The sequence below is a fragment of the Synergistaceae bacterium genome, from assembly GCA_031272035.1.
In the GTDB taxonomy this organism is placed as follows: domain Bacteria; phylum Synergistota; class Synergistia; order Synergistales; family Aminobacteriaceae; genus JAISSA01.
In genome coordinates this window covers 1-57,671 of sequence record JAISUO010000034.1, presented here as the reverse complement: position 1 = coordinate 57,671, position 57,671 = coordinate 1, and the positions used below count along the sequence as shown (strand labels likewise).

Sequence of the window (57,671 nt, the reverse complement as noted above, 5' to 3'; positions counted from 1 at the left end):
CCAACGTACTTATATTGGTACATCAGTTTTCTGGCGTCCTCGCTGGTGTGGTGGTCAAACCACATTCCACATCCCGGAGCGTAAGGAATATTGACCAGAATATCCTCCCCCGTGACGGCAATTACTCCATCCTGAATATCTTTGGGATGAACAAATTTCTTTTCTTCGAAAAGCTCCAGTTCCTTGAGCAAAACAGCACACATCAATCCGTCAAAATCTGACCGGGTCAGAAGTCGCATCCCTCTGTCACCTCCGAAAAAATGGACCCCTCGCACAAATTGGCTACGATAGTTTTATTGTAACGCATAATCGATTTTACGCAAAGAGCGATACTCTTCAAAAACGTGCTTTATAGCAAAAAGAAATCGCACATCTAAAACAGCAGGAAAAGAAAAAAAGATCATAGGCCGTTCCAGGACCTTCATCCACGGGGTTTTTCATTATTTATGCTCCTCTGCAATCGAAAATATGAACGTCCGCAAAATCGAAGGAAGTATATCAAAGGAATAACTCAGCTTCACCCTCTCCGTGAGCTTGTGGGCATCCCTTCCCACCGGCCCCAGAACCACCGGCGCAATGTCGATTTTCCGCAGGTCGGAAAGAGGAAGGCTGTAGCATCGCCCCCAGAGGGGAAGATTTGTCGCCAGGGGCTCCAGGTCGGAGGCCTGCCCCTCAAACCCCGTATAGCTCAAATCGGTGATGCCCTGCATGATTTCCATTTCCTTCAGGCCGAAGCCCCGCTTCTCCAGTTCGTTCCGGACGAGGGACGCCGCCTTCCGCACCGCCCGTTTGTGGAGGCTGTCGCTCCGATTGCTGCGGGGAGGATAAAAAGGCGGAAGAAAACCCGCGACCACCAGGGGGCCCTTCTCCCCCGTGACGTCCAGGGCCCGGGACAGAAAATCGATGTTGCGCTCCCGAGCGTCCGCGGTCGTCTCCGAAACGGCCAGCTCCTCGAAGAGCCTCTGTTTCGAACCCAGATTTTTGGCGGCCTGATTCAAAACGTCCTCCACGGTCAGCACCCTGGGCGTCCAGTCCTCCCGTCCAACGTGAGAGAGAGCGGCGCGCAGGGCCAGGGTCGCTTTCGTCTTCATAAACTCCAGTATCGCCGCCGGCGTTTTTTCAACGGTCAGACAGTTGTAATAAAGAACGGTGCGCTCGGGGAGAGTCACCGCGTAGCGAGTCCTCGTGTCCCGCATGCGCAGGCAGCTCCAGGGCTGAAAGGTCTGAGTTCCGCGGCATTCCACCGTGTCTTTGCCGCCATCCAGAGAAATATTGAGAAAAGAGGCGATGAGGGTGGAGTTCAGGCCCTCGTAGTAGGCCCCCACGTGGGTCTCCCGTCCCACGCAGAGAAAGAAAGGCATGAATTTGCCTATGGTCCCATAAAAGATCGCCGGCCCGGAGGACTCGAAAACGGGCTCGATATTCACGCAGGCCAGAAAATCGAGTTTTTCTTCCTCCTGAAGCCTGGCCAGCACCGAAATCGCCCCACGCATTCCCACGGAGTCGCCTTCCTCGTCGGGAACAAGCAGCCCCAGCAGGTTGAAATCCCGCTCTTCCCGCCGGTCTCCATGCTCTTTCAGAAGGGTCATTATCAAAGCCACTCCCGTTTTCATGTCGGAGACGCCCCGACCGAAAAGCCAGTCGCCGGACTCCAGGTCGTCCCTTGCCTCTTTGGAAAGCTCCAGCTCCCCAATCCGCTCCGTGTACGCCTTCGGGTCAAAGGCCCAGGGGCGCAGAGGCCCGCACACGTCCACATCCACCACGTCGAAATGCCCCAGCAGGATCACCGTTTTCTTCGTGGGGATTCCGGCCCGCACCAAACCACAGACGGATCTGCGTCCAAGAGGATCCTCCGCTTTGTCCATGGGACCGCCAAAAAAGAGATCCGACGGATTTCGCCCGAAGTAATCCTGTTTTGAAAGCCGGTCGTAAATAAAATCCGCGCACCGGTTCTCTCCGCCTTCCGAGCCCGTAACGCTGGGAATGGCCACGAGTTCCAGCATCAGATCGTAAATTCGTCGCCCCTCTTCGCTCATTCCGGCCAGAGTTTGCTCCGGGGGAAACGCCGTTTTCGACAACATCCTTCTCCAAACCTCCCTGTGTGAAGCGACCCCATCGTCTCCGGACTGCAACCTGCCTCCAGACACGTCGCCCAAGCGCATTCGAAAAACAACGCGCATACTTTACCACAGAGAAATTGGATTTTCTTTTCGAAATATCGTAAAATCGTCCTAAATGGTCTCCTAAAATTCGGTATTTTTTTTGGACAAATCAAAACTGGGGAGGAATAACCCGTGCAAGGCTTATCCCTGATTACCCGAAAGGAAGGTATCACAGTGAAACGCGCAAAAAAGACAGAAAAAATGATAAAGAACCTGTTTTTGAAATTCTTCTCAAAGACGTCCCTGCTTCTGGCCGCGGCTTTGTTGATTGCGGCTCCCGTTTCCACCGAGGGGGCTGAGGCTCTTCGCATCGAACAGCAGGAAGAGGCCTACATCGGCTGCGAGGTGGTTCTTTCCCTGAAGGGGGACGCTTTGGGACAGGAGGGCGTCGTTTACGACTGGTCCTTCGAGGGAAACGCCAAACCGATCTCTCTTCGTAAAGGAGGGCTTGAGTGCCGTTTCACACCGGTGGACACCGAGCCGGTGATCGCGGCCGTTTCCGCCTCCGGACCCGATGGCGATTCGCTGGGGACGGCAAACATCTCCGTAAAAGCCAAAGAGTTCAACGTGGAGGTGGTCATGATCAAACCCGATCCCTTCCTGCTGTGGGACGTGAACAAAAAGCAGGACGTCCCCGCCGAAGGGCTGATCGCCGGAGAACCCATCCGTTTCACCGTGGCCCTGACCCCCACATTCAAGGATGGAATCCAATGCCGCTGGAACACCGATGCCTCCACGGCCATTCGGGAAGGCGGAGAGAAAAACGAGGTCACGGTGGTGCGGAACGAAATCGGCGATGCGGTGCTTTCCGTCGTGGTTTCCACGGCTTCGGGAACGGTGCTGGGACATGGTGAAAAAAGCGTGAACGTTCCCATAGCCCGATCGAGAGTGGACGATTCCATTCGACGCAGAAAAGCCTGGGGGCAGTGGACCGAGGCACTGGACATGTGGGACGCGAAAAACTTCGATAACGCCATCGTCCGGGCCAGAGAAGCGGCGGAGAACGACCCCGAGACCCTGGAAATTTCCGACGGTCTCAGGAGCATGACCGCCAACTTCAACCGGGTGGAACGTTCCCGGAAACTCAGCGCCGACGCCGCCTCCCTGCAAAATGAACACAAGCCGGTGGAGGCCCTCAAGGTTATGCGCCGGGCCTACGCCGCCTGGCCCCTGGAAGACATCGAGAGCAACATCCGGGCGCTGGAGGTGGAAATCGACGAGGCGCGCATCCGGCGTCAGAAAGCGGAGTGGCTGAAGGACACGGCCGCCGCTTACGACCAGGAAAACCTCTTTGAAGATGCCCTGAAATATTACAGGGAAACGATGGCCCTCGTTCCCGACGATGGCGTGGCGCAAAGGGCCGACCGCATCGAAAAGCGCCTGGCCTCCATCGCCCAGGCGAACTCCCTTGCCTCGGAGGGAGAAAAACTGGAAGCGGAGGGCAGGCTCACGGAAGCTCTGGAGAAATACAGAGACAGCCTGAAACTGGAAGCGGTATCCAGTGTGGAGAGTCACGCCCAGGATCTGGAAGAGGCCATCAAGGAACGTCGGACCCGAGCCGCCGCGTTACGCCGAGAGGCCGCCGACCTTCAGAAGAAAAATCAGAACGCGCAGGCCCTGGTTCGTTTCAAGGAAAGCCAGGCTCTGTGGCCGGACGACGCTCTGGCCAAACAGATCGCCGCTCTGGAAAAGACCGTGAAATCGTCCTCGACGCAGGTCGTCCGCGCTCCGGAGGATTTCGGAATAGGGACTCAGGCGGATGCCATGCGCCTTTTGCAGGAAGGCCACGCTCTGTACAAGCAGGGCAAATACAGGGAGGCTTTGGACTCCTACCGCAAGAGTTACGCCATATCCAGGGATCCCCGGCTCTCGGACTGGATCAGTCGGGTGGAAACATCCCTCCGGGAGTACGAATCCGTCCTGAAAGCCAACGTCCTTATAAAAGAGGCAAACAGCCTTTATAATGAGGGCAGATACGCCGAAGCTCTGGCGAAATACAGGGAAAGCCTCTCCGTTCACGCCAATGCCGAGGTCGAAAACTTCACGCGGCATATCGAAAGCACGCTCGGGAGCGCCGACATCGTCCCGACGGCCGCGGCGGGACCGGCAACGGCCGCGTCGAATCCCAGGTAGCGTTTTTTTGTTACTGCCAGGTTTTTCTTTATTGTACCTGGAAACAGAAAATCTGAAAAAAGAGGCCTGAAGAGAGCAAAACAATAAAGACTACGGCTTTTTATATCCGTATATTATGGTATTCTCCTGCTTAAAGGGGGAATTGTGCATGATAACCGTCGGGTTTTGCAATCTGAAGGGCGGCGTTGGAAAAACGACGGCGTGTCAGAATATGGCTGTTGCTCTTGCACGCCTTCACAAACGAGTGGCGGTTATGGATATGGATCCCCAGGCCAACCTCAGCACCAGCTTCGGCATTGAAGTGACCCCGGAGCAGCTTCATATCGTCGATTTTCTGACGGGCTCCGCCAGATGGGACGAAGTCGTCCTGCGCCGGGAGGAAGTAGACATTGTTCCAGGGACTCTGGATCTGGTCATGGTGGAACTTCACCCGGAGGGACAGATCGGAAGGGACACCCTTCTGAAGGAAGCCGTCGAAAACATCGATCCGGACCGCTACGATTTCCTTTTTTTCGACAGTCCCCCTCAGCTGGGGATTTTCACGCGCAACGTTCTGGCGGCAGCGAAGCATCTCGTCATCCCCATGGACGGAGGATTTTACAGCCTGGCGGGGTTAAAGCTCCTGAACGAGGCCATTCCTCTTTTCAGAGAACGCCTGAACCCCGACCTCTCTCTGCTGGGAGTGCTGTTTACCCGACACAGCCCCAACGTATTCATCTATCGGGAGGTGGCCAAAGAGGTGCGCAGTTTCTTCGGTTCTCTGCTTTTCGAGGCCTACATTCGTCAAAATATCAGCCTGACGGAGGCCGGCAGTCTCGGAGTCTCCATCTTTTCCTACGACCTCTCGAGCAACGGCGCCCGGGATTACGAACGGGTCGCCCGTGAATTTCTCAGGAGGTGCAATATCCATGACTAGAAAGAGGAGACCCAGCCTCAAAGATTATCTGAAAACGGGAGAGGTGCATCTCGAACCGGAGACGCTTTCTTTCCCCACTGAAGGGACTCCGGCCGAACAGGCTCCGGAACAAACTTCAACTGAACGGACTGCAACTGAACAGGCTCCGACTGAACGGACTTCAGTTGAAAAAACCGATGCTGAATGGATGACTCCACCTGCGGCGATCGCCCTGTCGAAGCTGCTTTCCGCGACCGACCGGAGAATCTGGGAGCCCATCCTTGACGCGGGGACGAAAATCACCGTCCTTCCCCTCAACCTGGTCGCCCTGAGAGAGGAATTCCGCACCATGGACAGGGACCGCTTTACGTTTTTCATTCTGGAGCGCGAGGGAGCCAACCTCCGCCCCGTACGGACCAGCGTTCAAATTCGAGACCCTTTGACTCTGCTGCTCAGGTGGGATGAAAGTGGAGAATTGACCCTTTTCACCGCAGATCCTTCCATTTTAAACCCCGCCTGACAACTCCACCAGGCCAAAGTGTTCCCCTGTACTCCTTCGGACTGCGCTTTCGGCAGAAACAATTGTGATACTTTTGAAAAAACCGAAGGGAATATTGAAAGGAAACTCGAGAAAATGAAAAAAATTTCTTTTGTATTTTTACCTCTTCTTTCTTCATTATCGCGCCTTTTTTTACAGTTGACCCTCTTTCTTCTTCTCTGCACGGGTTTCCTTCCCGCGGGAGCTCTTCTGCCCGGGGCGGAAGGGGCGGAAGAAATCAAATCCTCAAAAGGAGGATTTGTGCTCAAAGTCGTTCCCGAGCGTCCTTTTCGGGGAGAGACCGTAACGATTACCGCCGCCATTCCGGACTTCAACCCCGCCCGACAGGGGGTTTACTGGGACTGGCGGGGGGAGGCGGAGGGAATTCGCAGTCTCTCCGAAAGAGAAGTGTGCTGGGAAGCCCGAGAGGGTTCCACGACGATTTCCGCGACCCTGTGGAATCGGGTGGGGGGAGAGACCGTCGACAACGCCTCCGTGACCGTCATACCCCAAAGATACACCGTCACCCTTCGTACTGTCCCGTCCTCCGGAGACGAAAAAATCAAAATCTGGGACGACGAATCGAAAAGACTGAAGGAGCTCCAGGGACTCGCCACGGAAAGCCCCATCTCTCTGGAAGCCGTCCTCAGCCCTTCCCGGGATACGAAGAATCTCCGTTGGGTCTGGAGCCCCGGCGAGGGCGTCACTCTCACTTCCCAAAAGGATAACCGCGTTTCCGTTTATCGAGAAACAACGGGAGTCGGCGTTCTTTCCGTCCGTATCCTCGACGAAAAGGGCATCGAACTGGGAGATGCCCGAACCAGCTTCGATGTTCAATTCTCCGCCGAAGACCTGAAGCGCAGCCTCAGGCTGCAGAAGGGCTGGGAGCAGTGGCAGAAGGCCCTGGCTCTGGCGCAGAAAAGAGACGAGGCGGAAAACGCCCTGCGCCTTGCCCGTCTGGCCTCGGAAGAACTGATCCTGGCGGGAATGGACGAAAGCGCTCTGCGTAAGGATCTGGACAGACTCAGTCAGGCAAGGGACAATTACCTCAACGCACTGGCTCTCGGCTCCAGCGCGGCGGCTCTGTGGCGCGACGGCAGACCGGAGGACGCCCTTATGCAGTATCGTCAGGCCCAGGCCCTCTATCCCGACTCCCGGACGGCGCAAAGCATTGAAGATCTGGAAGGAATTCTGAACCGGACGAAGAAGGCCCGGGAAAGCGCCGCGGCACTGGCGAAGGAGGCCGATGCCCTGGCGGAAAAAGATGAGTTCGAAAGCGCCCTGAAGAAATACGAAGAAAGCCTGCTTCTCTTCTCCGACCCCCTCGTACATGCCGCCCGGATGGACGTGGAGGGGCGTTTCAGGGCTCGCCGGAGAAAAATGGAAGAAGCGAAAACCGTGCGGGACATCGCGCTGATCCTGGAATCTCAGGGAGATCTGGAAAACGCGCTCTCCAAAATGACCGAATCCCGTGAAATTTACTCCCTTCCGGAAACCGGCGACGACCTGGAACGGATTCGTTCCGCCCTGCAGCTTCAGCAAAGCCGCAGAAACGAGGCGGAACGCCTGACCGCTGAGGCCGCGGAACTGGAGGCTCGCGGGCTGGAAAATCAGGGAAACGTGCAGCTTCTGGAGCAGGCTCTGGAGAAATACTCCCAGGCGGCCGGACTTTGGTCCAACGCCGTCTCCCAGCGGTCGAGGGAACGGGTGAAAACTCACATTGCCGCCATTCAGGCTCAGATCTCCCAGGTCGCGGCGCTGGTGAAGGAAGCGGAGCGTCTGGAGGTTGAAGGTCGTCTGGAAGAGGCCATGAACCGCTACCATCGCGCTCAAAACGTACGTCGGGAATCCGACACTCAGACCCGTATGACGCAGCTGGCCCGGCGCATCGAAACGCGAAACAAACATCGAACGGAAGCGAAAATTCTCGCGGAACAGGCCAGAGAAGCCGAAAAACAGGGCCGACTGGACGAAGCCCTGGCCCTTGCCCGCAGAAGCGAGTCGATTTTCCCTGGGAAGGAAAATTTCTCACTCATACAGCGCCTTGAACAGACCATCAAAACGAGAAATGAAAAAATCGGTCGGGCCGCGGGACTGGCCGGTGAGGCCCGCAAAGCCGAAGCCGAGGGGAATCTGGAAAAAGCCCTCGATCTTTTCATCGAAAGCGAGAGCGTCTGGATTGACGACAACGTTCTCCGTTCGATTCAGGTGTTGCGCGGACGCGTCAGCGAAGATGCCATCACTCTGGCCCGGGCCGGAGAACTTTACAGGGAGGCCGTCATTCTGGAAAGGGAGTCGCGCCTTGAACTGGCCGAGGAAAAACTGACCGCTTCTCTGGCTCTGGCCTCCAGCGATGAATCCGCCCAGCTTCTGAGCAAAGTCCAAAAGAGCAGAATCGAAGCGGCCTGGCTCGCCGCTCTGCAGGCAAATCCTCCAGTCCTGAGGGCCGTGCCGTCCCTGCCCCGACGAGGACAGCGCACCCTTATTCGCGTCGACAACGGAAACATCGAAGACGCGGAGTTCCGCTGGAAGGTTCAGGGGAACATCCGGGACGGAAATCCCGGCTCCGAGGGAAAGACCTATTCCTTTTATCCGGCGAACGATCTGCCGGTGACGGTTGAACTTTCCGTCCTGCGAAAGGGAACGGATACGGTCTCTCTGCAGCGAACCCTTTCTCTCACCGCAGAGGACTGGAGCGTCAGCCTCACCGCAAACGAGGGCAGAAAAAACGCTCTCCTGTGGAACGCAAACCAGAAACGTCTGGAGGAAGTTCACGAATTTGTCACGGAAACTCCCATCGAAGTTCAGGCCAGTCTCTCGCCTCTGCCGGACGGAGCGGTCTCCTGGCTCTGGACGGTGGATTCGGACTCCTCCATTCTGGCCTCCGGCGACAACGCAGCCCTGGTCCGCCGAGTGCTTCCCGGCACCGCGAAACTGACGGCCGTTGCGAAGGATGCCCGGGGCATCGTTCTTGGAGAAGGGAAACTCAGCATACCGATCATCGTGAACAAAAGCGACGTCACCCGGGACGCCCGACGCGCGCTTGCCTGGGAGACCTGGCTGAAGGCCCTGGACCTGTGGAAAGAAGACCGGCACCTGAAAGCCCTGGAAACGGCGGTTCAGGCTTCCGTCCTCGACCCCGGCGACCCCGACGTGACCTTCGGCGTGAAACAAATGAAGGAAGACTTCGAAAAAATGGAACTTTCTGCTCGCCTTCTCTCGGAAAGCACCTGGCTGCTCTCCACCGGCGAATATGAAGAAGCCGAAAGCCGGGCGCAGGAGGCGGAAGCTCTGCGACCCGGGGCAATAACGACGGAAATGAAACTTGCCCTGAAGGAAGCGGAGGAAAAAGTCCGCGCCAGCGCAAATCTGGCGGCCCGACTGCGTGCGGAGGGAGGGGCGCTGCTGGAACAGGGACGTAAAATTGAAGCGCTGCTTCGTCTCCAGGACAGCCTTCTGCTCGAAAAAAACGACATGACCAGCAAAGACGTGGCGCGACTGAACCGCGAAATTCTTGAAGAAAAAACGACTCTGGCGAAGGCGGGGGACCTGCGGGCGAAGGCCGACGCTCTGATCGATAAAAAGCGATACTCTGACGCGCTGAAGCTCTATGAACAGAGCCGGAAACTCTTTCCCGATCCTCAGCTCACGGCTTATATGGCCCTTATCATGGAGCGGAGCGAGGAGGAAAAAGTGGTGAAGGAGCGCGCCGACGCCCTGCGCAGGGAGGGAGATTCCCTACTGAAGAACAAAAAAACCTCCGAGGCGCTGGAGAAATACAGAGAAAGCCTTCTCCTTCGAGGAGACGAAGAACTGGAAAAAATCCTTCAGCAGGAAACGAAACGTTTCGCTCAGTCCGAGGGAGCGAGACTGCGAAAGGACGCCGAGGCTCTGATCAAAAAGAAAAGACCTGCGGACGCGACGGAGAAGTATCGTGAAAGTCTGAAATACGATTACGACGAAAAGGCGGACATCTACGTGAGAAACGCGGATGCCACCGCGGCTCAGGCTCTGACCAAAGAAGGGGACAATCTTCTGAAGCAGAAAAGGCCCAAAGACGCCCTGGAACGCTACAGACGCGCCCTTCAGAAAACACCGGACGACGTGGATCTGTCCGAGAAAATAAAGAAACTTGAGGCGACTCTGTCTCCGCCGGTATCCGCCCTGCCGGCTTCCAACGTCGTAATTCCCTCCGAAAGCGCCAGCGACGACCTGTCCGAAGACGTCTACCCGAAGAAAGCCGAGGAAAAGACGTCGACAGAGGTTTCCTCCATCGACCTGGTTCAGGCCGATGCTCTTTTCCGCGACGGCAACACTCTCTACAGAGAGAAAAAATACGCGGAGGCGCTGGACAAGTACAGAGAAAGCTACAAACTCAGCCACAATCCGCAGGTCAGGGATTTCGCCGACCATCTGGAGGTCGCCCTGAAGAATATGGAAAAGGCCAACAAACTGGTGCACGAGGCCAACGATCTCTACAGAAACAGGAAATATGCGGACGCGCTGAACCGTTACACGGAAAGCCTCAAATATCATAAGAACCCGGAAGTGGAGGCGTTCATTCCAAAGCTGGAGGCGCAGATCAAAAAATAAACAAGTTTCAATCTCTAATCTTCAATTAATCTTCAATTTTTAATGCCCAGCGCCCGGTTGCGTCGGTTTTCTCGCGCGCGATCGGGCGTTGACTTATTTATTTTCAGGCCGAATCCGAAGACCGGACCGCGGCGAAAACGGAGGGAGAGACGAAAGGATAATTGGCGGCGGGAGCGGTCCAGATGCTGATGCAGGGACAGTCGCTGGTTCTGCAGAAGGAGTGGGCGCTTCCCGCAGGAATATAAATGGAATCCCCCTCCCCCACCGAATATTCTATCCCTTCAATGGTCAGAATCATGCTTCCCTGAATGATAAATCCACACTCGTCGGCCACGTGGGTTACAGCTTCATGGACCTGTTCGTCCAGAACGTGCATACACATGCTCACGATCGACCGTGACCCCTCGGTGAGGGCTTCATATTTCACCCTGCCGGGATCGTCGAAAAGAAGACGTCGATTTTCTTTTCTGACGCACTTGTTGTCGTTTTCCATATTGACAAACAGATCCGCCATCGTGATGTTCAGCGCCTGACAAATTTTATGCAGGTTCGCCACGGTGGGGCTCGTACGTCCCCGCTCGATCAAACTGAGGTAGCCCACAGAGAGGTCTGTAAATTCCGCTACCTGCTGAAGCGTCATTTTATGCGTTTTTCTCAGTCTTTTGATATGAGAACCTACAAATTCGCTCACAGGCCGCCTCCAAAATCAGTTACCCAAGTATTGGATTATTATACACTTCCTGCGAGGATTTCTTCATATGGGCCGAAATCCGAATCCGTCAATGACGCCTGACCTCCGCAGCGGCATTTTCCCTCGCAAGCCGCTCCGTGATCATTTTCGCGGTGGGGGTGTCGCACAGCCCTCCCCTGCAGGTGCACCTCAGGGCTTCCGGGAGCATTTTCCCCACTTTGAACATGGCATCGATCGTTTCATCCAGCGGAATGATTGGATTATACCCGCACATCACCATGTTCGCAGAGACGACGGCGTTGAACGCCGCGGCAACATTTCGACCGACGCAGGGAACTTCGGCGAGACCGCCCACAGGGTCGCAAATCAGTCCCAGCAAATTCTGCAAAGCCAGGGAAGCCGCCTGAAATCCGTTTTCCACCGACCCGCCCAGCAGCTGCACGACGCCTGCCGCCGCCATCGCGCCGGCGGCGCCATTTTCCGCCTGACACCCCGCCACCTCCGCGCCGAACGTCGCCGAATTCGCAATAAAAACTCCCACCAGCCCCGCGGCCAGCAGGGCTTTTTCGATCGCCTCGTCGGAACAGCCCATTTTGTCGCCAATCGCCACCACAGACGCCGGAATGACGCCGCAGGACCCCGCGGTGGGCGCGGCAACGATTTTATTTCGGGCGCAGTTGTTTTCCATTACGGAGACGGCCCAAATCATGCAGTCCTCCAGAAAGCCCATGTTCACTGTCCGGATTTTCGCGGCTTTCTCCAGCATTCCGGAAGCCTGATACCCCAAAAATCCTTGTGAGACCGTTCGAGCGGGGTCCACCGGCTTTCCGGACTCTCGCATGACCTGAAGAATCTCTCGAATTTTCCCAAAAATCTCGTCCGCCGACAGAAACGTAACCCCTTTTTCATAGGCAACGGCCAGTTCCCACATTTCTTTCTTTTCGCCTGATTGTTTCAGACGTTCCAGAGCCCCCGCGGCGTTCTCGAAAGGAGGGGCAGGTCTCTCTCTTTTGGGCGCCGGCAAAATGACCTCCGCCACCCGAACGAAATCTATCCCCGGCAGTTCTCTGAAATCGCGAAGCTCTTTTTCTTTGAGCTCTTTTTCATCATTTTCTTCATTAAATGAAGAGGAACGAATTTCAAAAAGAATTCGCTCTCCATTTTGTTTTTCCACGTATCGCGTTTTTCCGTCCAGTTTTTTCCGAATCTGATCGAAGGCCTCTTCTCCGCGGGCGGCAATATAGATTGTTCCTGTTTCGCCTTTAATGCTGACCGGAAAGCCATCCATTTCCACGATTTCGATCATTCCACCGCCGACGGAACGGGTCAGAACGCTCATTTCCACTCTGTCGCTTTCGCCGTCATAAACGTTGATCCGGGCTTCATTAGGGTGATGAGCGCCCAGGTCCGCCTGTTTGAACTCCACCCTGACTCCGGATTTTTCCGCGATCTCCAGGGCATTTTTCAAACGGAGGTCATCCGGAGAAAATCCCAGCAGTCCTCCCGTAAAACCGCGGTCCGATCCCTGTCCTCTGCAGGTGCCGGGATAAGAGCCGTTTTGATCGAAAATGACCTCCGCCCGCCGAATCTCCCGACCATGCAGAATCCGCGTCATCGCGCCGATTCTGGCACACCCGGCGGTATGAGAACTGGAAGGCCCCGTCATAACGGGGCCCAGAACATCGTTAAAAATGCTGAAATATTCCACCGAAACTCTCTCCGCTCAAACGCCCGCAATGGCGTCGATTTCAATATCGATGCCCGCGTACAGTTTCGCGCCGAAAACCGTGATTCTCGCGGGATAGCCCTTTTCAAAAAATGAGCTGTAAACCCGATTCATTTCGTCAAAATACTTTTCGTCGGAAAGGTGAATCGTGCATTTCAGAACCTTATCCATGCCGCTCCCGATTTCCTCCAAAATATTTTTGATCGTCTCCAGGGCGGTTCGCGTTTGCCCGGCCACATCCTGAACAATGATTTCCCCCGTCTCGAGATCCGCGGAAATTTGTCCGGAAACGAAAATCAAATTTCCGTATTTAACCACATGAGAATAGGGACCCACCGGTTTCGGAGCCTTACGGGTTTCGATGATTTCGCGTTCCATTCCTCACCTGTCCTCCTTATTTTTTCGTAACGATAACCTCTCCGGTGTCGCCGTCGATTTCGACGAAGTCTCCGGATTCGATGATTTCAAACAAATCCACGTCGTCAGGAAAGTCCGCAACCGTTGGAATCGACAGCACCGCCGTCGCCACTCCCGAACGCGAGTCGATTCTGGAAAACAGCCATCCCGCCGGCGTAAAACCCGCCACGGAGGCGGAGTGAAAATGCCCCGACCACCCTGTGGACCCCTTGCCGTAGGGAAGAACCAATATTTTCCCCGCAATGCATTTTCCTTTTTCGGGATTCGCTTCTTCGATAATAATTCCCGTTTTGTCGCTGACCCCCGACCAGCCCTGAATGCTGTCGGGACACACAATCGCCTCGCCGGCAGCTTTTCCCGGAAAAGCCGGTCTTCCCCTGATCAAAATTTTTCCCATCGTCAGGCCTCCCACGCGCCTCTGACCGCCGCTTCGATGCATTTTTGGGCGTCGCCGTAGAAAATCTTCACATTCAAATCCGTGTGCAGGTAGTGGGCCTGCTTGGCGCCGTCCGTCGCGAAACCCGTCTTCACCCTGTCGAACACCGTTCTGCCGCAAACCATGGGACAGGCGCTGTTCAGCAGATGTCCGCCCGCTCTTTCGATGATGTCGGCGTAACCGTTGACCTTCGCGAGCTGCTGAATGGCCATATCCGTCCAAATCTGGAGACTGACCCCCTCATGGACATGTCTGCCCTCAAGACATTTCGCGGCGTACCGGATTTCCTCCAGCGAATAATGGGGGCAGCCCAATACCACCATTTCAAGGGAACCTCCGCCTGGATCGCACACCAGAGCCAGCGACTCGTCGCAGTCCCGCTGCGTGATGACAAATTTTCCAAGAGGCTCGTGACCGGCCAGCGCCGCCTCCAGGGTGGGCGCCTCAACGGTACATCCCACGATATGACAGATCTCGGCTCCGCTGGTGGTCGCCAGAGAGGCGAAGCAGCGTTTCAGCTTATTCAGGTTGGGACGTTTGAAATTTCCGGTCAAAACGGGCCTTCCGTTGCCCGGCAGCAAACGCCCCAGCGTCAGGCCGATGATGTCCCAGTCCAAAATCGATTCGCTTTTGCATTGAATTTCAAAAATGTGGGTAGCGTAACGATTTTCGGCAATATGATTTCCCCATTTCGGAGTTCTGCCGCAGATGGCGGACCAGGCGGCCGCCTCCAGCCCGTCCGCGTTGCCGTAAGCGCCCAGCACGGAGTTGCTCATGAGAATGTTGCTGGATTCCGTCGAAACGAAGTGCTCTCCCCGAATGGGAATCCATCCGCTGAGGTAAGGCGTGCAGCTTCCCGCAATGCTCACCCCCGCCTCCTTCGTGAGCTCCAGATATCGCAGATTTTTTTCGAAAACCTCCCGGGACAGATTGAGGGGTTCGTAACAATAGTGGTCGCAGGGACCTACGCAGGTCTGGGAAAAGCACTCCTCCGCAAAGGGCTCCAGCCGATATTTCCGATCGCTGCACAGGATCATTTTCGAAAAAATTTCGTCGTAATCCTCTGATTCCACGGCCTCCAAATAGGGATGCGCGCCGAAATAAACCGTTGCCTTGGTCACTTCGCAAAGCTCTTCCGCCCCCAACACGTTGGCGTACTCCACGATTTTTTGCAGGGCTCTCTGTTTAAAGGGCCCCATTTTCCCGTTCAGCATGTCTTTCTCGTAATCCGTCAGTTTGAGCATCCTCAATTTCCTTCCTTCATTTCCTTCTTTACGCGAATCGACCCTGATCAGGCGTAACCGAAAAGCCTCGGCAAAAACAGCCCGAAGGCGGGAATGTACGTGGTCACCACAAGCGTCGGCAGCCACGCGAAGATAATCAGGGCCAGATTGGGACCCAGCATGTCCCGAACCTCCGCTCCGGAAATGCGTCCTCCCAGGTACAGCAGCGGCGCCGTGGGCGGAGTAACGTTGCCCATGCCGATGTTCACGCCCAAAATCGCCGCGAAATGAATGGGGCTGACCCCCAAAGCCGTCATGACGGGCAGAAGAATGGGAGCGGCCAGAATTGTCGCCGAGCAGTCGTCCATGAGCATTCCCAGGATAATCATGAAAATATTGATCATGACGAGAATAATTGTTCGGTTCTCCGAAATGGAGGTCAGAAAAGTGAGGATCATTTTGGGAAGATTTTCGCTCACGTAAAGCCGGCTCAAAATCATGACCGAAAACAGCATCGTCATAATGACGCCCGCCGTTTCTCCCGCCTGAATAAGGCCTTCATTAAAGGCTTTTCTGTCGATTTTTTTGTAGTAGAACATTCCCACGGGCAGGGCGTAAATCACGGAAAACGCCGCGGCTTCCGTAGCGGTGAGAATGCCGCCGTAAATCGACCCCAGAATGATGACGGGCATCAACAGAGCCGGAATGGCGCTGAATTCCTTTTCCTGCTTTCCTCTCTTTTTCTCTCTCAGGTCCGCCTGCTGCAGAACGCTGTCGTAAACCCTGATATTGGGATTTTTAATCGCGTAAAAACAGTTGACGGCGGAAAAAAGAACGATCAGCATGAGGCCAGGCAGGATCGTGGCCAAAAAGCAGGCCAGCACTGACTCTCCGGTTGCCCAGGCGTAAAGAATCATCAGCATGGAAGGGGGAATCAGGATGCCCAAAACACCGGAACTGGCGATCAGCGCGCCGATCAAACCGTCCGGATAGCCGTTTTCCTTCAGCCTCGGCGTCATAATGGAGCCGATGCAGGAAAGGGTCGCGGAAGAGCTTCCGGAAACCGCTCCAAAAACCGCGCAGGATACAACCGTGACGATCCCCAGCCCGCCCCGAATTTTGCCTACGCCCTTCGCTACGGTTCCGATCAGCTTTTCTCCGATGCCGCCCTTGTCCATAATCGAACCGGCCAGGACAAACAGGGGGATGGTCAGCAGCAGAATGGAGTTGATCTTGTTGTAACCAAAAACCATCAGCAAAGAGGGGTTGTAGTTTCCAAAGAGACAGATGCTCCCCGCCGAGGCCAGAAACGCCAGCGGGATCGGCAGGCCGATAATCATCGTGACCAGCAGCACAATGAGGGCCGTGATTACGAGCATGATTCACCCTCTCCTTCCGCGGTGCGGATTTTCGCGAAACCCCGCACCACATCCCGTATCAGGTAAAGATCCCAGAGCACGAAGGAAATGAAAATCGGAATTTGCGCAATGACGTTCGGCAGCTTGAAAACGTTGGACTTCGCCCCCATTTTCCAGGACCAGGCCACATAATTGAAGCTCCACAGCGTGGCCATCAGGGCCATGATCAGACACAGCCCGGATTTGATTAAATCCAGCTTATTCAGTGTTTTTTTGTTACGTATAAAAAGACTCAGCATGTTCGCGTTGATATGAGTGCCCTTTTTCGCGGCCAGGGCGCTTCCCATGAAATAGAGCCAAAACGCGATAAAGAGAATGATTTCTTCCGAGCCATAAAAATCGACTTTTATGATATACCGCATCATTGCGCCGATAAAAATCAGGGCGCAAACCGCGACGCCCGAAACAATTACAATAAAATGCGCCACGGTTTCAAATTTATCATCCAGTACCCGAAGAATCGTTTTAATTATTCTCATTCCTCTCCCGGCCCGATTTCAGTTCAGCCCACCCGGACACAGGCGGGCTGAACCGGCGCTGTTCGAAAGAAATTTTTTATTTTATGCTGGCCAAAATACTGTCGATAAACTCCTGCGACGTGTTTTTGGCGAGGCTCGGCCACACGTTTTTACGGCAGCTTTCCGCGAAAATGGCCCTCTCCGCGTCGCTGAACTCCACGACGGTGATGCCCTGTTTCTTCATCATGTCCATGTATTTCGCGTCGTCTTCCTCCGCCAGTTTGATGCTGTCCGCGCATTTCTGCTGAATGATTTTCGTTATCGCTTCCTGATCTTTCGGAAGGAGCGACTGGAAAATTTTCTCATTTATCAGAATCTGCGTCGCTTCCTGAGTCATCTGATAGTGATAATAATATTTGATGACGTCCCGGAAGTAGAGATAGTTCAGGTTGGGAGGTCCTCCGCACCAGCCGCCCACCGTGCCGGTCTGAATCGCGGTGTAGGTGTCGGAATAGGCGATGGTCGCGGTTCTGAAGCCCAGATCCTTCGCCGGAAGGGCAAAATTGTCCAGCCCCGGAACCCTGATAATCACGCCTTTTTCTTTGACCGGAACGTTGGCGTCGGTCAGCGCTTTGGACACACCCACGCCGCTGAAGCCCTCGCAGAAAAATCCGAAGGTTCGAAGCCCCAGCTTCTGAGCGCTCTCCGAGACGGTTTTAAACAAATAATTGTCCGGCCTGTAGGCTTTGGCCAGTTCCGCGTAGCTGGAGCCCAGGTAGGGCAGCATCGACCCCGACATCCTGGGGTCGTAGGTTTCCACCGCCGTGATATGGGCCATAGCGATTGTCCCGATCATCACTTCTTCGAAAACGCTGGTGTAATCCCCCAAAGAGCTGTCCGTGTACAGCTCCAGAGACACCCGCCCCTCCGTCGCTTTTTTCACTTCCTCACAGATCTCCCGATCCGCGATGGAGGCCATGGAATCCGTGGGATGCTGATTGGCGAACTTCAACACAACCGGCGTAAAATTATCCGCGCCCAACGCCGTCACGGGCGTCAGGAACACAGCCATCGCACAAATAAAAACCAGAAATCCCAGAGATCGTTTCATATTGCACCATCCCTTCTGAATTTTTACCGCTCAATAATGGACTCCATTTTCGTAAAACAGATTTCCCTGAAATTCAGTGAAGGTCACCTGTACAAACGGAGAACCTTTTTTTTGAAAATATTCGGTCAGTTGTGCGGCCACTCTGTCGCGCAGCTCCTGCGTCCGCGGCATCCAGTAAACATCCACCGCCGTTTCCGCGGCTGCGTCCACGCGCTCCACAGGCGAGTAAAAAATCTTTACGTACTCTCTTTTGACCTCCGAAGCGGAAACAACAATATTCTTCACATCTTCGGCGTACTCCTTCAATTTTTCCTTTGAGACACCCCTCACCGTAATGTGCGGCACTTTTTCACCTCCTTTTGGCAGGCATATTTTTATATTTATGAAAATCACCGTCCACAACTTACAATGGTGGAGATTCCATGAACATCGACACAAACGGTACCCTGACCTGGCATAATTGGTTTCTAAATTGTGGACATTGGCGACACTTTTCAGCACTATCCAAACTTTACTGCTCAAAAGCACGAACATGAAATGAGGTAAGGTCATCTTACCCCAAATGCAAAAGTTGTCAATAAGTGAAAGGAAAAATTTTTATATTTATTAAAAAATAAACTTCGGGGAGATTTGATTCGCCCATCCGACCTTCTGGATGAAAGATTTCTGCATCATGCTGCAAAGGCGCCGCGCGGAGAAGGACTTCCAAAAATCCAGGGGGAACGACGGACAAAAGCCACCGTTCCCCCCAGGTTTTTCGCTTCTTTTAATTTCTGGTCTGCAGTTTTCAGGCTTTCAGTTTCAGCGGTGCTTTCTTCGCGTTTTTCGTATTGCTGTTCGCACTGTTCACCGCGTCGGTTTTGGCTTTGCTTGTCCGCAGTTTGAAATGGGACAGCGCTTCCGTCAGGGACTGGGCGTTTTCGCTCATGGACTCGGCCTGTTCAGCCACGCCCTGGGCGGCTTTTGCCGTCTCCTCCGTGGCGTGCTGAATATTGGAGACCGTGTCCGCCATTTCCACTGTGGATTTGGTGGCGTTGTCGATGGCCGTGGCAACCTCTTTGCTGGAAGCGGCCTGCTCCTGCGCCACCGCGGCGATGTTCTGGATCGAATCGTTGGCCTTGTTGATCTGCTTCAGGGCATCGTCCAGCTGCTTCTGCGCCTCTGACGCCTGGGTCAGGGTTTCGCTCAGAGCCTTTCCGGCCTCGGTGGTGGCGGAAATGCTTTCCTGAGCCTGTTTCTGAAGCTCTACGATGATGCCGTTGACGTTCTGGGCCGCCCGGGCGGACTCCTCAGCCAGCTTCCGCACTTCCTCCGCCACCACGGCGAATCCGCGTCCCACCTCTCCGGCGCGGGCCGCCTCAATGGCCGCGTTCAGAGCCAAAAGGTTCGTCTGATCGGCAATGCCTGTAATGACCGAAACAAAGCTGCTGACGTTTTCCACGGAGGACACAAGCTCCCGTATTTTAGCTTCGCTTTCTCTGGAGTTTTTGTCCGCGTTCTTCATTCCCTCGATCACGGCGTTTACCGTCTCAATGGCCTTGCCGGAGGCCTCCGTCGTCTGGGCGATAAACGAGGCGCTCTCCGTGGAGGACTGCGCCACGGTATCCGCGCCCGCGCTCATTTCCTCCACTCCCGCGTTGCTTTCCTCAAGGGCCGCTCCGTTGCTCTGGCTCAGGGACGCGACCTGGTCGAGGGAGGCCTTCACCTCTTCCATGGAGGCGTTCGTTTCCTCGGCTATGGCGGAAAGGCTGTTCGCGCCGTTCCCCACGGCGTCCGCGACGGACACGACGTTCTGCATCGCGGCCTCCTGAGTGATGATCATCTCGGACATGGCTCCCACCAGGTTCCCCAGCTCATCTTTGCCCTCATAACCGAAGTCCGCCCTTTGAATGGTCATATCGCCCTCCTGGCAGCGTTTCGCCAGGTCCACGATGGTATTGAGGGGCTTGGAAATAGACCGGGAGATGAAGAAGGCGATCAAAAGCCCCAATACGATGGCCAGCGCGGCGGAGGCCAACAGGACGATGGTGGTGGTGTTCAGCTCGGTAAGGCTGGTTCCGGCGACGGTCTTGACCGTATCCTGAGCGAAGCCGGCAATTTTCGAGGTTTCTGTGTTATAGCTGAGCATCACCGGTTTACGGGCCTCGTTCAGGCCGTTCAGCTCTTCATAGGCCTTTATCAGATTTTCCAGATCTTCGGAATAGCCGCTGAGCTGACTCAGTATACTTTTCATGAGATTTTGACGTTCCGGGTCCTCCACCAGGTCGAGCACGGTCTGGGCCGCCTGCTGAATACTTTTTGCAATTTCTCCCGTCTCGCGCATCGCTTTGACGTCATGAGCCACGTCCACGGCCACTACGAGTTCCCGCCGCATCTCTACGGCGTCCGCCAGCATTTTGCTGACGCGGTAGAGATTATCCACCCGCTCCTGAGCTTTGGCATCGCTCAAGTTAGAGTTTTTCATAGTATTGTAAAAACTGTCCAGCGCCTTTTTGAGGCTCTCGTAGACATCCGATCCCGCCTTGCCCAGCGCGGCCCGACCTTTATCTTTTTTCGCAATGGCGGCATGAACCTTCTCTACAATATCCACATAGTTTTTGTGAACGGGCAGAATCGAATCTCTGACCATTTTCGGGGACTGCATGGTGGGATATTTCGCGCCGAGATCCTCCATGTTCGCCAGACTTTTCTCCAGAACCGCGATTTTCTTGTCGTCATCGGCTATGGACTCGGCGGTTTCCGTGTACTGCGTTTCTCTGACAGTCAGGAAAAGCTCGTAAGCATCGCTGTTGATACTGCTCATATACTGCATCGCCGGGACGACGCTGTCCTGAAGAAACGTACTTCCGTCTGTAAGTTTCTTCAGGTTTATCCAGGTCAGAACGACCGCTACAGTAAATACCACTAACACAATTCCGAAACCCAACATCAATTTTGAAGTCATACGCAAATTCTTCATTATCTGCATCTCCCTTGATTACCAAAATTTCCCATGCCAAAAAGCGGGAATATTCATTATCGCATCACCTGCGTCAACAAATTTCACTGAATTCAAAGTTAAAAACGCTGTCCCGGAACATTGAAAATATGAGTCAAAAATCTCTTTGAAATGAATTTTACAACAAAAATGGGATTCTACGACAGAATATTTTGCATGGAAATATAATTTTCACATTTTTATGGAAAATCGAAGGGGGGCTTTTCCGGAAATCTGCCGGTGTGTCAGGTGTTCAGCGGGTTCGTCTTCGATATGCCCCGAGGTCGCCGAAAAAGGATTTTACCTTTCGCCCTCCGCTTTTTTCCCACTGGAGAGAAGCTCAGAAAATTCGACGGCGACCTGCTTCAGCATGACGATCATTTCTTCGATAATCGCATCCGTGAAGCGGCTGGCCGGCCCCGCAATGCTCAGGCTGGCGCGAACGGAACCCGGCGCGTCGAAAACGGGAGAGGCGATGGCAAGGACGCCCCTTTCTCTCTCCGCTCGGCTGATCGTGAAGAGATTGCGCTTCGTCTCCTCCAAAAGCTCCAGAAAACGCGCTCTCTCCGTCACCGTGTTTTCAGTGAAGGGAGACAAATCCTCCATGACCTCGCGAATGAACTCCGGCGGCATCCAGGCCAGAAGGCAGCGCCCCGCCGCCCCGGCCGCAAGGGGAAACCTCGATCCCAGGGGGATGGACCGCCGCAGCGTCGAGGTGGTCTCGCACTGGGCGTAACAAATCCGAACCCGACCTTCCCTTACGTATAAATTGACCGTTTCGTCGAACCGGTCCCGCAATTTTTCCATAAAAGGCCGGGCGCAGACGCGTAATGTGCCGGAAAGGTTCGCAATCTTTCCCATACGCAGACACTGTATGCCCAACTGATACCGTTTGCTGCGCTCATCCCGCTCCAAAAGACCCTCTTCGACCAGCGCGCCGAGGATTCTGGCGGCGGTGGCGGGAGGCAGGGCCAGAGCATGGGCCACGTCCGTCATCGAAAGCTCCCTGCGTTCCTCGGAAAAACACTTCAGCACGCCAATCGCCTTTCTCAGCGAAGACGTGCCGTCCTCCCTCGCTATTTTCATTTCAAAAATCTCCCTGACATTTTGATCGAATTATCTGATCGAACTATCTTGACCGAAAAAATTTTTATCTTATAATTTGTATTATACCACATTCTAGAATCAATATCCAAATTATGGAAATGGAGACCGGAGAACATGAAAAAAACGACCCAGCTTCGCGCCATTCTCGACAGAAAAAAGGCAACACCCGCTATTGGATGCCACGACGTTCTATCGGCGAAACTCATCGAAAGAGCCCAATTCGAGATCATCCAGGTCAGCGGTTTCGGCCTAGCGGCCACGCTGCTGGGCCTTCCGGATATGGCATTTCTGACGTATACCGAAATGATGCATATCACCGGCAACATCATCCAATCGGTGAACATCCCCGTCATGGCCGACGCGGACACCGGATTCGGCAACGCCATCAACGCCATGCGCGTGACGGAACAGATCATCCTGGCGGGGGCCGCCGGAATGAACATCGAAGATCAGGTTTTCCCGAAGCGCTGCGGACACATTGAGGGCAAAACCGTCGTTCCCGCCGAAGAAATGGTGCTCAAAATCAAAGCCTGCAAAAAAGTTCGCGACGCTCTCGACGCGGACTTCATCATCAACGCCCGAACCGACGCCATCGCCGTGGCGGGAATCGACGAGGCCATCCGGCGGGCCAACGCCTACGCTCAGGCGGGCGCCGACATGATTTTCGTCGAGGCCCCCCGCAGCCGGGAAGAGATCGCCCGGGCCGCGAAAGAAATCGACTGTCTGATCAGCATCAACCTCTTCGACCTGGTGGAGGGCGGGAAGACACCTCTCATTCCTCTTGATGAGCTCGCCGCCATGGGCGTGGCCCGGGTCAGCGTCCCCACGGGCACCACCTTCGCCGCCATGCGGGGAATCCAGAACTACCTGGAGGCCATCCGGGGCGGACGCCTGGCCACCGGACGCAAAGACCTGGTGGCGGACTTCGACGAGTTCAAGGAAGTCGTCGGCGTTCCTCAGTTCAGAAATCTGGAAAAAGAGTTTCTTCCGGAGTTCATTAATTGAAATTAAACACTGGAAATTAAAAACAAAAAGTTTAGATGAGTATCGCTCTTCCGGGTTTCACTCCAGTTTCGATCCGGACTTCGGCTGTCGAGGGACAGCTTTCTCAAAAACGGCAGGACTTATTTCATAAGGAGGCGAAGGAAGAAATGAAGAAGGGTACTTTCAGAGCGTGTGCATTGGCTGTTTTGCTGGTTCTGACCATTTCCGGCGCGGCGGCGGCGGAGGACGTCTTCGTGCGCATCGGGACGAGCAGCGTGGGCGGCGGCTTTTACCTGATCGGCAGCACCATCGCTCAACTCGGCACTCAGGTGATGAAGGACATCAACTTTACGGCTATCACCGGAGGCTCCGTCAAAAACTGCATCAACCTCGGTAAGAAGGAGATGGAGCTGGGGATGGTTCAGTCCTCCACGGTCAACGACGCATGGAACGGCGGCAACGAGTCCTTCCCTGAACCCATCAAAAGCCTGAGGTACGTTACCGCAATCTACCTCATGCCGGCCCACATCCTGGTCAATAAGGAAGCGGGGATCAAAAGCCTGGCGGACTTCAAAGGCAAGCGCGTGGATTACGGCCCCGTGGGCGGCGGTATCGAGGTCAACAGCCGCGAATTTCTGTCCATTTACGGCATCGAGGACAAAGACGTCAACATTCAGAGGTTCGGACGCGCGGAGGTCGAGGAGGCCCTTACGGTGGGCGACAGCCAGGGACATATCTGGACCACAAACGCCCCCAACGCCCAGGTGGACTCAATGGTCCGATCCGGAAAAGTGGGCCTGATCGGGCTTGAAGACGACAAGCTCAATGAACTGGTACAAAAATTCCCTCACTACGCCAAAGCGGAGATTCCCGCCGGAACGTACAGCGGTTATGACCAGAGCATTCCCGTCCCCGCGGCGGTGGGATCGCTTTTGACCTACGCCGATATGCCGGATGAGGTCATTTACAAAATCACGAAAATGCTCCACGAAAACAACAAATTTCTCGCGGAACGCCTGAACTATTTCGCCGGGTTCAACCTGCAGATGGCGCTTTCGGGAATGGCCGTCCCGCTGCATCCGGGGGCAAAGAAATATTACGCGGAACAGGGACTCATCAAAGAATAAAAAAAGAATAAAATCGAATAAAAATCATCGGGGATTTTTCGATCTTCTCATTACATTCATTTCTCTTTACGTTCATTACACTTTTAAAATCGTCGGGAGGCTCACATGCGGCCTTCCGGCGAACTTCAGGGAGGAGATGAGGCAATGTCCGCAACGGAGGCACAGGCCCCCGCAAAACGTGGCAAACGACGAAACCCCGGAGGGAAACTGGGGATTTTAATAACTGTCGTCACCGTCATCCTGGCTGTTTTCCATTTGTACACTTCGGCCTTCGGACTTCTGCCCGCAATGCAGCAGAGAAGTTTTCACATCGCGCTGGTTCTGTTTCTGATTTTTCTGCTCTACCCGGCCACAAAACGCTCGCCCTTCGACAAACCGACCGTCCTGGACTGGGTGCTCGCCATAGCGGCGGCGGCCTCCACCCTGTACGTTTTCATCATGTACGAGGAAATAGCCCGGCGCTCGGGAACCTACACAACACTGGAGCTCTACCTGGGGGCGCTGATGATACTGCTCGTGTTCGAGGCGGCGCGGCGCGTTCTGGGTTACCCGCTGCCGATCTTCTGCGCGTTCTTCCTGTTTTTTGCCTATTATGGACGCTCCATGCCAACGCTGTTCCGGCATTTCGGGCTCTCCGTGCCCCGCATCATTGAGGAGCTGTACCTGACCACGGACGGGCTGTTTGGGCTGGTGGCGGGTGTTTCAGCCACCTACATCTATCTTTTCATCCTGTTCGGGTCGTTCCTGAGCTCCACGGGAACTTCAAGTTTCTTCAACGACATTTCCATGGCTCTCACCGGCCACAAAAAAGGCGGCCCGGCCAAAATCGCCGTGATTTCCAGCGCTCTGATGGGAACCATAAGCGGCAGCACTTCGGCAAACGTGGCGACCACAGGCGCTTTTACGATCCCGCTCATGAAAAAAATCGGTTATCCCTCGTTCTACGCCGGAGCCGTGGAGGCGGCGGCCTCCACCGGAGGTCAGATCATGCCCCCCGTACTGGGGTCGGCCGCCTTCATCATCGCGGACTCCATCGGAGTTCCCTACATTCGGGTGGTCTCGGCGTCTGTGGTTCCGGCCCTGCTCTACTTTTGGGGGATATGGTGCTGTCTCAGTCTCCAGGCCTCGAAACTGAATCTGAAAGGACTGGATAAAAGCTCTCTGCCCAAAGTTTCCGAGGTGCTCATCCGGAGCGGCTACAAGGCTCTGCCCCTTTGCGTCATCATTTATTTTCTGGTGCAGGGATACAACCCCCTCTATTCGGCCTGTTGGGGAATCGGAACCTGTGTCGCCCTGAGTTTCATCGACAGAAAGGACAGACTGAACCTGAGGAGCTTTATTTCCACCCTGGAGGAGGGCTCGAAATCGGCGCTCTCCGTGGCGGTGGCCTGCACCCTTGTGGGAGTCGTCATTGGAATGATGGGAGCCACCGGCATCGCCCTCCGCATCGGCGACACCATCCTGAGCTACACCGCCGGCAAACTGATGCCGACCCTTGTGGTGACGATGATCATCTCCCTGATCCTGGGCATGGGGATGCCGACGACGGCCAGCTACGTCATGGCCAGCGCCGTGGCGGCTCCGGCTCTGACGATCATCGGCTGCAAACCTCTGGACGTCCATTTCTTCGTGTTCTTCTTCGCCGTTCTCTCGTCGGTGACGCCCCCGGTCTGCGTCGGGGCCTACACGGCGGCGGGAATCGCCGGAGCGAACCCCAACCAGACGGCCTTCACTTCGGTGAAAATGGTGCTGTCCGGCTTTATCATCCCGTTCGTGTTCATTTATTCTCCCGAACTTCTCCTGCCCAACGTGCGAAACTGGGTTGATTTCGCACAGGCGCTGGCTACCGCCATTATCGGCGTATTCGTTCTGTCGGCGGGCATCGAAGGGTATCTGCTCGACAAACTCTCCCTTTGGGAAAGAGCCCTCGCCCTGGCGGGGGCCCTGGGCATGATCATCCCCGGATGGAAGAGCGACGTCACCGGACTGGCGGTTCTGGGGCTTCTGTACGCGCTGGGGAAAAAACGCAGCTCCGGCGGGAAGCCCGAAACGGGAGCGGAAGGGACCGCGAAAACGCAATGAGACGCGCAACGGCCGGAACTCTGGAATCCATGGACTGCATGGTCGTCGTCGAAGAAGCGCCTTCGGGAAGCGGCGTTTCTCTCACCGTATCGGGAGGCGGCCGGTTTCAAAGCGCCATCGACCGGACCGTGAGACAGGTTTTAACGGATTTCGGCCTCACCGACGCAATCGTTCATGTGCAGGATCATGGAGCCTGGGATGTGGTGGTGGCCGCCCGGGCCGAAACGGCCTGTGCACGCCTGTCCGGGCCGGAAGAAGAGGAAACGGAATGAGATGCGAAAGGGGCCCGAAATGCGCAGACGAACGATGATGTACCTTCCCGGCAACAACCCGAACATGCTTCTGCGAGGACATTTATTCCGTCCTGACGGCCTGATTCTCGACCTGGAGGATTCTGTTCCCCAAAAAGAAAAGGATGCCGCCCGGATTTTGGTGCAAAAAATCCTTTCCTGGCAGGATTTCGGGAGTTGCGAAGTCTCCGTCCGCGTCAATGGCATGGACACGGAGTTTTGGCGCGAGGACCTGGAGGCGGTGGCCTCCGCGGCGGCAGTCAACCCTCAGGTCGACGGAATACGCCTGCCCAAGGCGGAATCGGCCGCCATGGCGTCTCTTTTGGACGAAGCCCTCTCGGAACTGGAAGAAAAACACGGGCTGAAGGCGGGACATTTTACGATTTTCTGTCTTCTGGAAAGCGCGAAGGCGGTGTGGAAGGCCTTCGACATCGCAACGGCCTCTTCTCGAATCACGGGCATAACCCCCGGCGGGGAAGATCTGGCGGCGGATCTCCGGACGAGCCGCTCTGCCGGGGAGAGCGAGCTGGACTGGATTCGTCGCATGACTCTTGTGGCGGGGCGGGCCGCCGGCGTCGACGTTCTGGACACGGCCTACCCGAGAATTCACGACCTCGAAGGCCTGAGAGAACAAACCGCTTTTGTCCGACAGTTGGGATTTGACGGAAAAAACGTCCTGCACCCCGGACAAATTCCGATTATTCATGAGGTTTACACCCCGACGCGGCAGGAAACGGAAAACTCTCTGCGCATCCTTCGCGCGGCGGAAGAAGCGGCCCGCAAAGGACAGGGCGCCGTGGCGGTGGACGGCAAACTGGTGGATGTCCCCGTCATTAAACGCGCCCGTTACCTTCTGAGCCTGGCGGGGATGACGCCGATGAAGGACGGAATGGAGAGCGGAGAGGAGGGAAAACGGCCATGAGCGCCAAAACCCGAAACGCGTTGGGACGGGAAATTCCCGCCTGCATCGAGGGCTACGGTCCGACCATTCCCTGGACGGGACTGGAGGGACGCCGGCCCGCCGGTCGCCGGAGAGGGCGGATTTTTCGTCCCGGAGGGAAAAGCGGAAAGGTCCTCCGAAGCCTTGAAGACGCCGTCGCTGCTTCCGGTCTGCAAAGCGGGATGACGATCTCCTTTCACCACCATCTCCGCAACGGAGATCACGTGATCAACGCCGTGCTGGAGGTCTGCGCCCGAATGGGAATCCGGGACCTGACGCTTTTTCCAACGGCGCTTTTTCCGGTCCACGAACCCCTTCTGAACCACATCCGGTCAGGGGTGATCCGCAAGATCATGGGGTCTGTCAACGGCGCTCTGGGGCGAATGATCTCCCGAGGGGGCATGGAAGCGCCCGTGGTTCTGAGAAGCCACGGCGGACGTCCCCGGGCGATCATGTCCGGAGAAGCTCCTGTGGATGTGGCGTTTATCGCGGCTCCGGCGGCGGACCGTTTCGGGAATCTTTCGGGACAAACGGGGAAATCCGCCTGCGGACCGCTGGGATACGCCCGCACCGACGCGGAATACGCCGACTGCGTCGTGGGCGTTACGGACAACCTGCTGCCCGGCCTTCTCGTCCCCGCCTCCATTTCTCAGGTTTATACGGATTTCGTCGTGGAAATTCCCTCCATCGGCGACCCTAAAGGGATCGTTTCAGGCAGCACTGCCGTGACAAAGGACCCCCTGCACCTCATGATCGCCCGCTATGCAGCCGGAGTTATCGAAACCTCCCCCCTTTTCAGAGAGGGAATCTCCTTTCAGACAGGAGCCAGCGGAACCGCTCTGGCCGTCACCTCCTTCATGAGAGAAGCCATGCTCCGCAGGGGAATTCGGGGCAGTTTCGGACTGGGCGGCATAACGGGCTTCTTCGTGAATCTGCTGGAAGAAGGGCTGCTGACGCACCTGCTGGACGTTCAGTCCTTCGACGCGGCGGCCGTCGAATCTCTGGCGCGCAACCCCGGGCACGGTGAAATTTCGGCGGACGAATATGCCAACCCCTGGAACGCCGGAGCGGCAGTCAATATGCTGGACGTGGTCGTTCTGGGGGCCACGGAAATTGACAGAAATTTCAACGTCAACGTCAACACCGAAAGCGACGGAATGCTTCTGCACGGCATCGGAGGCCATCAGGACACGGCTGCGGGCGCCGCCCTGACCATTGTGGCCCAGCCGCTGACGAGAGGACGTGTTCCCTGCGTGGTGGAAAACGTTCACTGCGTCACCACTCCGGGGGAAGCGATCGACGTTCTTGTCACGGAGTACGGGGCAACGATCAACCCCCGCCGTCAGGACCTTCTGGAGTGTATAAAGGAAGCGCGGGACGTTCCTGTGGTTTCCATGGATGAACTGATCGAAAAGGCTCTGCGTATTTCCGGCCCCATGGACCCGTTGGAGACAGAGGAACGCATCGTCGCCGTTCTGGAATGGCGGGACGGAAGCGTCCTCGACGTGATTCGACAGGTGAAATGAAACCAATTTGCTTTCGATTATAAATTATTGTGCTGTCATCAAAACAGATAAAGCCGCAGAAGAAAATTTCCTCCGCAGCTTCATCTGTTTTTCGTTTATCAGACTAATTTATTGAAAAAAGAGATTACTTTTTCTTCGATTTGTACGTCTCCCAGACTCTTCCCGAATTTTCATAGGAGGGATCGATGGTTTCCAGCCCCGGAATCCAGCAGGCGGGAACTACATTGCCGTTGTCGCGGTATTCCCTGAGTGCGCGAATGCAGCGCACGATCTCTCCGGGATGACGTCCGATGGCGGGAGCGTTGGCGTAAATGAGCTGAACGACTCCGTCGGGATCGATGACCACCGTCCCTCGAAGGTCCACGCCCGCGCTTTCATCGTAGAAATCATAAGGCCTGCCAAGGGCGCCCGTCTGGTCGGGCAGCATCGCGTAGGGCATTCCTCCGTCGATCATCTTCGACAGTTCGTACTGATTCCACTGCTTGTGAGAATAACGACTGTCCGTGCTTATGAGAAAAACCTGCACTCCAAGTTCCTCGAAATCCTTTTTATACTCCGCCAGGGATTGAAGTTCGGTTGGACATACATATGTAAAGTCCCCCGGATAGAAAAAGAGCAAAACCCACTTCCCTTTGCATTCGGAGAGCGCGTAATGGTGAAAACCGTCCTCCACCGCTGAAAAACCTTCCGCGGAAAATTCCGGAGCGGCCTGTCCTATACGCGCCCTGCTGTTACAACAATCCACAGTAATACCTCCTGATTATCGACTATTTTCGACTTCATATTCCCGAGGGGACGTTTCGAACGCTCCGTCCCTTCGTACAGGTAAATCATATTTCATTATGTATTGCATGTCAAACAATATGACCTGAGAAACATTATTCCTCGTCTTTTTCTGCTTATTATTATATCTGTCGGCAAATCAATTTTTTTCTATACAATCCAATCTCTGACTAATATCCATGTTAATTATTATTTTAAATTTTTACTAATAAACGAATAAATACGATATATACAAGAAAAATCTTTTTATAACTATATTTTTCATATTTTTTTAATAAAAATACTTTGTTTTTCGGAGGTAAAAATATATCGGATGTGAGATAGTAGATTCGTCGCGGCGAAGACAGAGAGCTCTCTAAGACACAAAACTCCAGACTGCAGAGGATGAAAAATGAGGATTGTGGAACCCATTCGCAGCACAGGCAAAATCAAGTCGATGAAACGGATCCTCCGGGGAAAAAATCCTCGGGATTTGCTGCTTTTCGTGATGGGCATCAACACCGCGCTTCGAATCGGCGACCTCCTGTCTCTTACGGTGCGGGATGTTCGTAACGACAATGGGCAGCTGCGCACCTGCCTTTACCTTCAGGAGGCCAAAACGGGAAAGATAAAACGCTTTCCCCTGAATTTCTCGGTCACTCGAACGCTGAAAAGCTGTCTGACAGACGAGATGGATGACACCGAGTTTCTTTTCGCATCGGCCAGAGGCGCAAGGCCCATTTCCAGAGTACAGGCCTGGCGCATTCTCTCCGACGTCGCCCGGGATGTGGGACTGGATGCCATCGGCACCCACACTTTGAGAAAAACCTTCGGGTATCACGTATACCGCCGTACGGGAGATCTGGGGCTGGTCCAGAAGCTCCTGAACCACTCCATGAGCGTGGACACTCTGCGATACATCGGCATTGAGCAGGACGATATCGACAACGCCTATATGCGTTTGAACCTGTAACCGAAAAAGAGACTGGCGGGAACATGATCGCAATTCCCGCCAGTCCTGCAGCTTTTTAATGACACTGCCTGGATTTATGACCTTTCGACTATTTCCTGTAACCGCATTTTGGACACACGCCGTCTTTGTTCAGAGCAATTCCGCACAACGGGCAACGGTCCTGTTCTTTCTGGTGTTTTTCGCTGTATTCCTGCACAGCGCCGTTTACTCCGCTCGTGAAGGTGATTTTAACAATATTCAGCTTGTCTTTAAGCAAATCGTAAACGATCTTAATCATGCCCTCAACGGTCATCGTTTCTTTCGTGACCACCAAACGACATTCGGGATACGCTGTCGCAAGCTCCGTTTTGAAAGCGGGGCCTTTCTGTTTATTGCTCGGTGCTCCGTCCTTGATGCCCTGTGTCTCGTAAACGCCAAGAATCGCGGGAAGCAGCGGGTCGTCCTCTCTGAGAATCAGTGCGTGGTCAAAGTTTTGTAAAACTTCCCAGGCGGTTTTCTTAATTTCGTTGCAGGGAAAAACCATATTGACGCCCGCGTTGATGGTATCCTCGACCTCAAGCGTCAGTATCCCCGTGTGCCCGTGCAAATACTGGGCTTCACCTTTGAATCCGTAAAATCTGTGAGCGTATTGCAGGTCCAGCGTTGTGAAACTTCTCATAACCATTCTCCTCCTTCAATATATTTGCAATATATTTGCGGGATGTCTTCGTGCTCCCGCAGCACACGTATTTAAGCAGGGCAATCCTGCCAGTACTCCCGATATACCAGTATTTTGGCATTCTTCACAGATCACCTTTCTAAAGTCAGGGAAGCTAATCCAGGAATAAACAATAACAGGAATCGTTATTATTTATTGCTTAAAATAAAACGCTCTCCTTTTGGAGAAACGACTCAGGCGTCCGAACTTCGGCACTCCGGACAAATCCCCTCGAAAGCCACGAGGCGGCGCTCGACTACAAAACCGCTTTCCTCCTCCGCGTCCCTGTCCAACTCGACGCGGCAGGGCACGGGGAAATCCAACACGCGCCCGCATTTCACGCATCGGAAATGATGATGAGGCGTCAGTTTCCAGTCGTAGCGAACTACCTCCGGGTCTATTTCAACGCGAGCGATTTCGCCCTCCTCCTCCAGAACCTGCAGGTTCCTGTAGACCGTTCCGAAACTGACGCGGGCCGACTGGGAAACCGAGACGAATATCTCCCGCGCCGACGGGTGACAACCCGCGCGAACCGCGTCTAAAACCAGTTTCCTCTGCACCGTCTGACGCCGAATAAGTGTTTGCGCAGGGCTGGGGTCGAAATCTTTCATCCCCGCTCCGTCGCCCCCTTTGTTTTTCCGCGTGAGGCGGATTCATTTAAGCTATTAAGAATGAATAGCGTTAGTATATTCATTCTATAAAAATTTGTCAAGGAGAAATTTTTGAAATTTTCGAGGATGTTATTCGAGGAGTAATCTTTTTCCAAATATAACGCTTGCTATTGTATCTCCATTGGATGTATAAATGGAACATATTGGATGCGGAGGTGTTCCATAATGGGCGAAACAAGATTGAGCGTCCGTGTTGACTCCACAGTCAAACGAAACGCCGAAACAGTGTTCAACGCGCTGGGCATGAATATGAGTACGGGCATCAACATCTTTTTGACCCGCGTGGCCCGAAGTCGGTCAATTCCGTTTGCACTCGAACTCGACAGCGATCCTCAGGATGTCCTTATGCGCCGCAGCGTCAGAGCAAAAATAAGCAAAGCCGTCGAGAACGGCACTCCGACAGCGTTGTTCGACGACGAACAGAATTGTCCGTACCTTGAATACCCTGACGGCAGGAGAGTTTATGATCTTGACTGACACTCCGCACATATTGGTGTTCGCGGGACCGAACGGTTCAGGCAAAAGCTCCGTTGCTTCGGCCTGGCAGTTTGTCGGACCTTATATCAACGCCGAAGCAATCGAGAGACTTGTGAACGGAGGGGAATATTGCGGCTCTTCCGATATTTGCGAGCGGGGTCGGAAAAACCGAAAGGGCCGCTCGTGAAAGCGGCCCCCTGAACGATATGTTCGCTGGTTTGCTGCTTATAAAGCCATCAATCCCTGATGTAAATTTTCATTTTATACAGCGCGACGCAAACGAAGATCGCGACAAAAATCGACGTGATGTCGGCCATGGACATGAGCCGGGGCAGACAGACCGTGAAAAAGATGCGCGTGAGAACCGCGAGGAGGAAAGCAAGGGGAAGAATACGAGGCTCGGTCCATCCTACCATGACGACGCAGGCGGCAATCAAAGCGGGAACCAGCAGGCTTTTCAGCGCGTCCGAGGCGGCGGGCGGCAGTTGGGCCAGGAGGGACGACCCCGCGAGGACGCCGGCGGAAAGAACGAGAATATTGATGAGAGTTGACACGGCCGAGCCGATGTTCGCGCAAATCTCCGCTTCGGGCGTTCCCGGCTGAACTCCGGCGGCCTGCTCCGCCGCGATGGAACAGGGAACCCGCATATTGGAGATGTTTCCAGACAGGTTGGACATATAGGTTCCCGCAACGCCTAAGACGGGGAAGAACTGTATGGGCTGCATAATCCACAGGATTCCCGCGCTGGCGGAAATGCTGAGCCAGCCCTGAAAAACGGGGCCAGGCTGCGGCCACCAACCGTATCTCACGCCGAAATAAATAACCGGAACGAAAGCGAAAAACACGCCCACGGTGTTTGTCAGTTTTCCCCATTTGTTGATGTAGGGCATGTAGTCTTTATCGAGAATCGCCTGTTTATCCATTTTATATCTCTCCTTCTTTTTGTCCCGGTTTCACTTTTTTATGCAGAGCGCCAGCACGAGGCCGCCCAGGATAGCGAAGGCCAGCGACCACTCGCCGAGCCAGCCGATTTTCCGTTTTTTATTGAAAGCGCAGATTGCGGCCATGACGGCGGCGCCGCCAATGGCGGACACACCGTTTCTGTCGACTTTCGCGGCCGTGAAGATCGGCACCACATAGGGAACGATAAGCGAACCCAGGCCCGCAATCATGGCGCAGGAGGCGATAATTTGCATGACTCTCGGGTTGCCGCCTGAAATTTTATGCTGCACGACGTTCATTTTGTCCGTGATCAGAATCGAAACGATGATCCAGCCGATGGAGCCCAGAATCATGACCCAAACGCCGTTCACAAACGCCTGCCCTGTAACGGCCTGACCGGCAGCCGTCTCGATGCCGCTGGCTGTAATCCCGAAGTTAAAAGCCAAAGCCTCGAAAAGCATGTTGCCGATGTAGGAAAGGCGCATCCAGGCGACGGGGCCTCCTACCAATACCAGCAGCGCCAAAAGCGTGGACAGAATGGCCAGAGCCGGCCCGATGGAAGAAATGGCGCTCGCTCGTATGGCGGAGTTGAGCTGCTTTTGAGTCATGCCGATCTCGGCTCCGGCCCGATAGGCTTTTTTAACGAAAATCGCCGCCTGAAACAGAACGAGAACAACGGCGGGAACAACACAAAGCCAGACGGGAAAGGCTTCCGCAATGACCAGATAATTCTCCATTTCTAATCTCTCCTATTCGTAAATAATGCTGCTCGTTTCGTCGACAGGAGCATCTTCCAGAAGTTTCAGGGCCTGGGACAGCAGCTGTTCTCTGTACCGTGCCTCCATGTCGGGTGAAAGCTGGGGATCTCCCAGAACGTGAACGATGCTGTTGCCTCTGAATATGCGTTTGGAACCGATGCCTTCGGCAATTTTTGTGAGGTTGGTGACGTGAACTACAGGTAAACCGGCGCGTTCTATCTCTTTTGTCATCACTGCACCGCAGCGGGTAGACGTTCCTCAGGTGGAGACGAGAAGCACCGCGTCCACATCGGCTTCTTTCAGCTCTTTCGCGATATTTTCTCCGAACTTTTTCCCTGTGCCCATGGGCGTCATCACGCCCGCGGTCGTGTAGTATTTCTCAAGGAGCTCCCCGATTTCCCCCCTGGCGACCAGAGTTCTCGCGGCGTCCAGAGGGACGAGCCGGTTGGGATTTTGTAAAACGAAAGCGTTGTTGTATCCCTGATGGCTGACCTCGTAATCCTGAGCATCCAGACGCTCTTTTCCCTCTATCGGGTAGGATTTGAACATGGTGGAGTTGGTGGGGACCATTTTGTCCGGGTTACCCTTTGGAACGAGCCCTCCGTCGGTTACGAGGGCCAGTTTGATTTCCGAAAGCGGCTTGTGAAGCCGGGGAATGGGAACAGGTTCCCGGGAGGGTATGACGACCTCCGTTTTGAACGGACACCCCGCGTGTTTCGCGAGAAGCATATCCACACCCCGCCGCGGCGCTGGAAGAGAGTAGTCGATCAGGGGCGCCGGGCCATTGCCGTGGTAGTGTTCCACATCGCCCTTGCCGATGACCTCCCCCGCGGCCAGGCGCAGAACGAAACGAGCCAGCTCGGAAATGACCTTTTTCATGTCGCGGGCGTTGTTGTCCGTTTTAAGAATGTAACACCGGTCCTTGTAAAGATCCGTTCCCGGGTTTTCCTGATAGAGAGCCGTGACCGACGGAATAAGCAGCTGTTCGGCGACTTTGGAGGTCACCGCGCCGCAGATCAGCCCGTAGCGCCCGGCGTTGAATCCGGGGCCGGCGACGAATATGTCCGGTTTAAAGCCTTCAACGATCTTCAGGATTTCCTCCGTCACGTTTTCGAGGTTTTCTGTCGCGTAATTATCTCCGCAGATCACCGTGGCGACCACCGTTCCCGCTTCGCCAAGGGCCGCCTGCAGGGCGAGTCCGGGTCCCACCGGATTTTCGCGGACCTCTATTCCCATTCCCGCCGTGTCTTCTCCGCCGAATCCGCCATAAAACTGGTTGACGTAATGTACAATTCTGTATTTTGCCATGACTTTTTCACCTCGTTTTCAGTTTCATTGAGCGCAGGCTTCCGGAGCGGTCCATGTGATGTCGTCGTCCATGGTTCGATAGCAGTCTCCGAGCTGACCGTAAACGCCCGCGTAGGCGTAGTTGGTCGTGTGCGTAAAAGGACCTCGCGGATCGAGTCCCAGCAGACTGGGAACGTTGACGTCCTCCCCGATGAGGCGCTCAACCCTTGGATGTTCGAGCAGAAAATGCCGGCCGCTGTTGACGACGGCATCCACTTTGGGATCGGCGATGACCAGCATGTCTCCCGGAGTGTCGTTGCTGACTCCGGCGAGGTTGACCGCCGCGGTCATTCCCATGCTTTCGCACCAGTTGAAGGCCATAACCGCGTCCAGCTGCGCGTGTCCCATTCCCGACTTGTTGACCATGACGCAATCCGCCCGGAGGGTGTTTTTGCACAATCCGGCCGCGATCAGGCCCATCGCGCTTTTGTCGCCTATTCTCATCGTGTTGTTGGCGAAAACGACGCCGGCGAAATCGAGATCTTTGCCGTGCCGGCTCAGGAGCTCCTTCACGTAGGGATCGTTCTGAAGCACGTAGGTATTTTCCCAATAGCGAAAAATAACCGCTCCGTCCAGAATCTCGGTGGGCTGCACGATGATGGGCAGATAACCGACAGCGCTCTGGCCATAATAAAGAAAGTTCCAAAAATCCGTAGTTGCCTGAAGCGTGCAGAGATACGCCACGCGAGGCAGCTTTTTCCCGTCTTTTCCCCTCTGCCCCTCATCCAGAGGACGGTGAGAAAAGAATTCTGTTTTGTCCGGTGTCTGACCGATGGCCAGCTTCGCCAGGTGGACATTGATGGAGAGGGCGGAGTGTTTCAGCGCCTCGCTGTAAGTGAGGTCACTGATGCCGCTGCCGGGAGTCGCGTCCAGGATGATGTGATGATGCCGGGCATAGTAGGAGTAATGAGAACAGGGTTCACACATATCCAGGTACCACTTGACGTTGGCTTTGGGGTAATAAAGCTCCGTAATGACGACGCCCCGCAGCGCGACGGTTCTCCCCTCCCCCGCCGGGGCGAGACTGCCCCATGCTCCAGGGTATGACGTTTCCGGCGCGTCGACTTTACAGCGAGGCTGCATGACTTCGTGAACTCCGAGGATACGACAGCTGTCCCCCGGAGACGCGATTTTGATGTCAAAAGAGTCGAATACGGGTTTATTCGCCAGCGCCATGAGTTCTTCTTTGTCCAGCGTCAGCACGCCGTTCCGCAGTTCCGTGCGATTTCCAAACATGACGTTGCGTATATTCACGTAATCGATGGAAAGCTCCCTGCACATAATTTCTCCCTTCCGACCCCGTACAGGGTCTGTATTTCAAAGATTTTTCAAAGCAACACACAAAGCAAAGCAACACACAAAGCAACACAAACGGCATATAGTATAATTTATACGTGGAAGAATCATTGTTCGCCCGTAATTGTTAATTGGCTGAATATGTTTGGTTTTAGGACAATATTCTTCATTTGCGCAAAAAATGTTGAGAAATTTTAACTGCTGCATGAACCTTTGGGGAGAATTTTCGACCTCCGGCTTAAGTTTTGTCTGTCGGGTTCAGCTTGAACAAAACGAGGACGAAAATGTCAAAGACGGCGCTTATGAAAAAGGCTCTGGTCGATGCGCTTAAAGCGCTGGTGAAGGAAAAGAGTCTGGCAAAAATAACGGTTTCCGATATTACAGAGTACTGCGGTATCAGTCGGAATACCTTTTACTATCATTTCAACGACAAATATGATTTGATCAACTGGATTTTTTACTCCGAAACCCTTCCCGAGATCAACGCTTTTTCGGAACCAGACCGCTGGTTTGACGGTTTTGTCAGGTTATGCCGATACATGCAGGCCAACCGGGACTTCTATCTGGAAGCACTGGACTACGCGGGGCAGAATTCGCTGCAGGACTACCTCGTGGACTTCTACTTCGAGCTTCTGAAAATACATATCAACACGATCTACAGTCAGTCAGGCTGCAAACTCGCCGACGAAGAATTATTTCTGATGGCGCGCATGGAGGCGCACTCCTACGCGGGCATCGTTATGGATTGGGTAAAGCAGGGTATGCAGGACGATTACATGGCCCGCTTCGAACAGCTTCGCCGCGTGAGTATGCTGGCGGGATCCCGCTATTCCATCGCGCCCTCCGACGAGAAAACCGCCGGTCAGGAACCTGACGTCCAGAATACACAGAATACAATTCAGGTTTCGCATGTAAAATGAGTCTGAAATATGAAAAGAGTCCCCGGAGGTTTCCGGACCGAAGAATGAGATACAATAAGAGGGTACACAAAGGAGGTTCTGTCCTGTGAAAAATCTCGGGGTCGTTTACGGCGCGGGAAATCCCAACGCTCTCAGAGGGGTGGGAGAAACGGCAGTCGATTACTCTGTACCCGCTCCAAAGCGGGGAATCAATATGCTTCTGGCAAAATACAGAAAAGAGGAATACTGCACGGAAGTTCCCATGCCGAACGCCGAAATTTCCTCTGTTCCCATCCTTTCGCGTCCTCTGTCGGAGTCGAAGATCGCCCTTGTGACGGACGGAGGCCTTGTCCCCAAAGGGAATCCGGACGACGTGACGCCCTCAAACGCCAAAAAATTCTGCATCTACTCTTTTTACGGAAAAGAACAGCTCTCCCCGGAGGACTACGAAATCAGTCACCAGGGTTACAACAACGCGCTGATTCTCGAAGACCCCAATCGACTCATGCCGGTAGACGCCCTGCGCCGTCTTGAGCGTCAGGGTGTTATTGGGAAACTTTCAGACATTTTTTATACTTTAGCTGGAGTGATGACGCCCGCGGAAAACAGCGAGGCCTTCGGAGAGAAAATAGCGCTTTCCCTGAAAGAAACGGAGGCGGACGCGGTCATTCTTTCTTCGACCTGCGGCACCAGCACCCGCTGCGGGGCGATCATCGCCAGAGAAATCGAACGGGTGGGCATTCCCGTCGTTCAGGCGACCAACCTGACGAAAATTGCCGAAAGCTTCGGGGTCAACCGGATCCTCCGGGGCAACAGCGTGGAATGTGTTTTCGGAAACCCGCGCCTGTCCAGGGAGGATGAGGTGAAATATCGAGAAGAAATGGTTCAAAAAGCCCTTTGGATGCTCTCGGCGACCCCGCCCCAAAACGGCTCTCTCGTATACGCGCTGTAACCCGGCAATTTTCCGGCGGACAACCCCATTCTTTCAATAAATTCTTTCAATAGATTCTTTCAATAATATAATGAGCGGTATGGATTGGAGGGATTTCTGCTGAGCAAAGAAGAACCGTTACGTTACGTATGCAGCAGCTGTGGTTTTTCGACCGTCACGCGCACGGGAAGATGCACGTCATGCGGGCAGTGGGGAACTCTCGAAACGGTAACGCCCGCCCCGTCCGCCAAAAACAGAAAATCACCGCGGGTGGAGGTGGTCAGCGCCGTATCCGTCACTCCCCCTCCCCGTCTTTCCTCGGGAATCGGCGAACTGGATCGCGTGCTGGGAGGAGGGCTGGTGCCCGGCGGCGTCGTGCTGATCGGAGGACAGCCGGGAATCGGCAAATCGACGCTTCTGCTCCAGGCCGGAGGACGAATGGCAGCCGCGGGGCTTTCCGTGCTTTACGTTTCGGGCGAGGAGTCAAACGCTCAGGTGGCCCTGCGGGCGAAACGGCTGGGAGTGGCTTCGAAGAACCTGCTCCTGTACTGCGGGTCCGACCTGGAAGAAGCCCTGTCCGAACTGGAGGGCGTGGGGCTGATCATTCTGGACAGCGTACAGGCCATGCGCGCTCCGGAGGAAACCGGCTGGCCGGGAACTCCGAACCAGGTCCGCGCCGTGGCCCAGCGAACCGTGGACTCCGCCCGGGCGGCGCAAATTCCCGCCGTGCTCGTGGGGCACATCACGAAGGACGGACGGCTGGCGGGGCCGATGCTGCTGGAACATATGGTGGATACCGTGCTGACCTTTTCCGGCGAGGGCTACTCGTCCTACCGAATGCTGCGGGCGGTGAAAAATCGTTACGGCAACACGGACGAGCTGGGGGTGTTCGAGATGCGGGAAAACGGGCTCATCGCCGTCGAGGACAAGAGCGGCCTGTACTGGAACCGCTCTGACACCGCGGTGCCGGGCGTCGCCATGACGCTGGCGATGGAAGGGTCGACGCCTCTGGTGGCGGAAATTCAGACTCTGGCGGTTCTCACGACGTTTCCCTACCCCAGACGAACCTCCCGGGGCATCGAGCTCAACCGTTTTCAGCTTCTGACGGCCGTTCTGGAAAAACGGGCGGGAATCCCCTGCAGCGGCTGCGACCTCTATCTGAACATCGCCGGCGGGCTGTCTATCCAGGATCCCTCCGCGGATCTCGCGGCCTGCGTCTCTCTGGCCTCCGCGCTGAAAGACCGGCCTCTGCGCAACGACTGCTGTTATCTGGGAGAAGTCGGGCTTGCCGGTGAGGTTCGTCCTGTGACGCGGCTCGCCGCGCGTTTGAAAGAGGCCGCCCGACTGGGCCTGAAACGCGCGATTGTCAGCTCCGGAGAGCGCGGCGCCTCCGAAAGCGCGGAGTTCGCGGGGCTTGAAATCCAACGAGTGGACGACCTGGAAGAAGCTCTGAAAAAAGGAGGGCTATAGATGCAGTTCCTGAATTTATCGAAAACACAACATCAGAACCTCAGACGCGTGACTCTCCGGATTCTGTCGGCTCTGCTGTGTCTTTCCGCCTGCGCCGGACCGGCCCGGGCACAGGGAAGCGGCAGGGTGTTCGTGGCGCCTCTGAACGGCACGGTGGGGGTGCAGATGGAACAGTTCGTCACCCGAACCATTGCCGAAGCGGAAGCGGACAACGGAGGCCTGATCGTGTTCCGGCTGGATACGCCGGGAGGCCTCGTCGAGGCAACCCGAGGCATCACACAGGCGATTCTGGCCTCAAAAATTCCCGTTGTGATGTGGGTTCCCCCCGGAGGACGCGCGGCATCGGCGGGGGCGTTCATGATGCAGGCGGCGCACATTGCCGCCATGGCTTCCGGCACGAACGTCGGCGCGGCTCATCCGGTGGTGGCGTCGGGCGGCGACGTCCCGGACAGCGATATGAAAAAGAAAATCACCAATGACCTGATGGCCCAGATGCGCGCCCTGACGCAGCTTCGGGACCGCAATGAAAAAATTGCCCAGGACATGATTGAAGAAAGCCTCTCCCTGACGGCACAGGAGGCCCTTCAGGAGAACGTGATCGATATTGTGGCGGACGACCTGAACTCGCTTCTCACGGCGATACGGGGACGAACCGTGACGGTGGGAGGACGACCGGCAAAGATCGAATTTGCGAACAACCTGCCCGCCTCCGTGGAAATGACGGGGCAGGAACGTCTGATTCAGTTTCTTTCCAGCCCTGACATCGCCTACCTGCTGCTGGTGGGCGGTATGCTCGCCATTTTCTACGAGATCATCACGCCGGGCGGTTTTGTCCTTGGCGTAACGGGCGCGATCATGCTTCTGCTGGGCAGTATCGGGCTCAAAATGCTGCCCTTCAACTGGGCGGGAATCGCCCTGGTGGGCGCGGGCGTCATCGTCATGGGCATCGATCTGCTGGTGGGCGGCGTGGGTATTTTGAGCCTGCTGGGCATCGCCGTCATCGTCGCCGGAGGCGTTTTTCTGTTTCGGGCCCCCGGAGGAGAGCTGCTGCACGTATCCGTCAGCCTTCTGGCGGGGATGGCAATCGCCCTGGGCCTGTGCTTCGCCGTTTTCGCGCTGATCATCGCGAGGAGCCTGCGCGCCAAAATTTCCACGGGACAGCAGGGCCTGATCGGGCTTGACGTGGAGGTTATCGAAGACCTCTCCCCCGAGGGCATGGTCAAATGTCACGGAGAGCTCTGGAAGGCCCGAAGCGGCCGAGCGACCCCCCTGTCAAAGGGGACCTGGGCGGTGGTCGTGGCGCTGGAAGGCATCGTCCTGATCGTGGACGAAAAAAATCATAAGTTGAAATCATAAATCGACCGAAGAGGATTTTCATGAATTTAACAATTTTGGGAGCGGGAAGCTTTGGAACCGCCATGGCGCATTACGCGGCGCAGAGGGGATATGACGTCCGCCTCTGGTGCCGGAACCCGGCTCAGGCGGAGGCCATCAACAGGACGCGCATCAATCCCCGTTATCTGAGAGGACACCCGCTGGACGCGAAGGTCACAGCCAGCCCGGACTTCGAGGAGTCTATCACCTTTTCTCCCCATGTCGTTCTCGCCGTCCCCGCGCAGTACCTTCGGGGCGTTTTGCAGAGGGCGCTTCCCGTCGTCATGGCTGGAAAGAAGCCGGTGAAGTTTCTGAGCCTCGCCAAGGGAATCGAAATCGCCACGGGCAAACTGCCTCACCAGATCGCGGAGGACGTGTTTGCCGCCGCCGAACCCGAGGCCCTCTTTTGGGGGACCCTTTCCGGCCCCAGCCACGCGGAGGAAGTCATTCGGAACCTTCCCACGGCGGTGGTCGTCGCCTCGAAATCCCTGGAGATCGCTGAGGAATGGCAGAGTCTTCTGAACAGTCCGCACTTTCGCATCTACACCAGCAGCGACCTTTCGGGCGTAGAGCTGGGAGGGGCTGTGAAAAACGTCATCGCCATCGCCGTGGGAATTGCGGAGGCCCTGAATTTTGGAGACAACGCGAGAGCGGCCCTGGCGACCAGGGGGCTGGCCGAGATTATGCGCATGGGCTCGGCCCTCGGCGCTTCTCCGCTGACTCTGGCGGGGCTTGCGGGCACGGGAGACCTGATGGTCACCTGCTACAGCCATCACTCCAGGAACCTGCGCTTCGGCATCGCCCTGGGGCAGGGACTGAACATTCAGGAGGCCGCTTCGGAGATCGGGCAGGTGGTCGAAGGCGCCCACACGGTAAAAGCTCTCGTGGCCTGGGGGAAGGAGACGGGCATCGAACTGCCCATCGCCGAGGGCGTCCACGCGATTCTCTACGAGGGAGCCTCCATCGAACAGGCTCTGGAAAAACTGCTCTTCCGCGAACCTCGTCCGGAAATGCGCAAAACGACGCCGCAGACCTGATTTTTATGAGCGGTCTCCCACCCTGTTTTGCGCATCGCGCTATTATATTAAATAAAGGGGTCCGAACTCCGTGCCGACGTCATTGAGCGAGAGAGAAACCTTTCTGTTTAAATCCGCGCCTCTGGGAAAGGCAATTGCGACGCTTGCCGTTCCGACGATCATCAGTCAGATTATCGCCATGGTCTATAACCTTGCCGACACCTGGTACATCGGGCAGCTCGGCGACAACAGTCAGGTGGCGGCGGTGACCATTGCCTATCCCCTTTTCTGGGGACTGACGGCCATCGCCAATCTTTTCGGAATCGGCGGCGGAAGCCTGATTTCCGCCGCGCTGGGACGGGAAGATTACCGTCTGGTGAAAAAGCTTTCTTCTTTTTGTCTGTGGACGACCGTCGGAACGACCTCCGCCCTGTCACTGGGGGTGTTTACCGGCGGCGCGCCGTTCATGATGCTGCTGGGAGCGGATGCGGAGACCCTTCCTTATGTTCGGGATTATCTTTTCTGGGTTCTTGTAATCGGCGGAGTTCCCACCGTTCTGAACATGTTTCTGGCCCATCTCGTCCGCTCGGTGGGCGCGTCGAAACAGGCGGCCCTGGGCATGTCGCTGGGCGGCGTTCTCAACATTCTTCTCGACCCGCCCTTTATTTTCTCCTGGGGACTGGGAATGCACATCGCCGGGGCCGCGCTGGCGACCTGTATTTCCAACATCGCGGCAACTCTTTATTTTTTAGCGTTTTTCTGGAAAATCCGCCAAAAAACGGTTCTCTCCCTGAGCCCCTGGAATTTTTGGTGCGGCCGGAAGACCGTCGCGCAGGTGTTTTCCGTCGGCCTGCCCTCCGCGCTGCAGGTTTTTCTCGCCGTATTCTCCACGGCGGTGCTGAACAACCTGATGTCCGCCTACACTTCCATCGCTGTGGCGGCCCTTGGGATCGTCAAAAAAGTGGACATGGTTCCGGCCAGCATCGTACAGGGTCTGTCGAACGGCGTTTTGCCGCTTTTGGCGTACAACTACGGATCGGGAGACCAAAAACGCATGAAACTGGCTCTGAGATATTCGCTCATCGTGTCCATCATCTTTACGGGATCCTGTGTCGCGTGTCTGGAAATTTTCGCGCCGAGGTTCATCCAATTTTTTATCGACAAACCAGAAACCATCTCCCGAGGCGCTTTTTTCATGCGCCTGCACTGCATGGCAATGCCCTTTCTCTCCCTCACTCTGCTGTTCACGGCGCTGTTCCAGGGTACCGCTCAGGGGGGCAAAGCCCTGATCGTGTCCCTGTTTCGCAAGGGCATTGTGGACGTACCTCTCATGGTTCTGATGAACCGGCTGGTTCCCATGACTGGATTGATGATGGTGCAGCCGATTCTGGATTTTCTGTGCGCGGGGCTGGCTTTTGTGCTCTATCGGCACGGAGGCGGCAAGAAATAAGCCCTTCAGTTTTCTGCAGTTTACAGTTCCCGGGCTTTTTCCTTCTTCCATCGGTTGTGAAGCCAGAACCACAGTTCAGGTCGAAGGTCGATCATCCTTTCCACAGCGCCGGAGATGGATTGCGTCACCTGAGCGATTCGGTCAAGGCGGTCACCGTTCTCCGGAACGGGAAGCGGCGGAAAAAACTCCGCCACGTGGCAAAAGGGTTTTTCTCTGCGGATGGATATGGGGACGACGGGAACGGAAGCCAAAAGGGACAAAACGGCCGGCCCCGTGGCGTGGGTGCACTCATGGCCCATGAAGGGCAAAAGGATGCCCCCGATCCAGGAGATGTCCACCAGCATGGCGATGTGCCCGCCGGATCTCAGAACTCTCACCATTTCCAAAGTCGAGGTGTTCTTGGGCAAAAGTTTTATTCCGGTGTTTTTTCGGTAGCGCTCCACCAGAGCGGAAAGGTCCCTGTCTCTCATGTTCTGGGATACGATATAAAAGTCCCGGGATTTCCGTCCGGACTTCAGATATTGAGCGTACCAGGACGCCATGAGCTCCCAGTTGCCGTAATGGGCGCTGACGAAAAGCGCGCCTTTTTTTTCTCCCTGGAGGGATTCGAGATACTGGAGACCCTGCACCTCCCTTATCCAGTCCAGAGCCTGGGCGGGGTCCCTCTGCAAAGCGAGAATTTCGGTTACGGTCCAGGCCAGGTGACCGTAAAGGGAGCGACGCAGCTTTTTGCGCCAGGCCCCCGGGCGGTCCGGATATACCATCGCCAGGTTCGAGAGGATGCGCTCGCCTCTCGGGCGGAACGCGTTTAAAACGCCTTTCAGAAAACAGGTCAGACCGGAAGCGCGCCAGCCCGGACGAACGGACTTACGAAGGGCCTCCAGAGCCCATACTGCGGCTTTCAATCATTTTCCCGCTTTCGGCTGACGGAACTGTAAAGCTCGATCAGAGACTCCGCAGCGTTGGCGGAACTGAATTTTTCCTTCAAAAAACGACGGGCGCTCACCGAAGCCCCTCTTCCCTCTTCGGAGCGGGCAGCTTTGAGAACCTCGACCCAGGCGTCCTGAGAGTCCTCCCCGGCTGCCAAATAGCCTTCTCTGCCCAGAAGCCCCCCAAGCAGTGAAGATTTGCGGGCCACGACAGGGATGCCCTGCATTGTCGCCCAGGCGGCCAGAAGCGCGTTCGAGGGAGCGTCGTCCACAAATATCGCTCCTCCCGAAACGGGGGCGCTTCCCGTTTTTTTCACCGGAGCCGTCTCCCAGGCCAGGGCTTCCACCGCCTTCTGAAGGGGCTCCGTGGGAGGCAGCGCCAGCAAAAGCGCGGAAAGAGACTCGGGGGAATCACCCGTCAGAGCGACTTTGGTTTCGAAGGTGGGCTTCACCAGACTTTCTCCCTCCAGGGTCTGCTCCGGGAAAAGGCGGGTGGGGTGCCCCTGCCAGGCGGGGGATTCCTCCAGGAGGGTATGCACCGTGCGGGCCCTGAGGCGAATGAACCTCCACCAAAAAGGCGGGTTACCCCAGAGATGCCAGAGGTCGCCCCGAAAGAGCACCACGGCCAAACGCTCGAACATCGTCAAAGATTTCCAGGAAAGAACGCCCTCCACGCGAATGTCCTTCGTTCCTCCCGCGACATAGACCTGCACCGGAAAACCGGCCGTTTTCAGGGCGGTCGCCAGATTCCCCACCATCGAGGCCTCCCAGGGACGATGAAAACCCGAAACATACCAAATGCAGTTTTTCATAATATTCTCCGATTGTCGATTAATTGTCGTTTATCTTCAGTTGAATTCACTTAAATTCAATTAAAGGCGATGAGATGAAAGCGTTTTTTACCCATGCGAACAAAAACGTATCGCCCGCAGAGCAGCGTCTCTTTCGACAGCAAAGCGCCTTCCTCCTCCACCCGTTTTTCATTGAGGGTAACTCCTCCCTGCTTGATAGCGCGCTTCGCCTCTCCCCTGCTTTCACAGGCTCCGCAGGCCACAAGGACGTCTACCACCGTTCCGGGCAAAGGCTGAGAGAGGACGGAAAAGGGCATTTCTTCTTTGAGCATCCCGAACGTCTCCTCTCCGACTTCCGAAAGACGAGCCGAACCAAAGAGGACCTCGCTGGCGGTTACGACGCTTTCCGCCGTGGACTCTCCGTGAACGAGCCGGGTTATCTCGAAGGCCAGACGGCGCTGGGCCGTCCGCAATGCCGGATTTTTTGCGTGTTCTTCCATGAGCGCCGAAATGTCTTCAAGAGACAGAAATGTGAAAAGTTTCAGCAGACGCTCCACATCTCTGTCGTCGGAGTTGATCCAGAACTGATAAAAACGGTAAGGGCTGGTTCGCTTCGGGTCCAGCCACACCGCCCCGTCCTCCGTCTTGCCAAACTTGGTTCCGGCGGCGGTCAGGAGCAGAGGCTGAGTCAGGCCGAAGACCTCGCCCTCCGTGGTTTTGCGAACGTAATCCACGCCGGCCACCAGATTGCCCTGCTGGTCGTTTCCGCCCATCTGCAGGCGGCAGCCGTATTTTTCATAGAGCTGACGAAAATCCATGGACTGGAGGAGGACGTAGGAAAACTCCGTATAGGAAATGCTTTTATCGGGATCCGTCAGGCGGCTTTTGACGTAGTCGCGCGCGATGAGGGCATTGACGGAAAAATGTTTGCCCACGTCCCGAAGGACATCCAGGAAGGAAAACTCCGACAGCCAGTCGTAGTTGTTGACCAGCACCGCGGAGTTCTTCCCGCAGTCGAAGTCCAGAAAGTGCGCCAGCTGAGGACGGACTCCCTCCACGTTTTTCCGCACTTCTTCGATGGTGATGAGGTTGCGCTCCTTACTCTTTCCGGAGGGATCTCCGATGAGGCCGGTTCCCCCTCCCGCAAGGGCAATGGGACGATGTCCGCATCGCTGAATCCAGGCCAGAGCCATAATGGGGATGAGATGCCCCACATGCAGACTGTCCGCCGTAGGGTCGAATCCGATGTAAATTGTGGTCATTCCCTCGTTCAGAACTTCCTGCAATTTTTCCGGAGCGCTGCACCACTCCACGAGGCCACGGGACTGTAAAATTTCATATGCGTTGATTTTCTGACCGTCAGGCGGCATCAAAAACCCTCCATAAATACATAAATTTCATTGAATACATAATCTTTATTTCTTCTGGGCCCGGTTGCTCATCGTCTCCAGGAGTGTACGGGTCGAAACCAAAAGCGGCATCAGCTCGCTGGCGTTCGCGGCGTTTTTCAGCTCTACCCGCAGATTTTCCAGGAGCTTCGCGATGCTGTCCACCGCCAAGACGGCCTCGTTGTCGCCCTTCCACGCGGGCTGCGGCTCGGGAAGGGGCTGAACCGGAACGGCAACGGGCTGCCCGGACCGAAGAACGACCTCGGACGAGAGCGCCAGTTCCTGATTTTTCATGGGAACCAGAGAACGCATTCCCGCCTCCTGAAGCGAAGCGGCAAAAGCATGCGACGCCTTGCGCTCGCCGTGCACAACGAAAAAAAGCGGGTTGGGCCCGATATGTTTCGCCCAGGCCAAAAGGTCGTCCCGATCCCCGTGAGCCGAAAATCCGCCCAGGGTATGAATCTGCGCCCTGACCGTAACGTCTTCCCCCGCGATGCGCAGGTCCTTTTCCCCGTCGACGATGCGACGCCCCAGCGTCCCGTAGCTTTGGTACCCCACAAAAATAACGTGGTTCTGGGGATTCCAGACCGCGTGTTTCAGATGATGGACAACCCGCCCTCCCGTACACATGCCGCTTCCCGCGATGACGATGCAGGAAGAAACGTCGTTGATTGTCCGGGACTGCTCGGCAGACGTAACGAAAGTCAGCCCTTTGGGCCTGAAGGGTTCCTGCCCGTCGGAGATGCACTTCTGTATGTCCTCCGAGAGAGTGTCGGAATACTGGCGATAAAGCTCCGTGGCCCTGGCCCCCATGGGGGAGTCGAAGAAGATGGGAAGATCGTCGGGTATCAGGCCATCCTGCTGCATCAGGAAAAGTTCGTAAAGAAGCCTCTGGGCCCGGTCGATGACAAAACTGGGGATGATGACCTTTCCCCTGTCCCGAAGGGCGCTGGTGATTACCTCCCGAAACTCCTTCCGCGTCTGGTTCAGATTTCTGTGGAGACGATCGCCGTAGGTGGACTCTATAAGGACGTAATGGGCTTTGTCCAGTACGGAGGGAGGCGGCTCCACTACGGCTTCCTGCTGTCCTAGGTCTCCGCTGAACACCAGCCGCACCTCGTTTTCCGGTTCTCTGAGGTTCAGGGCGACAGACGCGCTTCCCAAAATGTGGCCCGCGTTGTAGTAGCAGGCCTCCATGCCGGGCAGGATCTCGTAAGGCGTCGCGTAGTCCACAGGCTGTAAAAGCGCCATGGTATTGGAGACGTCCTTTTCGTCGTAGAGCGGCTCCGCAGGCGGCAGGCCCCTGCGGGAGTTTTTTCTGCTCTTCCACTCCGCCTCTTCCTTCATGAGGTGGGCGGAGTCGCGCCAGAGAACATCCAGCAGTTCCACCGCCGTCCGGGTCACCCAGATTTTTCCCTTGAACCCCTGACGAACCAGCAACGGAACCCTTCCCGAGTGATCCATGTGGGCATGAGTCAAAAGCACCGCGTCGAGCTTTCCCGGATCGACCAAAGGAGACTCCCGGTTCCGCTCGTCTTCGTTGCGCCCCTGATGAATACCGCAATCCACAAAAATCCTTCTGCCGCCACATTCGACAAGATAATTGGAACCAGTGACCTCCTGGGCGGCTCCCAGAAATCTGACTCTCAAGACATCTCCCCCCTACACGACGGGCTCACGTTTCATGATACACCGAATACACGTTCCTTCGCCAATTTTGGATTCAACTTCCAGCGAACCGCCGATCAGCGACATTCTTTCCTTCATGTTGGCCAGGCCCCGATGTCCCTCCACCCGCAGTTTTTCGTGGTCGAAACCGGAATCGAAGCCCTTCCCGTTGTCCTGAACTTCAAAAACGACGCTGCCGTCTCTTTCGAACATCCGGGCGCAAATTTCCGTCGCCTCGCCGTGGCGGACGGCGTTGGAAACGGCCTCCTGAAAAATACGGACCAGAGAAAGCGTCCGTTCGGACCCCAGGTCGATGGACTCGTCCAGCTCCACGGACACGCGCACCTCGTAGCTTTGAGAAAGACGCTCCGAAAGCTCCGACAGCGCGTCCGCGGACTTCAGCTCCACCCAGGGGGGGGCCAGTTCGTCACAAAGCCCTCGAAGTTCGCGGACCACAGTCCTGGCCAGCAGTTCCGTCTTTTTGATTCGAGCGCGGGTGTCCTCGCCTTCTTCCAGAGACATGTGAATCTGCTGCAAAAGCGCCGTGATGTCCTGCAGGGGACCGTCATGAATCTCCCGGGCCATATCCAGCCGCTCCGTCTCCTGCACCTGCACAATATCCCGCACGTAGCGGTTGCGGAGGTTGTCGCGCTCCACCGCCGCGTGAGCGAACCGGGTCAGGGCGTTGTGGACGCTTTCGATTTCCTTCACCGCCCGTAAATCAATGGTGCTGGGGGTATCCCGCCCCATCCGGAGATCGTCAATTTCGGCCACCAGCCCCTGCAGAGGCGAGATCAGCCGCCGCCAGAGCAGGCGAATGGCCAGAATGCTGCCCAGAGACATGACGACGATCAGAACCGGCCAGGGACGTCCCACCCGCACCAGTCCTCCCAGAAGCTGATCCCAGGAGACGGCGGCCACCACGTAGCCTCGACCCTGGTCCATGGGATAAATCGCCATGGTGTACTGATGCCCCACCTTATCTTCGACCCGGATGGCCGTCCCCATGGGCAGGCCCGGTTTCCAGAGCTCCGCGATGGCGGAAGTCCCCGGGGAGGACATGATGATCCTTCCGTCCGCGCCGATGTAGGCGACGCCCCCCGGAATGGCCAGTCCCCAGGAAAAGACCCTGTAGCGCGTCGAGGAGAGAAAGGGTTCTTCCGGCAGGCTCCAGCTTCTGCCCTCGGTACTCAGGCGATACGCCATTCCCTCCGCAAGGTCCTGCACATAGGAACTCACCGTGGCCTCCATGGCCCGCTCCTGAGTGAAATGTGCAAAAGCTGCCACCATCAATACAGCTACGGGTGGCAGCATCAGCGCGCCTAAAAGAAGCGCCAGCAGATTCTTTTTTAAAAAATTCAGCCAGGGCGTTCTGACAACTAAAAATTTAATCTTCCAACAGCTCCTCCAAAGTGACCACTCCATACTTCAGAGCCAGAAGCAGCGCCTCCGTTTTATTCTTGGACCCCAGTTTGTCGTAAATGGAAGCGAGGTGGGTCTGAACGGTCCGCTCGCTGATGAAAAGCCTGCCCGCAACCTCCTTGCTGGAAAGTCCTTTCGCCGCCAGGACGAGAACCTCTCTCTCCCGGGTGGAAAGTTGTTCCGGATCAAAATCTCTTTCTCCCATGACCGAGGCGACTTCCGGATCGAGATAAAGCCCTCCCCGGGCCACCGTGGCAATCGCCGTCGTCAGTTCCTTGGGCGTGACGGTCTTCAGGACGAACCCCCGGGCCCCCGCACGCAGAGAGGCCATGACATACTGCTGCGCATCGTAAGAGGTCAGCATGATCGTGGCCGTCTGAAGCCCCGCTTCCTTGACCTTCTGCACGACAGACACTCCATCCATGCCCGGCATCCGAATGTCCAAAAGCGCCACATCGGGTTTGAGGTCCTGAATCTGCTGCCACGCTTTCAGACCGTCTTCCGCTTCTCCTACGAGTTCGAGCGAACTTTCTCTCCTCAAAAATTCCGCGATTCCCGCTCTCGTCAAAGGATGATCATCGGCTAAAATCACTTTAATCGGCATGGGAAACTTCTCCTTCCAACAAACTTTTTTCTTTTCTTAATTGCTCTTAATTGCTCGTGTTATTCCTGGTAAAACCAACTTTGCAATTTCTATAATTCTACAGTCAAAAGTCACTCTTCATCCAAAGCCTAACAGGCTGTCAAAATACGAACAAGAGCAAAGCTACTGACAATAAAGAAGAGCAGGCAAGAGAAGACAGGACAGGAGAAGAAGTTTTCGTCGCCGCCGCCGCGCTCAGGCCCCCGGCAGCCCGATCTCCCGTTCGATGGGGCGCAGGGCCTCGATGGTCTGCTCGATCAGCTCGTCCAGAGAAATTCCCATTCGTTCGGCCCCCTTCTGAATGACTTCGCGATCCACGCCCCGGGCAAAGGTTTTATCCTTCCATTTCTTTTTGACGGACTTTACTTCCAGGTCCGCGAGGGACTTCGACGGGCGGACGAGTCCGGCCGTGATCACAAGCCCCGTCAGTTCGTCCACGGCGAAAAGAACTTTTTCCATATCGTTTTCCGGCTCCACGTCCGAGCAAATCTCATATCCGTGAGACTGGACCGCGTGGATGATCCCCTCGTCAATTCCCGCCTCCCGAAGCAGCTCCGGCGCAAGGTTGCAGTGACGGGCGGGATCGCTCATGGTCCGCTCCCAGTCGATGTCGTGGAGGATGCCCACCACTCCCCACAGGGACTCGTCGCCGCCCATCCGCCGCGCAAAATGGCGCATGACCCCCTCTACGGCAAAGGCGTGTTTGATATGGCTTTCATCCTGGTTATATTTTTTTAAAAGCGACAAAGCTTCATCTCTTGTGGGAACCAAATCCGTTTCCTCCTTCGGGGTCGCGCGGACACCTTCTGACTTCTTTATTTTTCTCTTTATAATTTTATCTTTATTTTTTGGCTTCGCTTCTTTTATTTATTCGCTTCTTCTGTTCAACTGAGGCGTGAAGGAAGCCGCCTGCCTCATCCATTCCCGCGCTTCCTCCACTTTTTCCGGGGCCATGGCCTCGAAAATCACGTCCGTTTCCTCCCGCAGCTCCACCGCCAGCCTGTCTGGATAGGGCACCATGTAGACCACCCGGACAAGCCCCGCGTTCAATATGGATTTCGTACACATGGAACAGGGCTCATGAGTACAGTAAAGGGTTCCTCCGTCCGTGGCGATTCCCATGCGGGCCGCCTGGGCAATGGCGTTTCCCTCGGCGTGGGACCCCCGGCACATCTCCTGACGTTCCCCCGAAGGGATCCCCAAAATATCCCTCAGACACCCCACGTCGAAAGAATGCGCTGTGCCTCTCGGCGCCCCATTGTATCCCGTGCTGACGATCTGCCTGTCCCGAACGATTACGGCCCCCACCCGCCTGCGGAGACAGGTGCTTCGCATTGCGGCCATCATCGCGATCGTCAAAAAATACACATCCCACTCCGGTCTTGCGTTTTGCAGCGCCATGTTCCTCTTTACATGCCCTTCTTTAACAAACTCATTTTAGCTTTAAATTGATTTTAATTTAACATTAATATCAATCACTGACTTCAAACCCATTTTGATTATTTTGCCTCGAAATATATTTCCCTCTGGCGCAACTCTCAAAAACACATTATAGTGTTTCATTATATCATCGATGCATCCGCGTCATGGGGGCAGGAAGACAGAGGATTCAAAATTCATGCAGGCCGGGAATCTGTGCAGCCGAAATTCATACAAATCGAAAGGATCGCGATGAAAATTTCCACGCCGAAATATCTGCGCAAAAGTCAACGGAGCCTGACAATCGCGTTGCTGTGTCTTTTTCTGTGCGTTCAGTGGGGGCCTCTTTCCGATGAAAGAGGAAGATGGGGAATCGCCTCGGGCAATCCCTTCGTCTGGGAGGTGGTTCTGACCTTCGACGACGGCCCGCGGGAGAACGGCGTACATGAGCTGCTGACGGTTCTGCGGGAACTCCGGACTCCGGGAACGTTCTTCCTGGTGGGCAAGTTCGCCGAACGTTACGAAGAGATCACCCGGGCCATCGACCAATCCGGCAATATGATCGAGAACCACAGCTACACACACCCCAAACTCTACACCCTGTGGCTGGAAAAGGTCATCCGCGAGACGGAGCGATGCAATGAAGTCATGGACAGGCTGAACATCCGGACTCCCCGCTTCATGCGACCGCCCGGAGGGGGATTCGGCCTCGTGATCTTCAAAGCCATGCGGCAAATGAACATGAAGCTGGGGCTCTGGAGCGTGAACACCGCCGACTACACGGGACGGAACGCGGAAACCATCACGGCCCAGGTGCTGGGAGACGTCCGGCCCGGCGCCGTGATCCTGATGCATTCGGGGGTCCCCGAAACCGTCCGGGCCCTGCCGGGAATCGTAAAGGCCCTCCGCGAACGGGGATACCGCTTCGTTACCCTGCAGGAGCTGTGGGACGGGGGAAAGGTATAAACCGATGTTTCCGGTTGCGGCAAAAAGCCCCTTCGCTCTGCTGTGGAACATCTCCGCCGGAAGCAGAGCTCTTTACTGCGTCTCCTTCTCGGCCATGCTCGCCTCGACGTTCTGCGGTTTCCTCCTGCCTCAGGCGATTCGTTTCGTGGTGGACAGCGTGATCGGAGACGTTCCTCCGACCTCGTATTTTTCGGGAGCCTTTTCCGGTCTGACCACGGGGCTTGCTCAAGCCATGAGCGAAAATCGGGCGTTCATCGTTCTGCTGGTGACCGGAATCTCCGTCGCCGGAGAGCTGCTGGGATTTATTCACCGCCGGACGCTCTCCATGGCCGCGGAGAGCCTGACAAAGCGCCTTCGAGACGCGCTCTACACCCACATCCAGCACCTGCCCTACGCCTGGCACATCGATATTCAAACCGGAGACATCGTTCAGCGATGCACCTCTGACGTGGACGTCGTCCACAACTTTATGTCCGCCCAGGTCGTGGAGGTGGTCCGCACTCTGGCTCTGATCGTTTTCGCCACTTCGATCCTGCTTTCCATGAACGTGGCCCTGTCCCTTCTCTCCTTCGCCTTTCTGGTCGTGACCTTTCTCACGTCCTTTTTCTTTCTGCGAAGGACCGCTCCCCATTTTCAGGCGGCGGACGAGGCGGAAGGCGAACTTCTGGCCGCGGCTCAGGAGAATTTCACGGGAGTTCGGGTGGTGCGGGCCTTCGGACGCGAGCTCTACGAAACCGAACGCTTTGACCTGCGAAACCGCCGCTACGCCGGCCTCTGGGTGAAACTGGGGAACCTGCTCAGTCTTTACTGGGGGCTGGGGGACCTGCTGACCGGCCTCCAGATGGTCACGATCTGCGCCGCCGGAGCCTGGCAGGCCGTCGAAGGAAACGTCACGGTGGGAGAATTCATCGTATTTCTGACCTACAACTCGATGATCATCTGGCCGGTTCGCGGATTGGGAAGGGTTCTCGCCGAAGCGGGAAGGACCGGAGTCTCCCTCTCTCGTCTGTTGGAAATTCTGCGCGCACGGGTCGAAGACGACCCGCCGGATGCCCTCGTTACCCCCATTCGCGGCGACATCGAATTCCACCGCGTCAATTTTTCCTACGGCGGAGCGCCGGTGCTGCGGGACCTTTCCTTTACGATAAAACAGGGGACAACGCTGGGCATACTGGGAGCGACCGGCTCCGGCAAAACCACCATCGCCCACCTCCTGTGCCGGCTGTACGATCTGAAGGAAGGAGAAGGCGAAATCCGGATCGGCGGGACGGACATTCGAAAATACAAACGCGCATGGCTGCGGGAAAACATCGGCATTGTGCTTCAGGAGCCCTTTCTCTACTCCCGCACCATCCGCGAGAACATCGCCTCCCTCCGCCCGGACTGCCCCGTCGAGGAAATTCGCGAAGCCGCTGCGGCGGCCTGGCTGGACGAGGCCATCGAACATTTTTCGCTGGGATACGACACCCTGGTGGGAGAACGGGGCGTCACCCTTTCCGGCGGGCAGAAGCAGAGAGTGGCCATTGCCCGAACACTGCTCAAAAAACCGACGATCATGATTTTCGACGACTCCCTCTCCGCGGTGGACACCGAAACGGACGCGAAGATCCGCAGCGGCCTCCATCAGAGAACGAAAGGCGTTACCACACTGATCATTGCCCACAGACTCACCTCTGTTTCAGGCGCAGACCGGATCATGGTTCTGGAAAACGGTAAAATCGCGGAAATCGGCACTCCCGCCGAGCTGCTGAAACGCAACGGGTTTTACAGGCGAATTCACGACATGCAGCGGAACTCGGAAGAGGAACTGTCCGAAGAAATGGAGTTTCCACATGCAGTTCCATGAGGACGAATTTTCCGACCGACCCTTTCGGCTGGGAGTATGGGCCGCGATGCTCCCCTTCTTTCGACCCTACCGTCGAACGGTGGCCGCAGCCCTGTCCCTCATGCTCGCCTGTTCGGTGATCGACGTCTGCATCCCCTTATATCAGAAGTATTTCATTGACGCCTTCATCATTCCCAAAGTTTCGAGAGGCATCCCCGCCGCGGCCCTGGCCGGAGCCGCCGTGATCCTCCTGGAGTTCCTGTTCGTGGCGATCTTCACGAGAATGGCGATTCGAGTGGAGCTGGGGTTTTCCCGGGACCTGAAGAAGGCCTGTTTCGACCACCTGCAGACGCTCTCCCTTTCCTATTACAACACGACGCCGGTGGGTTACATTCTGGCCCGGGTTCTCTCGGACACCGACAAAATTGGAATGCTGGTGGCCTGGGGACTCGTCGATCTGATGTGGGGGCTTTCTTACGTGGTCTTCGCCGTGGTTTCGATGCTCCTGCTGGACCTGAGGCTGGGCCTGTGGTTCACGGGGCTTCTGCCGGTCCTGGCGCTGATCACGTTCTGGTTCCAGAACAAAATCCTGCGTCACAACCGAAAAGTCCGCCGGGCGAACTCCTTCATAACGGGCGCTTTCAACGAGGGGATTCTCGGAGCCCGCACGTCGAAAACCCTCGTGGTCGAGGACCTCAACGCGGTGGAGTTCTCCGGTCTCTCCGGGGAAATGTACCGGGAGACCATACGAGCGGCCACTCTGAGTGCCATCTACATGCCCGTGATGATGGCTTTCGGGTCCTTCGCCGTGGCCATGATGCTGGCTCAGGGGTCCTCGTACATCCTGAAGGGGTCCATGGCCTTCGGAACGCTTTCGGCGCTGATTTCCTACGCCATCAACATTCTTGAGCCCATACAGCACCTGTCCCGATTCTTTTCGGACGCCACCGCCACGGGAGCCAACATCGAACGCGTCGATGCCCTGCTGAAGCGAAAACCGGAAATCACGGATTCCCCCGAGGTCACGGAAAAGTACGGCGACAGCTTCCACCCCCGACGGGAGAACTGGGAGCCCCTCTTTGGCGACATTCGCTTCGACGACGTGACTTTTCAGTATCCCGACGGCGACGAGGAAGTCCTTTCCCACTTCAGCCTGGACATACCGGCAGGAACCTGCCTGGCCATCGTCGGAGAAACCGGAGCGGGCAAGTCAACTCTGGTCAACCTGGCCTGCCGCTTTTTCGAGCCCACTTCCGGAAGAATCCTTATCGACGGGCGGGACTATCGGGAACGTTCACAGTTGTGGCTGCATTCAAACATCGGCTGCGTGCTGCAGACGCCGCATCTTTTCTCGGGAACGATCCGCGACAACGTCCGTTACGGGCGTCTCGACGCCACCGACGAACAAATTCTGGAGGCCATTCATCTGGCGTCAGCCGACGCCGTTTTGAGAAAACTTCCTCAGGGGCTCGACAGCGACGTGGGCGAAGGCGGCGACCGGCTCTCCACGGGGGAAAAACAACTCGTCGCCTTTGCCCGGGCTCTGTTGGCCGACCCGCGGATCTTCGTCCTGGACGAGGCCACGTCGTCCATCGACACCGAAACGGAACGGCTGATCCAGAACGCCATATCGAAGGTTCTGCAGGGTCGGACCTCCTTCCTGATCGCCCATCGTCTCTCGACGATCCGGGCCGCCGACCTCATCCTCGTGGTGCGGGACGGTAAAATTATCGAAAGAGGAACACATCGGGAACTGCTGCGCAAAAGGGGATACTATCTTAAACTTTGGTCGATGCAGTATGAAGAGGACATCACAGACGCCTGGGCGTCTAAAGAAACGAGGGGAAACGTATGAAACGAGGTTCGAAAATAAAAACCGTGGCGATTGCGGGAGCGGGAACGATGGGCTCCTCCCTGGCCCAAATTTTTGCGCGTTACGGCTACAGCGTAGTTCTGTATCTCAGAAGACGAGAGGGAATCGACAAAAGCCAGGCGCTGATCTCCATCAACCAGCGCGCTCTGATCGAACAGGGGGATCTGACGCCCGACGAGTCGAAAGCCCTGTTGGAGCGCATCGTCTGGACGACAGAGACGAATGACCTGTGCCGGTCGGATTTTCTTGTGGAGGCGATCACCGAGGACATGGACGCCAAACGCCTCTTCTGGAACGAGGCTTCTTCCCTCCTCCCGGAGGACGTCGTACTCACCACCAACACCTCCGGGCTCTCCATCACGGCTATGTCGGAATCGGTGCGCCTTCCGGAAAGATTCTGCGGTATGCACTGGATCAACCCGCCCCACATCGTGCCTCTGGTGGAGGTCACAGGCGGCGCCCGAACCTCTGAAGAAACCCTCGAAATCGTAAGCGACGTGGCGCTTTCTCTGGGGAAACATCCGGTGACGGTGCGGGGGGATCCCCAGGGATTCATCCTGAACAGGCTTCAGTTCGCCCTTCTGCGGGAAGCGCTCTCCATCGTCGAAAAGGGGCACGCCTCCATAAAAGACGTGGACGACGTCATGAAATACGGACTCGGGATGCGCTACGCCTGTATCGGCCCCTTCGAAACCGTGGACCTCGGAGGGCTGGACACTTTTTACCGCATCGCGAGTTATCTCTTCGCCGACCTGAACGACGAGAAAAAACCCTCCGGACTTCTCTCGAAACTCTACCATGAGGGCGCTTACGGAACAAAGGCCGGCCGCGGTTTTTACGACTACAGCGG

The 57,671-nt window shown here is 55.8% G+C and carries 50 protein-coding genes (1 of these 50 running past the window's edge); 22 read left to right on the top strand and 28 right to left on the bottom strand.

Annotated features, from left to right (window positions below):
* Both LBR61_04085 and LBR61_04080 read right to left on the bottom strand, forming a co-directional pair.
* Positions 1–239, bottom strand: partial view of an exopolyphosphatase gene (locus LBR61_04085; protein MDR1731254.1) — the 5' portion only. The gene continues 718 nt to the left of window position 1, outside the view; 239 of the gene's 957 nt are visible here — the first part of the coding sequence; it begins with the start codon at positions 237–239; its stop codon lies off the left edge, out of view.
* Positions 240–440: 201 nt separating this feature from the next.
* Positions 441–2,081: a M20/M25/M40 family metallo-hydrolase gene (locus LBR61_04080; protein MDR1731253.1), complete on the bottom strand. Its 1,641-nt coding sequence runs from the start codon at positions 2,079–2,081 to the stop codon at positions 441–443.
* Positions 2,082–2,336: 255 nt separating this feature from the next.
* Here LBR61_04080 and LBR61_04075 point away from each other — a divergent pair, with 255 nt between their 5' ends.
* The 4 genes from LBR61_04075 to LBR61_04060 all read left to right on the top strand — a co-directional run bounded on the left by LBR61_04075 (position 2,337) and on the right by LBR61_04060 (position 10,321).
* Complete coding sequence (locus LBR61_04075) at positions 2,337–4,295, top strand: tetratricopeptide repeat protein (GenBank protein ID MDR1731252.1); 1,959 nt, start codon at positions 2,337–2,339, stop codon at positions 4,293–4,295.
* A gap of 148 nt (positions 4,296–4,443) precedes the next feature.
* Entirely contained in the window at positions 4,444–5,211 is a 768-nt protein-coding gene (locus LBR61_04070; GenBank protein MDR1731251.1) for a ParA family protein, read from the top strand.
* Positions 5,204–5,710, top strand: coding sequence for a hypothetical protein (locus LBR61_04065; GenBank protein ID MDR1731250.1), 507 nt, complete (start codon positions 5,204–5,206; stop codon positions 5,708–5,710). Before LBR61_04070 ends, LBR61_04065 begins: the two co-directional genes overlap by 8 nt.
* 114 nt (positions 5,711–5,824) lie before the next feature.
* A complete protein-coding gene (locus tag LBR61_04060) occupies positions 5,825–10,321 on the top strand; it encodes a tetratricopeptide repeat protein (GenBank protein ID MDR1731249.1) in 4,497 nt (1,498 codons plus the stop codon).
* A gap of 103 nt (positions 10,322–10,424) precedes the next feature.
* On the opposite strand, the gene LBR61_04055 is transcribed toward LBR61_04060, so the two are convergent.
* The 11 genes from LBR61_04055 to LBR61_04005 all read right to left on the bottom strand — a co-directional run bounded on the left by LBR61_04055 (position 10,425) and on the right by LBR61_04005 (position 21,864).
* The gene (locus LBR61_04055; protein ID MDR1731248.1) at positions 10,425–11,012 is read right to left on the bottom strand and encodes a helix-turn-helix domain-containing protein; all 588 of its coding nucleotides are present in this window, start codon (positions 11,010–11,012) and stop codon (positions 10,425–10,427) included.
* Positions 11,013–11,100: 88 nt separating this feature from the next.
* Entirely contained in the window at positions 11,101–12,720 is a 1,620-nt protein-coding gene (locus LBR61_04050) for an L-serine ammonia-lyase, iron-sulfur-dependent, subunit alpha (protein ID MDR1731247.1), read from the bottom strand.
* Positions 12,721–12,735: 15 nt separating this feature from the next.
* The gene (locus LBR61_04045; GenBank protein ID MDR1731246.1) at positions 12,736–13,116 is read right to left on the bottom strand and encodes a Rid family detoxifying hydrolase; all 381 of its coding nucleotides are present in this window, start codon (positions 13,114–13,116) and stop codon (positions 12,736–12,738) included.
* Between the two features lie 16 nt (positions 13,117–13,132).
* Positions 13,133–13,552 carry a DUF126 domain-containing protein gene (locus LBR61_04040; GenBank protein MDR1731245.1) on the bottom strand — a complete coding sequence of 140 codons (420 nt, stop codon included), beginning with the start codon at positions 13,550–13,552 and terminating at the stop codon, positions 13,133–13,135.
* A 2-nt stretch (positions 13,553–13,554) separates the two neighbouring features.
* Positions 13,555–14,835: an aconitase X catalytic domain-containing protein gene (locus LBR61_04035; GenBank protein ID MDR1731244.1), complete on the bottom strand. Its 1,281-nt coding sequence runs from the start codon at positions 14,833–14,835 to the stop codon at positions 13,555–13,557.
* A 47-nt stretch (positions 14,836–14,882) separates the two neighbouring features.
* Positions 14,883–16,193: a TRAP transporter large permease gene (locus LBR61_04030; GenBank protein MDR1731243.1), complete on the bottom strand. Its 1,311-nt coding sequence runs from the start codon at positions 16,191–16,193 to the stop codon at positions 14,883–14,885.
* Positions 16,184–16,711 carry a TRAP transporter small permease gene (locus LBR61_04025; protein MDR1731242.1) on the bottom strand — a complete coding sequence of 176 codons (528 nt, stop codon included), beginning with the start codon at positions 16,709–16,711 and terminating at the stop codon, positions 16,184–16,186. The genes LBR61_04030 and LBR61_04025 overlap by 10 nt, the downstream gene beginning before the upstream one ends.
* A gap of 76 nt (positions 16,712–16,787) precedes the next feature.
* Positions 16,788–17,801: a TRAP transporter substrate-binding protein DctP gene (gene dctP, locus LBR61_04020; protein ID MDR1731241.1), complete on the bottom strand. Its 1,014-nt coding sequence runs from the start codon at positions 17,799–17,801 to the stop codon at positions 16,788–16,790.
* 30 nt (positions 17,802–17,831) lie between these two features.
* Positions 17,832–18,146, bottom strand: coding sequence for a DUF1904 domain-containing protein (locus tag LBR61_04015; protein MDR1731240.1), 315 nt, complete (start codon positions 18,144–18,146; stop codon positions 17,832–17,834).
* A gap of 442 nt (positions 18,147–18,588) precedes the next feature.
* The gene (locus tag LBR61_04010) at positions 18,589–20,760 is read right to left on the bottom strand and encodes a methyl-accepting chemotaxis protein (protein MDR1731239.1); all 2,172 of its coding nucleotides are present in this window, start codon (positions 20,758–20,760) and stop codon (positions 18,589–18,591) included.
* Between the two features lie 318 nt (positions 20,761–21,078).
* Positions 21,079–21,864 carry an IclR family transcriptional regulator gene (locus tag LBR61_04005; GenBank protein MDR1731238.1) on the bottom strand — a complete coding sequence of 262 codons (786 nt, stop codon included), beginning with the start codon at positions 21,862–21,864 and terminating at the stop codon, positions 21,079–21,081.
* Between the two features lie 135 nt (positions 21,865–21,999).
* Here LBR61_04005 and LBR61_04000 point away from each other — a divergent pair, with 135 nt between their 5' ends.
* From LBR61_04000 to citF, 6 genes are all read left to right on the top strand, one after another.
* Positions 22,000–22,890, top strand: coding sequence for an isocitrate lyase/PEP mutase family protein (locus LBR61_04000; GenBank protein MDR1731237.1), 891 nt, complete (start codon positions 22,000–22,002; stop codon positions 22,888–22,890).
* Between the two features lie 146 nt (positions 22,891–23,036).
* Complete coding sequence (locus LBR61_03995; GenBank protein MDR1731236.1) at positions 23,037–23,996, top strand: TAXI family TRAP transporter solute-binding subunit; 960 nt, start codon at positions 23,037–23,039, stop codon at positions 23,994–23,996.
* Positions 23,997–24,140: 144 nt separating this feature from the next.
* Positions 24,141–26,078 carry a TRAP transporter permease gene (locus LBR61_03990; protein ID MDR1731235.1) on the top strand — a complete coding sequence of 646 codons (1,938 nt, stop codon included), beginning with the start codon at positions 24,141–24,143 and terminating at the stop codon, positions 26,076–26,078.
* Positions 26,075–26,350: a citrate lyase acyl carrier protein gene (locus tag LBR61_03985; protein ID MDR1731234.1), complete on the top strand. Its 276-nt coding sequence runs from the start codon at positions 26,075–26,077 to the stop codon at positions 26,348–26,350. The genes LBR61_03990 and LBR61_03985 overlap by 4 nt, the downstream gene beginning before the upstream one ends.
* Positions 26,351–26,369: 19 nt before the next feature.
* Entirely contained in the window at positions 26,370–27,290 is a 921-nt protein-coding gene (locus LBR61_03980; protein ID MDR1731233.1) for a CoA ester lyase, read from the top strand.
* The gene (gene citF, locus LBR61_03975) at positions 27,287–28,834 is read left to right on the top strand and encodes a citrate lyase subunit alpha (GenBank protein MDR1731232.1); all 1,548 of its coding nucleotides are present in this window, start codon (positions 27,287–27,289) and stop codon (positions 28,832–28,834) included. Before LBR61_03980 ends, citF begins: the two co-directional genes overlap by 4 nt.
* 124 nt (positions 28,835–28,958) lie before the next feature.
* Here citF and LBR61_03970 read toward each other — a convergent pair whose 3' ends face one another.
* Positions 28,959–29,579 (bottom strand): peroxiredoxin, encoded by a 621-nt coding sequence (locus tag LBR61_03970; GenBank protein MDR1731231.1) that lies wholly within the window; start codon positions 29,577–29,579, stop codon positions 28,959–28,961.
* A gap of 429 nt (positions 29,580–30,008) precedes the next feature.
* Between LBR61_03970 and LBR61_03965 the strand changes: the two genes are divergently transcribed.
* Entirely contained in the window at positions 30,009–30,569 is a 561-nt protein-coding gene (locus tag LBR61_03965) for a site-specific integrase (protein ID MDR1731230.1), read from the top strand.
* An 88-nt stretch (positions 30,570–30,657) separates the two neighbouring features.
* Here the strand turns inward: LBR61_03965 and LBR61_03960 are convergent, their stop codons facing one another.
* Positions 30,658–31,227 (bottom strand): 6-carboxytetrahydropterin synthase, encoded by a 570-nt coding sequence (locus LBR61_03960; GenBank protein MDR1731229.1) that lies wholly within the window; start codon positions 31,225–31,227, stop codon positions 30,658–30,660.
* Positions 31,228–31,460: 233 nt separating this feature from the next.
* A complete protein-coding gene (locus LBR61_03955; protein MDR1731228.1) occupies positions 31,461–31,877 on the bottom strand; it encodes a transcriptional repressor in 417 nt (138 codons plus the stop codon).
* A gap of 225 nt (positions 31,878–32,102) precedes the next feature.
* Between LBR61_03955 and LBR61_03950 the strand changes: the two genes are divergently transcribed.
* On the top strand, positions 32,103–32,414 hold the full coding sequence (locus tag LBR61_03950; protein ID MDR1731227.1) for a type II toxin-antitoxin system RelB/DinJ family antitoxin: 312 nt from the start codon (positions 32,103–32,105) through the stop codon (positions 32,412–32,414).
* Between the two features lie 236 nt (positions 32,415–32,650).
* Here the strand turns inward: LBR61_03950 and LBR61_03945 are convergent, their stop codons facing one another.
* From LBR61_03945 to LBR61_03930, 4 genes are read right to left on the bottom strand one after another with little or no spacing between them, the layout of a single operon-like run.
* A complete protein-coding gene (locus tag LBR61_03945; GenBank protein MDR1731226.1) occupies positions 32,651–33,337 on the bottom strand; it encodes a hypothetical protein in 687 nt (228 codons plus the stop codon).
* Positions 33,338–33,367: 30 nt separating this feature from the next.
* The gene (locus LBR61_03940; GenBank protein MDR1731225.1) at positions 33,368–34,093 is read right to left on the bottom strand and encodes a DUF5058 family protein; all 726 of its coding nucleotides are present in this window, start codon (positions 34,091–34,093) and stop codon (positions 33,368–33,370) included.
* A 12-nt stretch (positions 34,094–34,105) separates the two neighbouring features.
* The gene (locus LBR61_03935) at positions 34,106–35,422 is read right to left on the bottom strand and encodes a glycine/betaine/sarcosine/D-proline family reductase selenoprotein B (protein MDR1731224.1); all 1,317 of its coding nucleotides are present in this window, start codon (positions 35,420–35,422) and stop codon (positions 34,106–34,108) included.
* Positions 35,423–35,446: 24 nt separating this feature from the next.
* Positions 35,447–36,742 (bottom strand): glycine/sarcosine/betaine reductase component B subunit, encoded by a 1,296-nt coding sequence (locus LBR61_03930; protein MDR1731223.1) that lies wholly within the window; start codon positions 36,740–36,742, stop codon positions 35,447–35,449.
* A 299-nt stretch (positions 36,743–37,041) separates the two neighbouring features.
* On the opposite strand from LBR61_03930, the gene LBR61_03925 reads away from it, so the two are divergent.
* From LBR61_03925 to LBR61_03900, 6 genes are all read left to right on the top strand, one after another.
* Positions 37,042–37,677: a TetR/AcrR family transcriptional regulator C-terminal domain-containing protein gene (locus LBR61_03925; protein MDR1731222.1), complete on the top strand. Its 636-nt coding sequence runs from the start codon at positions 37,042–37,044 to the stop codon at positions 37,675–37,677.
* An 85-nt stretch (positions 37,678–37,762) separates the two neighbouring features.
* Positions 37,763–38,608, top strand: a complete 846-nt coding sequence (locus tag LBR61_03920; GenBank protein ID MDR1731221.1) for a glycine/betaine/sarcosine/D-proline family reductase selenoprotein B — start codon at positions 37,763–37,765, stop codon at positions 38,606–38,608.
* Between the two features lie 84 nt (positions 38,609–38,692).
* Positions 38,693–40,057, top strand: a complete 1,365-nt coding sequence (gene radA, locus LBR61_03915; protein ID MDR1731220.1) for a DNA repair protein RadA — start codon at positions 38,693–38,695, stop codon at positions 40,055–40,057.
* Positions 40,058–41,413, top strand: coding sequence for a nodulation protein NfeD (locus tag LBR61_03910; GenBank protein ID MDR1731219.1), 1,356 nt, complete (start codon positions 40,058–40,060; stop codon positions 41,411–41,413). It begins immediately after the preceding gene.
* A 20-nt stretch (positions 41,414–41,433) separates the two neighbouring features.
* Positions 41,434–42,468, top strand: coding sequence for an NAD(P)-dependent glycerol-3-phosphate dehydrogenase (locus LBR61_03905; GenBank protein ID MDR1731218.1), 1,035 nt, complete (start codon positions 41,434–41,436; stop codon positions 42,466–42,468).
* A gap of 70 nt (positions 42,469–42,538) precedes the next feature.
* Positions 42,539–43,897 (top strand): MATE family efflux transporter, encoded by a 1,359-nt coding sequence (locus LBR61_03900; GenBank protein MDR1731217.1) that lies wholly within the window; start codon positions 42,539–42,541, stop codon positions 43,895–43,897.
* Positions 43,898–43,917: 20 nt separating this feature from the next.
* Here the strand turns inward: LBR61_03900 and LBR61_03895 are convergent, their stop codons facing one another.
* The 8 genes from LBR61_03895 to LBR61_03860 form a co-directional block, all read right to left on the bottom strand.
* Positions 43,918–44,802, bottom strand: a complete 885-nt coding sequence (locus LBR61_03895; GenBank protein MDR1731216.1) for a lysophospholipid acyltransferase family protein — start codon at positions 44,800–44,802, stop codon at positions 43,918–43,920.
* Positions 44,799–45,638 carry a hypothetical protein gene (locus LBR61_03890; protein MDR1731215.1) on the bottom strand — a complete coding sequence of 280 codons (840 nt, stop codon included), beginning with the start codon at positions 45,636–45,638 and terminating at the stop codon, positions 44,799–44,801. The genes LBR61_03895 and LBR61_03890 overlap by 4 nt, the downstream gene beginning before the upstream one ends.
* Before the next feature lie 56 nt (positions 45,639–45,694).
* A complete protein-coding gene (gene tyrS / locus LBR61_03885; protein MDR1731214.1) occupies positions 45,695–46,987 on the bottom strand; it encodes a tyrosine--tRNA ligase in 1,293 nt (430 codons plus the stop codon).
* Between the two features lie 45 nt (positions 46,988–47,032).
* Positions 47,033–48,655: an MBL fold metallo-hydrolase gene (locus LBR61_03880; GenBank protein MDR1731213.1), complete on the bottom strand. Its 1,623-nt coding sequence runs from the start codon at positions 48,653–48,655 to the stop codon at positions 47,033–47,035.
* Between the two features lie 12 nt (positions 48,656–48,667).
* Positions 48,668–49,924 carry a sensor histidine kinase gene (locus LBR61_03875; protein ID MDR1731212.1) on the bottom strand — a complete coding sequence of 419 codons (1,257 nt, stop codon included), beginning with the start codon at positions 49,922–49,924 and terminating at the stop codon, positions 48,668–48,670.
* A gap of 136 nt (positions 49,925–50,060) precedes the next feature.
* Positions 50,061–50,699, bottom strand: a complete 639-nt coding sequence (locus tag LBR61_03870; protein MDR1731211.1) for a response regulator transcription factor — start codon at positions 50,697–50,699, stop codon at positions 50,061–50,063.
* A gap of 234 nt (positions 50,700–50,933) precedes the next feature.
* Positions 50,934–51,509 carry an HDIG domain-containing protein gene (locus LBR61_03865; protein ID MDR1731210.1) on the bottom strand — a complete coding sequence of 192 codons (576 nt, stop codon included), beginning with the start codon at positions 51,507–51,509 and terminating at the stop codon, positions 50,934–50,936.
* A 96-nt stretch (positions 51,510–51,605) separates the two neighbouring features.
* The gene (locus LBR61_03860) at positions 51,606–52,133 is read right to left on the bottom strand and encodes a cytidine/deoxycytidylate deaminase family protein (GenBank protein ID MDR1731209.1); all 528 of its coding nucleotides are present in this window, start codon (positions 52,131–52,133) and stop codon (positions 51,606–51,608) included.
* A gap of 276 nt (positions 52,134–52,409) precedes the next feature.
* Between LBR61_03860 and LBR61_03855 the strand changes: the two genes are divergently transcribed.
* The 4 genes from LBR61_03855 to LBR61_03840 all read left to right on the top strand — a co-directional run.
* The gene (locus LBR61_03855; protein MDR1731208.1) at positions 52,410–53,123 is read left to right on the top strand and encodes a polysaccharide deacetylase family protein; all 714 of its coding nucleotides are present in this window, start codon (positions 52,410–52,412) and stop codon (positions 53,121–53,123) included.
* Between the two features lie 4 nt (positions 53,124–53,127).
* The gene (locus tag LBR61_03850) at positions 53,128–54,969 is read left to right on the top strand and encodes an ABC transporter ATP-binding protein/permease (GenBank protein ID MDR1731207.1); all 1,842 of its coding nucleotides are present in this window, start codon (positions 53,128–53,130) and stop codon (positions 54,967–54,969) included.
* Positions 54,956–56,803 (top strand): ABC transporter ATP-binding protein/permease, encoded by a 1,848-nt coding sequence (locus tag LBR61_03845; protein MDR1731206.1) that lies wholly within the window; start codon positions 54,956–54,958, stop codon positions 56,801–56,803. The genes LBR61_03850 and LBR61_03845 overlap by 14 nt, the downstream gene beginning before the upstream one ends.
* On the top strand, positions 56,800–57,671 hold an 872-nt coding region (locus LBR61_03840; protein MDR1731205.1), incomplete at its 3' end, for a 3-hydroxyacyl-CoA dehydrogenase family protein. The genes LBR61_03845 and LBR61_03840, both read left to right, overlap by 4 nt.

What these genes read in the sequence shown, in the direction of transcription:
- LBR61_04045 (MDR1731246.1), bottom strand. Translation starts at nt 13,116, where the DNA reads ATGGAACGCGAAATCATCGAAACCCGTAAGGCTCCGAAACCGGTGGGT.
- LBR61_04080 (MDR1731253.1), bottom strand. Translation starts at nt 2,081, where the DNA reads ATGTTGTCGAAAACGGCGTTTCCCCCGGAGCAAACTCTGGCCGGAATG.
- LBR61_04035 (MDR1731244.1), bottom strand. Translation starts at nt 14,835, where the DNA reads ATGCTCAAACTGACGGATTACGAGAAAGACATGCTGAACGGGAAAATG.
- LBR61_03925 (MDR1731222.1), top strand. Translation starts at nt 37,042, where the DNA reads ATGTCAAAGACGGCGCTTATGAAAAAGGCTCTGGTCGATGCGCTTAAA.
- LBR61_04030 (MDR1731243.1), bottom strand. Translation starts at nt 16,193, where the DNA reads ATGCTCGTAATCACGGCCCTCATTGTGCTGCTGGTCACGATGATTATC.
- LBR61_03910 (MDR1731219.1), top strand. Translation starts at nt 40,058, where the DNA reads ATGCAGTTCCTGAATTTATCGAAAACACAACATCAGAACCTCAGACGC.
- LBR61_04025 (MDR1731242.1), bottom strand. Translation starts at nt 16,711, where the DNA reads ATGAGAATAATTAAAACGATTCTTCGGGTACTGGATGATAAATTTGAA.
- LBR61_03930 (MDR1731223.1), bottom strand. Translation starts at nt 36,742, where the DNA reads ATGTGCAGGGAGCTTTCCATCGATTACGTGAATATACGCAACGTCATG.
- LBR61_03995 (MDR1731236.1), top strand. Translation starts at nt 23,037, where the DNA reads ATGAAGAAGGGTACTTTCAGAGCGTGTGCATTGGCTGTTTTGCTGGTT.
- LBR61_04010 (MDR1731239.1), bottom strand. Translation starts at nt 20,760, where the DNA reads ATGAAGAATTTGCGTATGACTTCAAAATTGATGTTGGGTTTCGGAATT.
- LBR61_03850 (MDR1731207.1), top strand. Translation starts at nt 53,128, where the DNA reads ATGTTTCCGGTTGCGGCAAAAAGCCCCTTCGCTCTGCTGTGGAACATC.
- LBR61_03945 (MDR1731226.1), bottom strand. Translation starts at nt 33,337, where the DNA reads ATGGATAAACAGGCGATTCTCGATAAAGACTACATGCCCTACATCAAC.
- LBR61_03950 (MDR1731227.1), top strand. Translation starts at nt 32,103, where the DNA reads ATGGGCGAAACAAGATTGAGCGTCCGTGTTGACTCCACAGTCAAACGA.
- LBR61_03905 (MDR1731218.1), top strand. Translation starts at nt 41,434, where the DNA reads ATGAATTTAACAATTTTGGGAGCGGGAAGCTTTGGAACCGCCATGGCG.
- LBR61_03990 (MDR1731235.1), top strand. Translation starts at nt 24,141, where the DNA reads ATGTCCGCAACGGAGGCACAGGCCCCCGCAAAACGTGGCAAACGACGA.
- LBR61_04070 (MDR1731251.1), top strand. Translation starts at nt 4,444, where the DNA reads ATGATAACCGTCGGGTTTTGCAATCTGAAGGGCGGCGTTGGAAAAACG.
- LBR61_03940 (MDR1731225.1), bottom strand. Translation starts at nt 34,093, where the DNA reads ATGGAGAATTATCTGGTCATTGCGGAAGCCTTTCCCGTCTGGCTTTGT.
- LBR61_04065 (MDR1731250.1), top strand. Translation starts at nt 5,204, where the DNA reads ATGACTAGAAAGAGGAGACCCAGCCTCAAAGATTATCTGAAAACGGGA.
- LBR61_04060 (MDR1731249.1), top strand. Translation starts at nt 5,825, where the DNA reads ATGAAAAAAATTTCTTTTGTATTTTTACCTCTTCTTTCTTCATTATCG.
- LBR61_03870 (MDR1731211.1), bottom strand. Translation starts at nt 50,699, where the DNA reads ATGCCGATTAAAGTGATTTTAGCCGATGATCATCCTTTGACGAGAGCG.
- LBR61_03890 (MDR1731215.1), bottom strand. Translation starts at nt 45,638, where the DNA reads ATGAAAAACTGCATTTGGTATGTTTCGGGTTTTCATCGTCCCTGGGAG.
- LBR61_04040 (MDR1731245.1), bottom strand. Translation starts at nt 13,552, where the DNA reads ATGGGAAAAATTTTGATCAGGGGAAGACCGGCTTTTCCGGGAAAAGCT.
- LBR61_04005 (MDR1731238.1), bottom strand. Translation starts at nt 21,864, where the DNA reads ATGAAAATAGCGAGGGAGGACGGCACGTCTTCGCTGAGAAAGGCGATT.
- LBR61_03965 (MDR1731230.1), top strand. Translation starts at nt 30,009, where the DNA reads ATGAGGATTGTGGAACCCATTCGCAGCACAGGCAAAATCAAGTCGATG.
- tyrS (MDR1731214.1), bottom strand. Translation starts at nt 46,987, where the DNA reads ATGCCGCCTGACGGTCAGAAAATCAACGCATATGAAATTTTACAGTCC.
- citF (MDR1731232.1), top strand. Translation starts at nt 27,287, where the DNA reads ATGAGCGCCAAAACCCGAAACGCGTTGGGACGGGAAATTCCCGCCTGC.
- LBR61_03845 (MDR1731206.1), top strand. Translation starts at nt 54,956, where the DNA reads ATGCAGTTCCATGAGGACGAATTTTCCGACCGACCCTTTCGGCTGGGA.
- LBR61_03960 (MDR1731229.1), bottom strand. Translation starts at nt 31,227, where the DNA reads ATGAGAAGTTTCACAACGCTGGACCTGCAATACGCTCACAGATTTTAC.
- dctP (MDR1731241.1), bottom strand. Translation starts at nt 17,801, where the DNA reads ATGAAACGATCTCTGGGATTTCTGGTTTTTATTTGTGCGATGGCTGTG.
- LBR61_04000 (MDR1731237.1), top strand. Translation starts at nt 22,000, where the DNA reads ATGAAAAAAACGACCCAGCTTCGCGCCATTCTCGACAGAAAAAAGGCA.
- LBR61_03955 (MDR1731228.1), bottom strand. Translation starts at nt 31,877, where the DNA reads ATGAAAGATTTCGACCCCAGCCCTGCGCAAACACTTATTCGGCGTCAG.
- LBR61_03980 (MDR1731233.1), top strand. Translation starts at nt 26,370, where the DNA reads ATGCGCAGACGAACGATGATGTACCTTCCCGGCAACAACCCGAACATG.
- LBR61_03985 (MDR1731234.1), top strand. Translation starts at nt 26,075, where the DNA reads ATGAGACGCGCAACGGCCGGAACTCTGGAATCCATGGACTGCATGGTC.
- LBR61_03855 (MDR1731208.1), top strand. Translation starts at nt 52,410, where the DNA reads ATGAAAATTTCCACGCCGAAATATCTGCGCAAAAGTCAACGGAGCCTG.
- LBR61_03875 (MDR1731212.1), bottom strand. Translation starts at nt 49,924, where the DNA reads ATGGAGGCCACGGTGAGTTCCTATGTGCAGGACCTTGCGGAGGGAATG.